This window comes from Pseudomonas sp. GD03875 (assembly GCF_029840585.1).
Classification (GTDB): domain Bacteria; phylum Pseudomonadota; class Gammaproteobacteria; order Pseudomonadales; family Pseudomonadaceae; genus Aquipseudomonas; species Aquipseudomonas paralcaligenes.
This window is the reverse complement of record NZ_JAOCCV010000017.1, coordinates 1-57671: the sequence shown is the minus strand read 5'-3', so window position 1 is coordinate 57671 and position 57671 is coordinate 1. Positions and strand designations below refer to the sequence as shown.

Genomic DNA, 57671 nt, shown 5'->3' with positions numbered 1-57671 from the left:
GGTGGTCGACCACGGCGGCTTCGCCCAGGCGGCCGAGGCGCTGCACCGCTCGCAGTCTTCCGTGAGCTACACGGTGGCGCGCATGCAGGAGCAGCTCGGCGCGCCGCTGCTGCGCATCGACGGGCGCAAGGCGGTGCTCACCGATGCCGGCGAGGTACTGCTGCGCCGCTCGCGGCAGCTGGTCAAGCAGGCCAGCCAGCTGGAGGAGCTGGCCCACCACATGGAACAGGGCTGGGAAGCGGAAGTGCGCCTGGTGGTGGACGCCGCCTACCCCACCGCCAACATCGTGCGCACCCTCTCCGCCTTCATGCCGCAGAGCCGGGGCTGCCGCGTGCGCCTGCGCGAGGAGGTGCTGTCCGGTGTCGAGGAGGTGCTGCGCGAGGGCTCCGCCGACCTGGCGATCAGCGCCCTCAACATCACCGGCTACCTGCCCATCGAGCTGGGCGAGGTGGAGTTCATCGCCGTCGCCCATCCCGAACACCCCCTGCATCGCCTGCAGCGGCCCGTGACCTTCCAGGACCTGGAGGGCCAGATGCAGGTGGTGACCCGCGACAGCGGCCGGGTGCAGCCGCGCGACGCCGGCTGGCTCGGCGCCGAGCAGCGCTGGACGGTGGGCAGCCTGCCCACCGCGCGCACCTTCGTCAGCAGCGGCCTGGGCTTCGCCTGGCTGCCCTGCCACCTGATCGCCCGCGAGCTGGAAGAAGGCGTGCTCAAGCCGCTGCCCATGGAGCAGGGCGACATCCGCCGGCCACGCTTCTTCCTCTACAGCAACAAGGACAAGGTGCTCGGCCCCGCCACCCAGATCCTCATCGACCTGATCCGCAACTTCGACGGCGCGCCGCTGGAGGCGCCCTTCGCCGCGCCGCTGGCCATGAACTGAGGAAAGCACCATGTCCTATTTCGAACACGACGGCTGCCAGCTGTACTACGAGGACCGCGGCCAGGGCGAGCCGGTGCTGCTGGTCCACGGCCTGGGCTCCAGCATCCAGGACTGGGAATACCAGATTCCGCACCTGCTGCAGCGGCGCCGCGTGCTGGCCATCGACCTGCGCGGCCACGGCCGCTCCGGCAAGCCGCGCGAGCGCTACAGCATGGCCGGCTTCGCCGCCGACGTGGCGGCGCTGATCGAACACCTGGGCCTGCCCCGGGTGCATCTGGTCGGCATCTCCATGGGCGGCATGGTCGGCTTCCAACTGGGCGTCGACCGCCCGGAACTGCTGCGCAGCCTGACCATCGTCAACAGCGCACCCGAGGTGAAGGCCAGGAGCGCCAACGACTGGTGGCAGCTGGCCAAGCGCTGGACGCTGTCGCGCCTGCTGAGCATGGAGACCATCGGCAAGGGCCTCGGCCGCGTGCTGTTCCCGCGCCCCGAGCAGGCCGAGCTGCGCGCCAAGGTGGAACAACGCTGGCCGCAGAACGACAAGCGCGCCTACCTCTCCAGCCTGGACGCCATCATCGGCTGGAGTGTGCGTGAACGCCTCGCCGCCATCACCTGTCCGACCCTGGTGATCTCGGCCGACCGCGACTACACCCCGGTCGCCGTCAAGGAGGCCTATGTCAGCGAGCTGCCCAACGCCCGCCTGGTGGTGATGGAGCGCTCGCGCCACGCCACCCCCATGGACCAGCCGGAACGCTTCAACGCCGTCCTGGACGACTTCCTCGCCCAGGTCGAGCACACTCAACCGCAACCCGAAAACAAGGACTCGCAACCATGCTGAAGCAACTTCTCCTTTCCGCCTGTGGCCTGCTGCTGAGCACCAGCCTGCTCGCCGCCGACAACCCGCACGTGCTGCTGACCACCAGCTACGGCGACATCGAGATCGAGCTGAACGCCGAGAAGGCGCCGATCAGCACCCAGAACTTCCTCGGCTACCTCGACGCCGGTTTCTACAAGGACACCCAGTTCCACCGGGTCATCCCGGGCTTCATGATCCAGGGCGGCGGCTTCGATGCCAGCATGCGCCAGAAGGACACCTTCAAGCCGATCAAGAACGAGGCCGACAACGGCCTGCGCAACGACCGCGGCACCGTCGCCATGGCCCGCACCTCGGACGTCAACTCGGCCACCAGCCAGTTCTTCATCAACCACGGCAACAACGACTTCCTCAACCACGGCGGCCGCGACTTCGGCTACGCCGTGTTCGGCAAGGTGGTGCGCGGCATGGACGTGGTGGACCGCATCGCCGGCGTGCGCACCGGCAGCCGCAACGGCCACGCGAACGTGCCGGTGGAGCCGGTGCTGATCCTCAACGCGAAGAAGCTCTGAGCCCCGCCCGGCGCACAGTGCGCACAGCACACCCTACCGACAGCAACGAAGTAGGGTGCGCCGCGCGCACCAGATGCCCCCCGCCCTACCGCAAATAGCTCCCCACCCTGGCCTCCAGCAGCTCGACCAGCTCCGGCTGCATGTAGTTGTAGTCGTCGGGAATGCCCAGGCAGATCACCTGCCTTCCCCTGAGCAGAGAACCGAAGCGCTGCTGCAGCCGCTTCTGGTGCGCCCGCTCCATGACGAAGATCAGCTCGGCCCACTCGACCTGCTCGGCGGACAGCGGCACCTCGGCGTCCGGCGCCAGGCAGGCCGAATCGCTCTCCACGCCCGGCCAGCCGGCAAACAGTTGCTCCGCCGTCGGGCTGCGCAGGCGGTTGCGGCTGCAGATGAACAGGGCGCGGGTCATGGGCGTGCCTCGGACACAGTCATGTCAGCCATCCTCCCGGCGATAGGGCAGCAGCTCCCGCGCCTGCTCGGCGTAGGCCAGCACCGCCGGCCGTTCCTCGGCGAGGAAATTCGCCACCGCGGCGCGCAGGCCCGAGTGCAGCAGGTAGTGCCAGGAGCGGGTGACCACCGGCTCGAAACCACGGATCAGCTTGTGCTCGCCCTGGGCGCCGGCATCGAAGCGCCGCAGCCCTTCGGCGATAGCGATCTCGATGCCTTGGTAGAAGCAGGTCTCGAAGTGCAGGCGGTCGAAGTCTCCCAGGCAGCCCCAGTAGCGGCCATAGAAGCTGTCGCCGCCCACCAGGCTGAAGGCCATCGCTACCGGGCGCCCGCCGCGAAGCGCCGTGACCACGCGGATGGCCTCGGGCATGCGCTCGGCCAGCAGGCTGAAGAAACTGCGCGTCAGGTATGGCGCGCGGCGCCGCACATGGTAGGTGCTGGCGTAGCAGGCGTAGACGAAGTCCCAATCCGCCTCGTCCAGTTCGTGGCCGCGCTGCCAGCGGAAGTCGATGCCCTGCCCGGCCACCTGCTCGCGCTCCTTGCGCAGCTGCTTGCGCTTGCGCGAGCTGAGGGCGTCGAGGAAATCCTGGAAGTCGCGGTAGCCGCGGTTGTGCCAGTGATACTGGCAGTCGAGGCGCTGCAGCCAGCCGTCGCGGCCCTCGAACAGCGCGTCGTCCTCGGTGCGCAGGAAGTTGATGTGCAACCCGGACAGCCCCTCCCCGTGCAGGCCCGCCACCAGTTCGTCCAGCAGCAAGCCGGCCTGCTCAGCATCGCCCAGCAGACGCGGCCCGGTCACCGGGCTGAAGGGCACTGCGCCGAGCAGCTTGGGGTAGTAGGCGATGCCGGCACGATGGCAGGCGTCGGCCCAGCCCATGTCGAACACGTACTCGCCGAAGGAGTGCTGCTTGATGTAGGCCGGCAGCGCCGCCCGTATCGCGCCGGCCTCGTCGCGCAGCAGGCGATGGGCCGCCCGCCAGCCGCTGTGCTCGCCGACGCAGCCGCTGTCCTCCAGCGCTGAGAGAAAGGCATGGCGCAGGAACGGCTGCGGCTCGGGCAACAGGGCGTCCCAGTCGGCGGCGGCGATATCGGCGAGACGGTGCAGGGTCTGGAGTGGCATGCCGCCAGTCTGGCGACTCGGCGCGGCAAACAAAAGCGTTTTGGAGGTTTCGGCCGCGCACGCGCTCGGTACGCAGAGCGGGTCAGAGTCGCCTGCAACAACGCCTTCAGGAATGGCAGGCAAGAAAACGCTGTGTGCCCGTCACGTGTTGTAGCGCCCGGGCTCTTCTGGGTCCCCGCCTGCGCGGGGATGACGAGGTAGGAGTGGAATTTCTAATTTCTTCCGAAACTGTCATTCCCGCGCAGGCGGGAATCCAGGGGCAGGCAGCTGCAGCGTTCAGATAGAGGGGCTTGACCGCGCAACGTGTAGGGTGGGTTAGCCGCTTGCCGGCGTAACCCACCGGCGGCGCGGTCGATTGCGCTGGTGGGTTGCGTAACCCAACCTACAGCTTCCTGTTGATATTGCAGGCGGGCCGTTTCCGCAGGGCAGCTGTTGCGTGTTGCACGCCTTGTGGGAGCGGATTTATCCGCGAATTTCGCGGCCTCGCTCCCACAAGAGCAGAATTGCGAGGTACATAGCCAAAAAAATGGGCGACCGAAGTCGCCCAAAATGCCTTGCGTGCACGTTTCGAAAGGATTACCCGGCCTTTGCCTTGGCCTTCTTGTGAGAATCCTTCCAGATGAAGAGACCGACGCCACCGAAGAAGGCGACCATCAGAGCGACTGTGCCGATGCCGGCGAGAACCACTGTATCCATGAACATGGCTGCCTCCTTCTTGTGCTGCGCCTTGTCTTGATGGGCTCAGATTAGAGGAGGTGTGGCGGAAGGAATTGATCCGGATCAATGTCCGGCAGGGTGGGCGCCGCGACAGGGCGCCGCAGGGAGGATCAACGCTTCTTCTTGGGCTTGGATTTGCTCTTGCCCCGGGTCAATGGCATGGCCTGCTCGAAGACCTGGCGCATCTCGTCCAGCTTCTTGTCGTGCAGGTCGTGGATGCGCTTGCTGCGCTCGGCTCCAAAATCGATCAGCTTGTCGTCACTCATGGTCTGGACCGGATCAGGCGAAAGGTGAGGTTGATGCGTGGCGCCACCGGCTTGCGGGTCTTCGCCACCTGATGCTGCCAATGATGCTGTGTTGCGCCGGCCATGACCAGTAGCGAACCGCTCTCCAGTTGCAGGGAGTGCTCGATGCGCCCGCCGCCCTTGCGGCGCAGGTCGAAGCGGCGCGGGCCGCCCAGGTTGAGCGAGGCGACCAGCGGCTCGCTGCCCAGCTCCGGCTCGTCGTCGCTGTGCCAGCCCATGGAGTCGTTGCCGTCGCGGTAGAAATTGAGCAGCACGCCGTTGAGCGGCTGGCCGGCCACCGCCTCGACCCGGGCGCGGATCTCGCCGAGCAGGCGGGTCCAGGGCAGTGGCTGATGGATCAGGCCGGAATAGCGGTAGACCGCCTCGGGGTCGCCGTACCAGGCCAGCAGGCGCGGCACCGGGATGCGCTGGCCGTGGAGCGACAGTTGCGGCTGTTCCCAGGGCGTCTCTGCGGCCAGTTGCTGGAACCAGGCGTCGGCGGTGGCAGGGTCGAGCCAGTGCGGCCGGTAGTCCAGCGAGGCGTCGGGCAGGTTCAGGGACTGCGAATCGAACAGGTCCACCGTCCCTAGACTTCCACGTCCACCCAGAGCCCCTGGCGCGGCAGCTCTTCCAGCAGCTTCTCGTCATCGTCCTTGACCTCCCCCTCGGCCAGCTCCGCCGGCGTGTAGCCACGGCGCTGGCGGCGGCGCTGCTCCTCGCGCATCAGCTCCTCGGCCTCCTGCGGGTGCCGCTTGTCCAGCTCCACCGCGCTCTCGTTGCTGCTCTCGTTGGTCGGCGTCACCGGGGGAATGTCCGGGCGCGGCTTCACCACGTCCTGCTGGGCGGTGACGGGAACCAGGCTGTGCGGGATGGGCGGTAGCATCGGGGTCTCCCAGGTTAACCCTGCTGTCGGCCGGACAGGCTCCAACTTGAACGACCGCTACACTTTCGACCGGGCGCTCAATCAGAGATTCAGCAGCGGGCGTCGCCCTCGGCGCGGCGTTCCGTTAACATACGCGGCTTTTTTCGCAGCTGGGGCTTTTCATGGCAAGTAGTGGCATTGTGCAGTATCAACCGGGGCAGCGCTGGATCAGCGACAGCGAGGCTGAACTCGGGCTCGGCACCATCCTCACTTCCGACGGCCGCCTGCTCACCGTGCTCTATCCGGCGACTGGCGAGACCCGCCAATACGCCCTGCGCAACGCCCCGCTGACCCGCGTGCGCTTCGCCCCGGGCGACGAGATCACCCACTTCGAGGGCTGGAAGCTGACCGTGCAGGAAGTCGAGGATGTCGACGGCCTGCTGGTCTACCACGGCTTCGACGCCCAGCACGAACCGTACAGCCTGCCGGAAACCCAGCTGTCCAACTTCATCCAGTTCCGCCTGGCCAGCGACCGCCTGTTCGCCGGGCAGATCGACCCGCTCAACTGGTTCGCCCTGCGCTACCACACCCTGGAGCACCAGAGCCGCCTGCTGCAGTCCAGCCTGTGGGGCCTCGGCGGCGCCCGCGCCCAGCCGATCGCCCACCAGCTGCACATCGCCAGGGAGGTCGCCGACCGCATGGCTCCGCGCGTGCTGCTGGCCGACGAAGTGGGCCTGGGCAAGACCATCGAGGCCGGCCTGGTGATCCACCGCCAGCTGCTCTCTGGCCGTACCGGCCGGGTGCTGATCCTGGTGCCGGAGAACCTGCAGCACCAGTGGCTGGTGGAGATGCGCCGGCGCTTCAACCTGCAGGTCGCCCTGTACGACGCCGAGCGCTTCGCCGAGAGCGATGCCAGCAACCCGTTCGACGACACCCAGCTCGCGCTGGTCTCCCTGGAGTGGCTGAAGAGCAGCGAGAAGGCGCAGGACGCCGCCTTCGCCGCCGGCTGGGACCTGCTGGTGGTCGACGAGGCCCACCACCTGGTCTGGCACCCGGAAAAGGCCAGCGACGAATACCGCCTGGTGGAACAGCTGGCCGAGATCATCCCCGGCGTGCTGCTGCTCACCGCCACCCCCGAGCAGCTCGGCCTGGAAAGCCACTTCGCCCGCCTGCGCCTGCTCGACCCGGACCGCTTCCACGACCTCGAGGCCTTCCGCGCCGAGAGCGCCAACTACCGTCCTGTGGCGGAGGCGGTACAGGAGCTGCTGGACCAGGGCCGCCTCTCCGAACAGGGCCACGCCACCATCGCCCGCTTCCTCGGCGCCGAAGGCGAGGCACTGCTGGCCGCCGTGACCGATGGCGACAGCGAGGCCGCCGCGCGCCTGATCCGCGAGCTGCTCGACCGCCACGGCACCGGCCGCGTGCTGCTGCGCAACACCCGCGCCGCCGTGCAGGGCTTCCCCGAGCGCCAGCTGCACCCCTACCCGCTGCCCGCCCCGGAGCAGTACCAGGGGCTGCAGCCGGGCGAGCACGCCGAGCTGTACCCGGAAGTCAGCTACCAGGCCCAGGGCGAAGACGAGGCCTGGTGGCGCTTCGACCCGCGGGTGGACTGGCTGATCGACACCCTGAAGATGCTCAAGAAGTTCAAGGTGCTGGTGATCTGCGCCCACGCCGAGACCGCCCTCGACCTGGAAGACGCCCTGCGCGTGCGCTCCGGCATCCCCGCCACCGTGTTCCATGAAGGCATGAGCATCCTCGAGCGCGACCGCGCCGCCGCCTACTTCGCCGACGAGGAATTCGGCGCCCAGGTACTGATCTGCTCCGAGATCGGCTCCGAGGGCCGCAACTTCCAGTTCAGCCATCACCTGGTGCTGTTCGACCTGCCGGCCCACCCGGACCTGCTGGAACAGCGTATCGGCCGTCTCGACCGGATCGGCCAGAAGCACACCATCCAGCTGCACGTGCCCTACCTGGAAGGCAGCCCGCAGGAACACCTGTTCCAGTGGTACCACCAGGCGCTGAACGCCTTCCTCAACACCTGCCCCACCGGCAACGCCCTGCAGCACCAGTTCGGCCCGCGCCTGCTGGCCCTGCTGGAGAGCAATGGTGACAAGGCCTGGCAGGACCTGCTGGACGAGGCCATCGCCGAGCGCGTCCGCCTCGAAGGCGAGCTGCACAGCGGCCGCGACCGCCTGCTGGAACTGAACTCCGGCGGCGCCGGCGAAGGCGAGCGGCTGGTCGAGGAAATCCACGAGCAGGACGATCAGTTCGCCCTGCCGATCTACATGGAAGAGCTGTTCGATGCCTTCGGCATCGACAGCGAGGACCACTCCGAGAACGCCCTGGTGCTGCGCCCCAGCGAGAAAATGCTGGACGCCAGCTTCCCCCTCGGCGACGACGAGGCGGTGACCGTCACCTACGACCGCAACCAGGCCCTGGCCCGCGAGGACATGCAGTTCCTCACCTGGGAACACCCCATGGTGCAGGGCGGCATGGACCTGGTGCTGTCCGGCTCGATGGGCAACACCGCCGTGGCGCTGATCAAGAACAAGGCGCTCAAGCCCGGCACCGTGCTGCTGGAGCTGATCTACGTCAGCGAGGTGGTGGCGCCCAGGGCGCTGCAACTAGGCCGCTACGTGCCGCCGGTGGCCCTGCGCTGCCTGCTCGACCCGAACGGCAACGACCTGGCCACCAAGGTCGCCTTCGACACCCTCAACGACCAGCTGGAAGCCGTGCCACGGGCCAGCGCCAACAAGTTCGTGCAGGCCCAGCGCGACGTGCTGGCCAAGCAGATCGGCGCCGCCGAAGCCAAGGTGCAGCCGCGCCACGCCGCCCGCGTCGAGGAGGCGCGCAAGCGCTTCACTGCCACCCTGGACGAGGAAATCGCCCGCATGACTGCCCTCCAGGCGGTCAACCCGAGCGTGCGGCCCGCCGAGATCGAGGCCCTGCGCAAGCAGCGCGAGAGCGGCCTGGGCTTCCTCGACAAGGCGGCGCTGCGCCTGGAGGCAATCCGCGTGCTGGTCGCGGGCTGACGGCCACCCGTTCGAGCCGCCGGGAAAAATCCTCCGCGGCGGCTTTAATGGAGTGTGGCAACTCGCAGGGAGGCCAGAGTCCATGCCCCATCGTCGAAACACTCCGCCGACCCGAAACGCCCTGCGCTGGCTGGGGCTCTGCGCCGGAGCGCTGCTGGCCGGCGGTGCGCACGCCTCGGCGCGCATCCTGGAACTGGACTGCGCCGGCCAGCCCTTCGTCGTCGAGGCGCGCCCGTTCGCCGAGAACGCCGCCGGCTCCTCCCAGGTCGACGTCCGCTACCGCTATCGCGGCCAGCCACTCGCCGCCATCCGCTACGAAATCTTCTACAAGAACCTCGACGCCTACCTGCAGCACGACGCCGCGCGCACCCGCGCCTTCGGCCTCAATCTCGACACCGTGGGCACCAGCCGCCTCCACGGCTATGACTGGGGCGACACCCTGTACCTGCCGCCCGACGCCTTCTCCGCCAGCGACTTCGAGCGCCTGGCCGCCTGCCTGGAGGCCGAGCGCGAGCGCATCCGCCGCACCTTCGCCGACGCCAGCATCACCAGCCGCACCTTCCTGGGCCTGATGAAGACCCGCACCTCGATGCCCGTGACCGGCATCGCCCGGCTGGTGCACGCCCCGGCGCCGATAGCCGGCCTGTACGGCGTCGGCAACTGGTACTTCGTGCTGGTCGAGGCCGGCGGGCAGGTCCTGGTGCACAGCAACTTCACCGCCAACAACCCGCCCGTCTCGACCGCGCTGGGCGAGGTCCGCCGCGACGGCAGGCGCCCCACCCTCCTGGCGCCGGCCCGCTACCGGTTCCACGGCAAGGAATACGAGACGCGGGACCTGCTGACCCTGACCGACCGCCACGGACGGCGCATGGGTGACGACTTCCGCCTGCAGGTCCGCTGAGCGCCACGCCGCATTTTCCGGCGGCGCGGCGTGCTAGGGTCTGCTCCCGTGGCGGACTCGACAGAAAGGAGGCGACGTGTCCCACGACGACGACATCGACCAGCAGGCTTGGCAACTGCTGCTGGATCACCTGCAAGGCGCCACGCCGCAGCAGCGGCACCTGTTCGCCGCCCGCAGCAACTACGACGGCAATCGCGACGCGCTGCAGTGGCTGGCCGACGACCCGCGCACCGAGCGCGCCACCGCCCTGCTCATGTACTGGGCGCTGGGCGCGGAATTCCATGCCCAGTACGCCACCGACGACGAAGTCCCAGGCTGGGCCAGCGTCAGCCACCGCCTGATCCGCCAGATCGAGGAGCGCTTCCTGGCCGGCTTCTACGCCACGGGCACGCTGTACTTCGACCCGCGCCACGGCCCGGTGCCGCCCGGCGACTACGCGGACGTGGAGCAGAGGCGCCCCATCCCGCCGGCCATGCTGGCCGCCGTCATGGGCAGCGAAGAGGTCGACCTCGACGACGAGGACTACGACGAAGGCCTGCCGATGGCCGTGGCCGAAGCCATCTGGGCGCTCTACCAGCAGGACCGGTGACGACCGGCCAGGAGGCGACATGAACCCAGCCACACCCGCTCCCCGCATCCTGCCCCTCGGCGACATCTGGCCGACCCTGCCGGGCGAGCTGCGCGACCGCTACCTGCGCACCGACAACGATGACGAACTCGACGAGGAAGACCTGGCCTACTTCCTCGAAGGCACCTGCCTCTGCTTCGAGGGCGACACCACGTTGACCGACCAGCAGTGGCAAGCGCTGCGAAACGCACAGGAAACGACCCCACTGCTGGTGGTCATCGGCGACCTGACGTTCGCCGGCGATCCGCCGGAATGCGTGGTCACCGGCGACCTCGCCTGCGACGGCTTCTTTCACCACAGCGACTCGAACCGCCTGGTCGGCGGCAAGATCTCGGCACGCCACTACGCTGCCTTCTTCGGCGGCGACGACGAGACCCTGCACCGCGGCTTCCAGGGCACGCTGGACACGCCCCTCGCGTTCTTCTGGTTCCACGACTGGCGCGACATCCGCCTGCCCGACGACTGCGTGGTGAGCTTCGTCTGCGACGGGCACCACTTCGAGGAGCCCGACCCGGCGGCCTGGTTCTACTGGTCCGAGGACCTGCTCGCCCTGCGCCCGGAGCTGTGCTATTCGCCGGGCTGCTGGAGCTCCGACGAGCCGCACTGGAACTTCGCTGCCATACGCAAGACGCTCGAGGCGGGAGAGTCGCTGTTCGTCGACGGCTTCGACCCCGCCTGCCTGCCGCTGGTGCGCCAGGCCGCCGATCACTTCCGCCAGCGCCAGTTCAAGGAGGCCTTCCTCGCCAGCAAGGCCGCCCTCGAACTGTCTCCCGGCTACATGCGCCCCTGGCGCGACGCCGGGCTGGCGCTGTACCGGGCCGACGCCCTGGAGCAGGCCATCCCCTACCTGGAACGCGCCGCGGCGCTGATGCCCGAGCGCTACCCCACCCTGCAGAACGAGGCCGTGGACGACCTGGCGCTGTGCGCCCTGCGCCTGGGCGATCTGGAGCGGACCATCGACCTCACCAGCAGCTCCCTCGAACGGATCACCCACGACCGTGACAAGCGCCTCAAGGCCGTGCTCTACCGCGTGCGCGGCGAGGCCCGGCTGCGCCGTAGCGAACTGGAGCCGGCCCGCGAGGACCTGGCCAAGGCCGCCGACCTGCACTGGAACAGCGCCTTCTACCTCTGGCTGGCCGGCCTGGCCTGCCACAAGTTGGGCGACGCCAAGGGCGCCAAGCAGTACCGCGGCCAGGCGGCCCGGCTCGACGCGCAATACGACCGGGACTTCGCCGGGCACGCAGGCTCGGACTTCCGCTACAACCCGCCCGGCCGCGTCGACTGGGAGGCGCTGACGCTCGCCGACCTGCAGACGGAGCCGCAGGACGCTGACTACTGGCGCCGCTACCTGCAGCACAAGGCCTACGACAACCGCAAGAGCTTCCGCGCCATCCCGGCCGAATTCCTCACCCGCGACTTCTGCCTGGAAGCCATCGAGCTGTGCCCCGGCCGGCAGGGCCACGGCGACATCTGGGTGGCCGAGTTCTTCCCCGAGGCGGTGTTCGACCGCGAGATCGCCGAGCGCCTGATCGACTGCAGCGCCGCCAACCTGCGCCACTTGCCCCCGCGCCTGGTCGACAAGGCACTGCTGCTGCGCGCCGACCAGGGCAGCTACGACCCCGCCCTGATCCCCGCGCAGCTGCTCGACGCCGAGCTGTGCCGCCATCTGGTCGAACGCCAGGTGCCACCCGATGCCCTGCCCGAGCCGTGGCTCGACCATGCGCTGTGCCTGCACGCCGTGCGTCACTGGAGCAACGCTATCGAACACGTGCCGGGTCGCTTCCGCGACGAAACCTTCTACCTCACCGCGCTGGCCCACGCCGACAGCGCCTGGTTCATCGAGAACCGCATCCCGGCGCGCTACCTCGAACCACGGATGCTGTGCCGCGCGCTGGACATCCACTTCGGCCTGATCCAGCAATTGCCCGGCCGGCTGGTCGACGAAACGGTGTTCGCCCACGCCCATGCGCTCTGCCCGGACGAGGCACTGTGGGCGCGGCTGACCGCCGAGCACGGCCCGCGCTTTCGCCACCACAGGACCAGCGCCCGGTGCGCCGAACACTGCTGGGCGGTGTTCTGGGACGAGGCGCTGATGCTCGCCGAGATCGACAACCCGGACTACCACCTCTCGCCCTACGAGATCCCGGCAGAGAAGTACACCCAGAAGATTGCCGACACCGCCTTCAAGCGCGACCCGATCCACCTGTCCAGCATCCCGCGTCCGTTCATCACTCCGGTGATGGCCGAACGCTTCGCCGGCCAGTACGCGGACATGCTCCACGACGTGCCGCTGGCCCTGCGCAGCGAGCGGGTCTGCGCACTCGCCGCGCGCCACTCCTGGGACGAGGGCAAGTACTTCCGCCACGTGCCGCTGCGCTGGCGTGGCGTCGAGGCGTGCATCCAGGCCCTGAAGCACAGCCCGGACAACGCCGACTTCATCCCGCGCGAGCACCTGCACGCCGTGTTCGACCGCCTGATCGAACGCCACGACGGCGAGTTCGCCCTCGGCTGGCTGTACTGCCAGCGTGGCCTGGGCGCGCTGGTGGGGGGCAATCTGGAGGCGGCGCTGGCCGATTTCGACCATGTGCTCGGCGCGCCACAGCCCGCCAGGCCGAGCGGCCTGCTGGGCTCGCTGTTCGGCCGCAGGCCGGCACAGACCGCCGACTTCGACGACGAAGACCGGGAGGAAGCGCGCTTCTACAAGGCCTGGGCCCTGCTGCGCCACGGCCGCCCGGCGGACGAGCTGCTGGCGCGACTCGACGAGGAACAGCGCGCCAATCTCGAACACTTCGAGATCGCCGAGCCGACCGAACCCTGCGACTTCGACCAGGAGGGCTTCGAGCGCCGCCTGGAAGCCGCCGCCCAGCTCGGCCGCAACGGCGACTACCGCAGCGCGCACGACCTGGCTCGCGAAGCCGAAGCACTGCTGCGCGAGGCCGGTCACGGCGATCACCACCTGTGGGCCGGCGTGCTCGACCAGCTGCGCTTCTTCACCGGGGAACTCGGCGAGCACGAGGAAAACCAGCGCCTGTGCCGGGAAATCCTCGAACACCTGGGCGGCGTGCGGGACTGGCCCTACCTGGAGCGCGACAACCTGATCCGCGCGGCCCGCCGCGCAGCCCACAACACCCTGGCCTGGCGGCTCGCCGACTCGCCAGGGGCGGACGACCTGGCCCAGGCCGTCGAGCACGCCCGCGCGACGCTGCGCTTCGCGCCCATCGAGGGCGAGCAGGCCATCCTGCCCTTCTACGAGACCGCCGCCCGGGTGCTGCTGCGCGCCGCCCAGGCGGACCCGGCCCGTGCCGACGAGGCCCGCCGCTACCTGGCGCGCATCCGCGAGCACGGTCTGGTCGACCGGGGCCTGGTGACCGACGCCGAGGTGCTGGCGGCCCTGGAGCGCGAGGCGTGAGCCCGGCCCGCTTCGAGGTGGAGGAAGTGTTCCACGGCGACGACGACGGCCTGCTGTGGCTGACCCTGGGCTACGCCTCCCCGCGCGACCCGCTCGACGTGCTGCACATCGCCTGCGGCCAGCCGACCGGCGTGGCCGAGCAGGACGCCCTCTATCTGGAAGGCAACGACCAGTCCCTGGCGGCGAGCGGCCAGGTGCTCGCCCTGGTCGCGCAGGCCGGTCGCGTCGAGCTGCACCTGACGCCGGCGGGAGCCGCCGCGCTCGGTCTGGCCGAACGGGTGATGTTCGCCTTCGACCGGCAACCGGCGCTGTTCCACCCGGTGGCGCTGCAGCTGGCGTGCATGGCGGACTGCGGACAGGCCTGCATCCGGGCGGCCGCTGACGGGTGGCCAGAGGCCGAAGCGCATCGGGTCTAAACCCGAGGGGCCGGTTTGCCTTATACTCGGCGGCTTTTCCGCTCAGCCGTCATAGGGTCCCGCCGCGCATGGACAAGACCTACCAGCCGCACGCCATCGAAACTTCCTGGTACCAGACCTGGGAGCAGAACAACTACTTCGCCCCGCAGGGCTCCGGCGAGCCCTACACCATCATGATCCCGCCGCCGAACGTCACCGGCAGCCTGCACATGGGCCATGGCTTCAACAACGCCATCATGGACGCGCTGATCCGCTTCCGCCGCATGCAGGGCCGCAACACCCTGTGGCAGCCGGGCACCGACCACGCCGGCATCGCCACCCAGATGGTGGTGGAGCGCCAGCTGGCCGCCGACGGCATCGCCCGCCACGACCTCGGCCGCGAGAAATTCCTGGACAAGGTCTGGGAGTGGAAGGAGCAGTCCGGCGGCACCATCACCCGGCAGATTCGTCGCCTCGGCTCCTCGGTGGACTGGTCGCGCGAGCGCTTCACCATGGACGAGGGCCTGTCCGAGGCGGTCAAGGAAGCCTTCGTGCGCCTGCACGAGGACGGCCTGATCTACCGCGGCAAGCGCCTGGTCAACTGGGACACCAAGTTCCACACCGCCATCTCCGACCTCGAAGTGGAAAACCACGACGAGAAGGGCCACCTGTGGAACCTGCGCTACCCGCTGGCCGACGGCCACAAGACCGCCGACGGCAAGGACCACCTGATCGTCGCCACCACCCGCCCGGAGACCATGCTGGGCGACTCGGCCGTCGCCGTGCACCCGGACGACGAGCGCTACAAGGCGCTGATCGGCCAGTACGTCGACCTGCCGCTGGTGGGCCGGCGCATCCCGATCATCGCCGACGAATACTGCGACCCCGAGTTCGGCACCGGCTGCGTGAAGATCACCCCGGCCCACGACTTCAACGACTACGAAGTCGGCAAGCGCCACAACCTGCCGCTGATCAACATCTTCGACCAGGACGCCGCGGTGCTGCCGGGCGCGCAGATTTTCAACATCGACGGCAGCGTCAACGCCCTGATCGACTCCGGCCTGCCCGCCGCCTACGCCGGCCTGGACCGTTTCGAGGCGCGCAAGCGCATCGTTGCCGACATCGAGGCCCTGGGCCTGCTGGAGAAGATCGACGACCACGCCCTGAAAGTGCCGAAGGGTGACCGCTCCGGCACCGTGATCGAGCCCTGGCTGACCGACCAGTGGTACGTCTCCACCAAGCCGCTGGCCGAGAAGGCCATCGCCGTGGTCGAGAGCGGCGAGATCCAGTTCGTGCCCAAGCAGTACGAGAACATGTACTTCAGCTGGATGCGCGACATCCAGGACTGGTGCATCAGCCGCCAGCTGTGGTGGGGCCACCGCATCCCGGCCTGGTACGACCAGGCTGGCAACGTCTACGTCGGCCGCGACGAGGCCGAGGTACGCGCCAAGCACGACCTGGGCGACATCCCCCTGCGCCAGGACGACGACGTGCTCGACACCTGGTTCAGCTCCGGCCTGTGGACCTTCTCCACCCTCGGCTGGCCGCAGCAGACCGACTTCCTCAAGACCTTCCACCCGACCGACGTGCTGGTCACCGGCTTCGACATCATCTTCTTCTGGGTCGCCCGGATGATCATGCTGTCCACCCACCTGACCGGGCAGATTCCGTTCAAGACCGTGTACGTCCACGGCCTGGTGCGCGACGGCCAGGGCCAGAAGATGTCCAAGTCCAAGGGCAACGTGCTCGACCCGCTGGACATCGTCGACGGCATCACCCTGGACGCGCTGCTGGAAAAGCGCACCAGCGGCATGATGCAGCCGAAGCTGGCCGAGAAGATCGCCAAGCAGACCCGCGCCGAGTTCCCCGACGGCATTGCCAGCTACGGCACCGACGCCCTGCGCTTCACCTTCTGCTCGCTGGCCACCACCGGCCGCGACGTGAAGTTCGACATGGGCCGGGTCGAGGGCTACCGCAACTTCTGCAACAAGCTGTGGAACGCCACCAACTTCGTGCTGGAGAACACCGACGGCAAGGACTGCGGCGTCAATGACGAGCCGGTGGAGCTGTCCGCCGTCGATCGCTGGATCATCTCCGCCCTGCAGCGCTGCGAGCAGGACGTCACCCGCCACCTCGACGCCTTCCGCTTCGACCTAGCGACCCAGGCGCTCTACGAGTTCGTCTGGGACGAGTACTGCGCCTGGTACCTGGAGCTGGTCAAGCCGGTGCTGTGGGACGAGACCGCCTCGGCCGAGCGCCAGCGCGGGACCCGCCGCACCCTGGTGCGCGTGCTGGAAGTGATCCTGCGCCTGGCCCACCCGTTCATGCCCTTCATCACCGAGGAAATCTGGCAGCGCATCAAGGCCCTGGCCGGCAAGGACGGCGCCACCCTGATGCTGCAGCCCTGGCCGGTGGCCAACGAGGCGCGGGTGGACGCCGGCGCCGAGGCCGACATCGCCTGGGTCAAGACCTTCATGCTCGGCGTGCGGCAGATCCGCGGCGAGATGAAAATCTCCATGAGCAAGCGCATCGACGTGGTGCTGGCCAACGCCGGCGATGAGGACCTGCGCCGCCTGGCCGAGTTCGAACCGCTGCTGAACAAGCTGGCCAAGTTCGAATCGATCCGCGTGCTGGCCGCCGGTGAGGAAGCGCCGATGTCCGCCACCACCCTGGTCGGCGACATGCAGGTGCTGGTGCCGATGGCCGGCCTGATCGACAAGGACGCCGAACTGGCGCGTCTGGACAAGGAAATCCAGCGCCTGGACGGCGAGGTCAAGCGGGTCGGCGGCAAGCTGGCCAACGAAGGCTTCGTCGCCAAGGCCCCGGCCGAAGTGCTCGACAAGGAACGCGCCAAGCTGGCCGAAGCAGAACAGGCACTGGCCAAGCTGGCCGAGCAGCGCGAGAAGATCGCCAACCTGTAAGGCGCCGCCCAAGACCAAAGAGGCCCGCGATGCGGGCCTCTTTCATTTGGGTGTGAACCTCACTCGATGCGCAACGACCGCAGCGCGACACCCAGCACGCGCTCGTCGTTGACGCCGGGCGCCCTGGCGTCGGGCGTCAGTATGCGCAGCACGTTCCTGCCCTCGACGAAGGGAGCATCCTGCAGGTCGACCACCTTCTCGCCGTTGGCCTGGCCGCTGAATAACGTGGCATCGTTGAGCACCAGCTCGATGTTCTGCTGGCCGAAGGAGGCCAGGTCCAGGCTCAGCTCACCTTTCAGGCTCGCCACGTCCTGCAGCACGAACGTCAGCTCCGCCGACTGCCCCAGGCTCCAGCGATGGGTAGGTTCCGGCGTGGACCAGCCCTTGAAGCCCAGGCGCGGATCGGCGAAGCCGAGGGTGCCCTTCACGGCCGTCTCGTCCTCGTGCAACGGCAGGTCGATGGCAAACCCACCGTGGCACTGCGGGAAGCGCACGACCTGGTTGAACACCGGGCATGCCAGCACGCGGTATGAGCCTTGGTTCACGGCAGGCATCGGCACGTCGACGGTGATCTCCTCGCCCTGGGCCAGGCGCCGCGTCAGCGGCAGGGAGATATGGCTCATGTCCCGCCCGGCATTGTCCACGACGCTCACCTGCCAGCCGACGGCATGCTGGTCGTCGGCATGCACCTCCCAGACACCGGCACCCTTCTTCCTGAGCCGCAGCTGCAGGCTGGAACGGTCTGCATTCAACTGCCCTTCGGCCTCGAAGGCGAACAGGCCCTCGTCGAGCGACTTCGGTACCTCACGGCGTATGAACAGCTGCGGAACCAGCGAGGTCGGGTCCAGCTCGTACCAGCGCTGGAATTCCTGGGTGTAGAACAGCAGCTGGCTGCCCCTGAAGTCCGGCGACGGCATCAGCTCACCGCTCGACGGCTCGCGGTAGGTGTGCAGCTGGATGACTTTGGGCTGCAGGGACAGCACGTAGTCGTTGTCCCACTTCTGCATGAAACCGCCCGGTAGCCGGGAAATGTGCTGGTTGTTCAAGCCGACCATGTCGATGGTCGGCAGACCGGAAAAGTAGGGAATGGCGCCGGCGTCCACGACGGCGACGCGGCTGTCGGGCGACAGGTTCATCGCGGCGATGTGATGCCCCATGATGATGTCGCCATCGGTCGCCATCCGCTCGGTGCGCGCCTCGGCATACAGCTGAGTGGAAAGCCAGATCGAATAGCCGGCGAACGCCAGGGGCAGCAGGCCGACCGACCGGGGCAAACCCACCAGCGCCAAGGCGCAGGAGCTGAGCATCAGCGGCACGACCGGCATCAGGAAGCGGTAGCCGATCATCCAGTCGCCGCCGACCAGCAGGTTGAACGCGACATAGCCGCCGACATAGATGAAGACGATCCATGCCCACCAGCCCTGGGCGCCACCACGGCGGATGAGCAGCACGGTCGCCAGGAGGTAGGGCAGGATCAGGTAGAAGTAGTCCGCGGCGAACCGCAGCACGTAGTCGATGCCGACCCGGATCTGGCCGGACAGGTTGCCCGTCTTCGCCGAAACCGTGGTGGGGAACAGCTCGCCGAACAGGCTGTATCGCCACAGCACCAGCATGCCGACGACCATCAAGAAGACCACACCGGCCACGACCAGCCCGCCCCACGAACCTTTCCTGCCCAGCAGAAAGCGGCTGGCGGCGTAGACCAGTATCGCCCCGAAGAACGCGCCACCCTCCGGCCGGGTGAGCGCCAGGCAGCCGAACAACAGGCCCGCCAGTGCGTAATGGCTCGCCTTGGAGGTCTCGAAGGCGAGGTAGCAGGCATAGCAGCTGGCCACGAGCAGCAGGGCGAAGAGGATGCCCTCCATCGCCGCAGGTGCCCACAGCGCCAGCAGCGGGAAGGAGCAGAACATCGCCAGCAGGGCCAGTCTCGACCATGGCTGGAAGGCGCCCTCGAAGCGCCGGTGGATCAGCAGGAGCAGGCCGGCGGTGCCCACGTAACTGGCCAGTCCCAGGTACTTCGCCGCCTGCAGCGGCTCCACGCCCGGCCAGGCGACCAGCGCGCTCAGCAGGGTCCAGCTGACGCTGGAGAAACCTTCGACCACCTCGCCATTGAACGTCAGCCCGTTACCGGCCACCCAGTTCTTCACGTAGACGGAATAGATGAAGGCATCGTCCGGCTGGTAGAACCAGTACAGAACCACATGGAGGATGCCGAGGGCGGATAGGGCCGCCAGCCCCAGATAGGTACCGTTGCGCACAGAAAGCATGTCTTTTCCTTGTTCTTCCACCAGGCGCCTGTTCCCGGTCGCCTGACCATCTCGCTGCCGACCTTCCATCGGACGGGCGAGCTTATACCAGATGGCCGCCGAAAACCGGCCCCCTGTCGGTGGAGCGGCCGGGCCGAGCTGATATCCTCCAGGCCCGACGGCCGCCATGCCGCTCATGGAGGATCACCATGGAAACCAGCAAGACCCGCACCAGCTTCTACCGCCGCCTCTACGTGGCCTGGCTGGTCGACAGCGGCGCGGCCGCCAGCGTACCGGCACTGATGGCCGCCACCGGCATGCCCCGGCGCACCGCCCAGGACACACTGGCGGCGCTGGCGGAACTGGACATCGACTGCGCCTTCGTCCAGCACGACGGCGAGCGCAACAACGCCGGCCACTACCTGATCCGGGACTGGGGGCCGATCGACCGGCGCTGGGTGGAGGCGCATCTGGCGCAGATCAAGGCATTGCTCGGCTACCCCTGAGACAATCGCCCGCGTTTGCCACGGGAGACAGGATGAATCCACAGTTGCTCTGGGTCCTCGCGCTGCTGCTCGGCGCCATCGCTCTGTTCGCCCTGAACAGGCCGCGCATGGACGCCGTGGGCCTGCTAGTGCTGGTCGCCCTGCCCCTGACCGGCGTGCTCGACATGGGCCAGGCCCTGTCCGGCTTCGGCGACCCCAACGTGGTGCTGATCGCCGCGCTGTTCGTGATCGGCGAGGGCCTGGTGCGCACCGGCATCGCCTACCGCCTGGGCGACTGGCTGGCCGCGCGGGCCGGCAACAGCGAGGCGCGCCTGATCGTGCTGCTGATGCTGGCGGTGGCCGGGCTCGGCTCGGTGATGAGTTCCACCGGGGTGGTCGCCATCTTCATACCGGTGGTACTCAGCGTCGCCGCGCGCCTGCGCCTGTCGCCGACCCGGCTGATGATGCCACTGGCCTTCTCCGGGCTGATCAGCGGCATGCTGACCCTGGTCGCCACGCCACCCAACCTGGTGGTGCACGCCGAGCTGTTGCGCGCCGGCCTGGACGGCTTCGGCTTCTTCGGACCGACGCCGATCGGCCTGCCGGTACTGGCCCTGGGCATCGGCTACATGCTGCTGGCGCGCCGATGGCTGGTGCGCGCGGACGCCGGAGCGGTGACCACCGAGGCGCGGCCGACCCTGGCCGAGCTGTCGCGCAACTACCGCCTGAGCGAGCGCGAGCGGCGCCTGCGGGTGCGCGCCGACTCGCCGCTGGCCGGCCAGGTGCTCGACGAACTGGAGCTGCGCAAGCAGCACGGCATCAACGTGATCGCCGTGGAACGTGAGCGGCAGTTCCGCACCCTGCTGCTGATGGCCACCGGCAGCACCCAGCTGCAGGCCGGCGACATCCTGCTGGTCGACCTGGTCAGTCCGGCCATCGGCCTGCTCGGCACCTACCGCGAGCTGGGCCTGGAGCCGGCGCCGCTCACCGCCTCCTACTACGCCCGCCACTCCCACCAGCTCGGCCTGGCCGAAGTGATCCTGCCGCCGGAGTCGCGGCTGGCCGGCAGGACGGTGCAGGAAATCGCCCTTCGCAGCCGCCACCACCTCAACCTGGTCGGCCTGCGCCGCCAGGGCAAGGCGCTCGAGGGCGTACTGGTGGACGAGCCGCTGCGTGCCGCCGACAGCCTGCTGGTGGCCGGCGAATGGAAATACATCCACCGCCTGCAGCAGCAGACCCGCGACTTCCTGGTGCTCGGCCTGCCGGTTGAAGTGGACGAGGTGGCGCCGGCCATCCGCAAGGCGCCCTACGCCCTGCTCAGCCTGGCGGTGATGATCGGCCTGATGGTCAGCGGCGCGGTGCCCAACGTGCTCGCCGCGCTGATCGGCTGCCTGCTGATGGGCGCCTTCCGCTGCATCGACCTGGACAGCGCCTACCGCGCCATCCACTGGCCGACGCTGATCCTGATCGCCGGCATGCTGCCCTTCGCCCAGGCGCTGCAGCAGACCGGCGGTGTCGACCTGGCCGTGCGCGGCCTGGTCGGCCTGCTCGGCGATGCCGGCCCCCGCGCCCTGCTCGCCTGCCTGTTCGCGCTCACCGCGGTGATCGGCCTGTTCGTCTCCAACACCGCCACCGCCGTGCTGATGGCGCCGGTGGCCATCGCCGTGGCGCAGAGCCTCGGCCTGTCGCCGCTGCCCTTCGCCATGACCGTGGCCCTGGCCGCCTCGGCTGCCTTCATGACCCCGGTTTCCTCGCCGGTGAACACCCTGGTGATGACGCCCGGCCGCTACCGCTTCAGCGACTTCGTGCGGGTCGGCGTGCCCTTCACCCTGCTGGTGATGCTGGTCGCGGTGGGGCTGGTGCCCTGGTGCTTCCCCTTCGCCCCCTGAAAACCTGTACAAGACGAACGGCCTGTACAACTTTCGCCCGGCATGCTTTCTTGTACAAGAAATCGACCTTGTACAAGTATGTGGAGGTGCACATGGGCGAACGTCTCAAGCTGGGCATCAGCGCCTGCCTGCTCGGCGAGCGGGTGCGCTACAACGGCGGGCACAAGCGCTCGACGCTGTGTACCGACATCCTCGCCGAGCACTTCGAGCTGGTGCCGGTCTGCCCGGAAATGGCCGCCGGCCTGGGCAGCCCGCGCCCGCCGATCCGCCTGGTCGGCGACCCGCACGCGCCTCGTGCCCTGATACCGCAGGAAGACGACCGCGACCTGACCGCCGCGCTGCAGGCCCAGGCCGTGCGCGCCGCCGCCCTGCCCGGCCTCAGCGGCTTCGTGCTGATGCACAGGTCGCCGTCCTGCGGGCTGCACCGGGTCAAGCTGTACCGCGACAACGGCCATCTCGCCGAGGTCGCCACCCGTGGCGTGTTCGCCGCCGCCCTGCACACCCTGCGCCCGGACCTGCCACTGGAGGACGAAGGCCGCCTGCACGACCCGGTGCTGCGCGAGAACTTCCTCAACCGGGTGTTCGTCCACGGCCGATGGCAGCGCCTGCTGAATGCCGGCCTGACCCGTCAGGGGCTGCTCGACTTCCATGCCCGGCACAAGTACCTGCTGATGGCCACCCACCCGCAGCAGCAGAAGGCGCTCGGCCGGTTGCTCGGCGACCTCGGCCGGCAGGACCTGGACGAACTCGCGCCGCGCTACTTCGACCAGCTCATGGCCGCGCTGGGCCGACACGCCACCCGAGGCACCCACAGCAACGTGCTGCAGCACCTGAGCGGCCATCTCAAACAGCAGCTCGGCGACGACGAGCGCGCCGAACTGCAGCAACTGATCGAGCAGTACCGCAGCGGGGTGATCCCGCTGGTGGTGCCACTGACCCTGCTGCGCCACCACTTCAAGCGCCATCCGGACGCCTACGTGGCCAACCAGGACTACCTGCGTCCCTATCCGGACGTTCTCGCCCTGAGGAACGCGCTATGACCTCGACGCCCCTCGACTACCCGAGCGCCCTGGCCCAGGGCTACCTGCCGATCCGCGAGGTGGCGCGCAACACCGGGGTCAACCCGGTGACCCTGCGCGCCTGGGAACGGCGCTACGGCCTGGTGGTGCCCCTGCGCACGGCCAAGGGCCACCGCCTCTACGCGCCCGAGCAGGTGCAGCGCATCCAGCAGGTGCTGACCTGGCTCAACCGGGGCGTGGCCGTCAGCCAGGTCCGCGAGCTGCTGGACCGCAGCGAGCCGCCCGAGGCGGCGCCCAGCGGGGTGTGGGACGAACTGCGCCAGGCCATGCTGCAAAGCATCGCGCGCCAGGCCGAACGCAGCCTGGACGAAGCCTTCAACCGCGCCCAGTCGCTCTACCCGCCGCCGATCATCTGCCGCCAGTTGCTGCTGCCGCTGCTCGCCGAACTGGACGGGCGCTGGCGCGAGCTGCCCTTCGGCGCGCGCCTGGAACAGGCGTTCTTCCATGCCTGGCTACGCAGCAAGCTCGGCGCCAGGCTGTACCACGACAACCGCCAGCGACAGGGTTCGCCCCTGCTGCTGGCCAGCCAGTCCGAACGGCCCCTGGAGCCCGGCCTGTGGCTGTGCGCCTGGCTGGCCGGCAGCGCCGGCTGCCCGGTGCAGGTGCTGGACCAGGCGGTGCCGGCCAACGAGCTGGTGCAGGCGGTGGACCACATCGCCCCACGCGCCCTGCTGCTGTATTCCAGCCAGGCCCTGGCGACGGCGCTGCGCCACCAGTTGCCGCGCCTGCTCGACGCCTGTGCCGTGCCGTTGCTGCTGGCGGGGCCGGCGGCAGACATCCACGCCGAGGAATTGCGCCCCGTGCATGGCCTGCACCTGGCCGCCGACCCGCTGCTAGTCGAACAGCGGCTGCGCGAACTGGGGCTGCTGGAGGAAACCCCATGCGCCAACTGATGTGGCTGCGCAGCGACCTGCGCGTGGCGGACAACAGCGCGCTGGCCGCCGCCATGGCCACCGGCCCCACCCTCGCCGTGTACCTGATCAGCCCCGGGCAGTGGCACGAACACGACGACGCGCCGTGCAAGGTCGACTTCTGGCTGCGCAACCTGGCCGAGCTGCGCCCGCGCCTGGCGTCGCTCAACGTGCCGTTGCTGATCCGTACCGCGCCGCATTGGCGTGACGCGCCCGGGGTGCTCGCCGAACTGTGCCGCAAGCACGACATCGCCGGGGTTTGGGTCAACGAGGAATACGGCATCAACGAACAGGCCCGCGACCAGGCGGTGGAGCACGAGCTGAGCCGTCACGGCGTGGCCTTCCACCGCTGGCTGGACCAGCTGTTCTTCCGCCCCGGCAGCGTACTGACCAAGTCCGGCGGCTACTTCCAGGTGTTCAGCCAGTTCCGCAAGGTCTGCTACCAGCGCCTGCACACCGCCCTGCCCGCCCTGGTGCCGTTGCCGTCCCGGCAGCAGCCGCTGGATATCGCCAGCGATGCCATCCCCGGTGAGGTCGAGGGCTTCGCAACGCCAGACGCCGAGCTGCGTGAACACTGGCCGTCCGGCGAGGAGGCCGCGCTCGAGCGCCTGGCCCTGTTCGCCGACGAGATGCTGGGCGACTACGAACGGAGCCGCGACCTGCCGGCGGTGGACGGCACCAGCCGCCTCTCGCCCTACCTGGCCACCGGCGTGCTGTCGCAGCGCCAGTGCCTGCACGCCGCGCTGCGCGGCAACCGGGGCGAGTTCGAGACCGGCAACCCCGGCGCCGTCGCCTGGATCAACGAGCTGCTCTGGCGCGAGTTCTACAAGCACATCCTGGTCGGCTACCCGCGCGTCTCGCGGCACCGCGCCTTCCGCCCGGAGACCGAGGCCGTGCCCTGGCGTCACGCGCCGGACGAGCTGGAAGCCTGGCAGCAGGGCCGCACCGGCATCCCCCTGATCGACGCGGCGATGCGCCAACTGCTGGCGACCGGCTGGATGCACAACCGCCTGCGCATGGTGGTGGCGATGTTCCTGACCAAGAACCTGCTGATCGACTGGCGCGAGGGCGAGCGCTGGTTCATGCGCCACCTGATCGACGGCGACTTGGCGGCCAACAACGGCGGCTGGCAGTGGAGCGCTTCCACCGGCACCGACGCGGCGCCCTACTTCCGGATATTCAATCCGCTCAGCCAGTCGCGCAAATTCGACCCGGACGGCCGCTTCATCCGCCGCTGGGTGCCGGAGCTGGCGGCGTTGGACGACCGTGACATCCACGATCCGTCCGCGCGGAGTGACCTGTTCGCGGCGGCCGCATCCGACTATCCGCCGCAAATAGTCGACCTCGGCGCCTCCCGCGAGCGTGCCCTGACGGCATTCCGCGACCTGCCCCGGCGAAGAAACGACCCGGCCTGAAGCCCTGCGCGCCGACCAGCCGGCGCCCACTCAGGCACAAGCTGCCGTACACTGCGCGGCCATGAGCACCATCCCCCACCTGCAGCTCCCCACCGCAGACATCAGTTGCAGCAACTGCGCCGCCTGCTGCTGTCAGCTGGAAGTGATGCTGATCACCGATACCGGCGTACCCCAGCGCTTCATCGACACCGACGACTGGGGCGGCGAGGTGATGCGTCGCCTGGATGACGGCTGGTGCGCGGCGCTGGACCGCGACAGCATGCACTGCACCATCTATGAGGTGCGCCCGCTGATCTGCCGCGAGTTCGAGATGGGCTCGGCCGAATGCCGCGACGAACGCGGCGGTATGCCCGGCATCTACCGCTGACGAACAGGCATGAAAAAGGCTATGTCCCCGTTACGTGTTGGCGGCGCAATCCTGCTTCTGTGGGAGCGGCTGGGCGGCATTCCGATTGGCCGCGAAATTCGCGGATAAATCCGCTCCCACAAGGTGTGCAACAACTAACGGGGACACAGACATGAAAAAGCCGGGCACCCGGCCCGGCTCTTTCAGGACACCCGCATTCAGAAGCTGGTGCGGTAATGCAGGGTATAGGCTTCCACGCCATCGTTCGGCTGCTTGATGCCGGCGTTGGAATAGTGGATGGCACGAATGCCCACTTCCTGACCGGAGAAGCGCACGCCCGCACCAATGCGGTCCTCGAACTGGAAGGAGGAGCCCAGGTCGTTGCTTTCCAGCTTGGTGTTGGCGAAGGCCGCGACGCCGATACCGGCCTCGATGTAGGGCTTCACGCTGTCGCCGGCGAACTCGTAGACGAACACCGGGCTGAACGAAAGGCTGTGGTTGGTGGAGGTCTCGTCACCGTCCCAGTAGGTGTAGCCGGCGTCCCAGTAGCCGGTCAGGCGACCTACGCTGCTCTCCCACCAGCTGTTGTCCCAATCCCATTGGGCGCCCAGCCGGTAGACCATGGTCGAGTCGCCGCTCTGACCCACCGCTGCGGTGAAATCGACGGCTTGAGCGGAAAGGCTGGCCAGGCCGAGGGCTATCACGGTCGCCTGAGCAATTATCTTCTTCATGTAACCTTCCTGTTACCGAGGGGGTGATGAACGCTTTATCGCGCTGGAGTATAGAAAACTTTTGTATCAGAGAAAGATACAGCCGAAATGAAACAGTCACTTCGCCTCAAACAGGGAGCGACCGGACGTCTGCAAGTTCAGACAATAATTTCGGCAGCACCCGCTGCATGGCCGCGACGTCTCCGCTGCACCAGTAGCGGGTCGCCAGCGCCAGACCTTCGGCGCGCAGGCCATGCTGCTCCAGCAGCACTTGCAGACGCCGTGCCACCGCGGCGCCGGTGTCCACCAGGCTGACCGACTCCGGCACCATCGCGCGCAGCAGCGGCTCGATGAAGGGGTAGTGGGTGCAGCCGAGGATCAGGGTGTCGCAGCCCTCGGCCAGCAGCGGCCCGACCCATCCCTGCAGCAGCTCGCTGGTGCGCGGCGCGTCCAGCTCGCCGGCCTCGATCTGCTCGACCAGCCCCGGGCAGGGCTGGGTGATCACCCGCACGTCACTGGCGAAACGGTCCAGCAATGCGGCGAACCTGGCGCTCTTCAGCGTACCGGTGGTCGCCAGCACGCCGACCACGCCGCTGCGGGTCGCGGCCGCCGCCGGCTTCACCGCCGGCTCCATGCCGACGATGGGCAGCTCGGGATAGCGCTCGCGCAGGTCGGCCACGGCCGCCGCGGTGGCCGTGTTGCAGGCCAGCACCAGCGCCTTGGCGCCCTGCCCCAGGAGAAACTCGGCGATCTTCTGGCTACGCTCACGGATGAACTCGGGGCTCTTCTCGCCATAGGGCACGTGGCCGCTGTCGGCGACATACAGCAGCGACTCGGCCGGCAGCAACGCGCGGACCTCGCGCAGCACCGAGAGGCCGCCGACGCCGGAGTCGAACAGCCCGATCGGCGCCTCGCTCACGGCCGCCCTCCGCACACGCTGCACGCCGGATCGCGCCTGACCCGCAGCTCGCGGAAGCGCGTGCCCAGGGCGTCGACCAGCAACAGGCGGCCCACCAGCGACTCGCCGAAACCGGCCAGCAGCTTGAGCGCCTCCAGCGCCTGCAGGCTGCCGACCAGGCCCACCAGCGGGCCGACCACGCCGGCCTCGCTGCAGGTCAGCTCGGCCTCGCTGCCGTGCCCGTACAGACAGTGGTAGCAGGGGCTCGCCGCATCGCGCGGGTCGAACACCGCGAGCTGCCCTTCCAGGCGAATCGCCGCGCCGGACACCAACGGCCGCCCCGCGGCCACGCAGGCGGCATTGACCGCCTCGCGAGTGGTGAAGTTGTCGCAACAATCCAGTACCAGGTCCACCGCCGCCACGGCGGCGGCCAGGGAGTCCTCGTCCAGCGCCACGCGATGGGGCACCAGCGTGACCTGCGGATTGAGCGCGGCGAGCCGGGCTATAGCCGAATCCACCTTGGCGACGCCGACCTGGCTACCGTCGTGGATGACCTGGCGCTGCAGGTTGGTCAGGTCCACCGTGTCGAAGTCGGCCAGGTGCAGCTCGCCGACGCCGGCGGCGGCCAGGTACAGGGCCACCGGCGAGCCGAGGCCACCGAGGCCGACGATCAGCACGCGACTCCGTTTCAGGCGCAGCTGCCCGGCCACGTCGATCTGCGGCAGGAGTATCTGCCGGCTGTAGCGCAGCAGTTCGTCGTCGCTCAGGTTCATGCCGGCCACCGTCCCAGGGAAATGCGTTCGTGGCCGCCCAGGTCGCGGCGGCTCTCCACGGTGAGGAAGCCGGTGTCGCTCAGCAGCGCGCGCACCGCCTCGGCCTGATCATAGCCATGTTCCAGCAGCAGCCAGCCGCCGCCTTCCAGATGCGCGGGCGCCTCGCGGACGATCTGGCGGATGTCGTCCAGGCCATCGGCGCCGGCCACCAGCGCACTCATCGGCTCGAAGCGCACATCGCCCTCGCCCAAATGCCGGTCTTCCGCGGCGATATAGGGCGGGTTGCTGACGATCAGGCCGAAGCGCTCGCCGGCCAGCGCCTCGAACCAGCTGCTCTGGCGGAACTCGGCATTGTCCAGCTTGAGGCGCTGGCGATTGCGCTCGGCCAACGCCACCGCCTCGGCGATGCGGTCCACGCCGATCACCCTCCAGCCACCGCGCTCGCTGGCCAGAGCCAGGGCGATGGCGCCGGTGCCGGTGCCCAGGTCGAGGACGCGCAACGGCGTGGCCGGCGCCAGCTGCAGGGCGGTCTCCACCAGCAGCTCGGTATCGGGGCGGGGAATCAGGGTGTGCGGCGCGACTTCCAGGTCCAGGCTCCAGAAGCCCTGGTGGCCGAGGATGTAGGCCACCGGCTCGCCGGCGCGGCGGCGTTCGAGCATGGTAGAGAAGGCGGCGAGCCGCTCGGCATCAGGCTCGTGCTCGGGCCAGGTGCGCAGGTAGCTGCGCGGCTTGCCGAGGGCGGCGGCTAGCAGCAGCTCGGCATCCAGCCGCGCCGTCGGCGAGTCGGGCAATGCCACGCTATCGAGCAAGGATTGGATGGAGGCCATGCACGAGGTCCTATGCCTGTAGCTCCCTCTCCCCTTGGGAGAGGGCTGGGGTGAGGGTGACACAGGCAACTCGGAGCAACCTGAAATCCCTCACCCCCGGCCCCTCTCCCACAGGAGAAGGGTGCAAATCAATCGCCCAGGGCGGCCAGTTGGTCGGCCTGGTATTCCTGCAGCAGCGGTTCGATCACCTGCTCCACCGCCCCGCCGATCACTTCGTTCAACGAGTACAGGGTCAGGTTGATGCGGTGATCGGTGACCCGCCCCTGGGGGAAGTTGTAGGTGCGGATGCGCTCGGAGCGGTCGCCGGAACCCACCAGCAGCTTGCGCGTGTCGGAGATTTCCTTGTGCGCGGCGGCGTCCTGCTGGTCCTGCAGCTTGGCCGCCAGCCAGGCCATGGCCTTGGCGCGGTTCTTGTGCTGCGAGCGCTCTTCCTGGCACTCGACCACCATGCCGGTGGGAGTGTGGGTGATGCGGATCGCCGAGTCGGTCTTGTTCACGTGCTGGCCGCCGGCGCCAGAAGCACGGTAGGTGTCCACGCGCAGATCGGCCGGGTTGATCTCGATGGCCTGCTGCTCGTCCGGCTCGGGCAGCACGGCAACGGTGCAGGCCGAGGTGTGGATGCGCCCCTGGGACTCGGTCTCGGGCACGCGCTGCACGCGGTGGGCGCCGGACTCGAACTTGAGCTTGGCGTAGACGTTGTCGCCCTCGACGCGGCTGATGACTTCCTTGTAGCCGCCGTGCTCGCCGATGTTCTCGGAGAGGATCTCGACCCGCCAGCCCTGGCGTTCGGCGTAGCGCGAGTACATGCGGAACAGGTCGCCGGAGAAGATCGCCGCCTCGTCGCCGCCGGTGCCGGCGCGGATTTCCAGGAACACGTTGCGGCCGTCGTTGGGGTCCTTGGGCAGCAGCATGCGCTGCAGGCGGTCCTCCAGTTCGACCAGCGCCTCCCTGGCCTGGGCCACTTCCTCCTCGGCCATCTCGCGCAGGTCCGGGTCGCTGTCCTTGAGCAGCGCCTGGGCGCCCTCGAGGTCGTCCTGGGTCTTGCGGAATTCGCGGTAGGCGCCGATCACCGGCTCGACCTCGGCGTACTCCTTGGAGTAGGCGCGGAAGCGGGTCTGGTCGCCGATCACTTCGCCGTCGCCGAGCAGCGCGGTGAGTTCCTCGAAGCGATCGTGGAGGATGTCGAGTTTCTTCAGCAGGGAGGCTTTCATGTCTTGCTCGGGCCCTCGTCGAGGGCAAACAGTTCCTGGGCCACGGCCAGCGCTTCGAAGCGGCCGTCGGCGGAGATTTTCTTCAGCTGCACGCTGGGCGCATGCAGCAGCTTGTTGGTCAGGCCGCGGGCCAGCTGGGCCAGCACGTCCTCGGCGCTGCTGCCGTTGGCGAGCATGCGCTGGGCCTTGGCCAGTTCCTCGTCGCGCAGGCGCTCGGCCTGCTGGCGGTAGGCGCGCAGCACGTCCACCGCGGCCAGTTCGCGCAGGCGCTGCATGAAGTCGTCGGCACCGACGCTGACCAGTTCCTCGGCGGCCTGGGCGGCGCCCTGGCGGCTCTTGAGGTTTTCCTCGATGACCTCGTGCAGGTCGTCCACCGTATAGAGGTAGACATCGTCCAGCTCGCCCACTTCCGGCTCGATGTCGCGCGGCACGGCGATGTCGACCATGAACATGGGCTTGTGCTTGCGCTGCTTGAGCGCACGCTCCACCGCGCCCTTGCCGAGGATCGGCAACTGGCTGGCGGTGGAGCTGATGACGATGTCGCTGTACGCCAGCTCCTGGGGAATGTCGGCCAGCAACACGGCGTGGGCGCCGAACTGCTCGGCCAGCTGGCTGGCACGCTCCAGAGTGCGGTTGGCGACGACGATGCGCTTCACGCCCTGGTCATGCAGGTGACGGGCGACCAGGCTGATGGTCTCGCCGGCGCCGATCAGCAGGGCCTGGCTGCGCTGCAGGTCGGCGAAGATCTGCCGGGCCAGGCTGACCGCGGCGAACGCCACGGACACCGGGTTCTCGCCGATGGCGGTGTCGGTGCGCACCGTCTTGGCGGTGCTGAAGGTGGCCTGGAACAGGCGGCCCAGCAGCGGCCCGACGGTGCCGGCCTCGCGCGCCACGGCGTAGGCCGATTTCATCTGGCCGAGGATCTGCGGCTCGCCGAGCACCATGGAGTCGAGCCCCGAGGCCACCCGCATCATGTGACGCACGGCCTCGTTGTCCTGATGGATGTAGGCGCAGGCGCGCAGCTCGTCGAGGCTGAGGCGGTGATAGTCGGCGAGCCAGCGCAGCACCTCGTCGGCGGACAGCTGGTCCTGCTCCAGATACAGCTCGCTGCGGTTGCAGGTGGAGAGGATCGCCGCCTCGCGGCTGGGCGTGACGCGACACAACTGCTGCAGGGCCTCGACCAGTTGCTCGGGAGTGAAGGCCACGCGCTCGCGGACGTCCACCGAGGCGGTCTTGTGGTTGATGCCGAGGGCGAGGAAGGCCATGCAGGGTCGCTAGGGGAATTCGGGATAGCGGGCGATTGTCCTACGTCACCCAAGGGAGAACAACTATTGCGACAAATTGACCCGATAGCGGCCATGCCCCCGCTCGAAACGACCGGACCGGCCACTCCGCCAGGCCCGGCCAGACGCCCCGGCGAAACCCATGCGGCGCGGTGGGCTTGCCGCCGCCGCTTGTGTCATGATGCAGCCACGCCACGAATCGCACCTTTCCTTATATGAACAAATCCCTCGCGTTGCTGACCGCCTCCCTCCTGCTCGCCGGCTGCCAGAGCCTGGCCCCCTCGCCCGACGGCACCCCGCCGGTGGAGGACGCGGCAGCCAGCAAGGCTCCGGCGGCGCCCAAGCAATACGCCTCGTTCAGCGAGGAAACCCTGTATTCGCTGCTCGCCGCCGAACTGGCCGGCCAGCGCGATCGCTTCGACATCGCCCTCGGCAACTACGTGCAGCAGGCCAACGCCACCCAGGACCCCGGCGTGGCCGAGCGTTCCTTCCGCATCGCCGAGTACCTGGGCGCCGAGCAGGCCGCCCTGGACAGCGCGCTGATCTGGTCGAACAGCGCGCCGGACAGCGTCGACGCCCAGCGCGCTGCCGCCATCCAGCTGGCCCGCGCCGGCCGCTACGACGAATCCATGGCCTACATGGAGAAAGTGCTGCAGGGCCAGGGCGACACCCACTTCGACTTCCTCGCCCTGTCCGCCGCCGAGACCGACCCGGACACCCGCGCCGGCCTGCTGCAGAGCTTCGACCGCCTGCTGCAGAAGTACCCGGAGAACGGCCAGCTGCTGTTCGGCAAGGCACTGCTGCTGCACCAGGACGGCCGCGCCGAGGAAGCCCTCGAGCTGCTCGAAGACCACGCCGCCAGCGAGGAGGAAATCCCCCCGCTGCTGCTGCGCACCCGCCTGCTGCAGAGCCTGGATCGCGGCAAGGAAGCGCTGCCGCTGCTGAAGAGCGGCATCAAGCGCCACCCCGACGACAAGCGCGTACGCCTGGCCTACGCCCGCCAACTGGTCGAACTGGGCCGCCTGGACGACGCCCGGAGCGAGTTCGCCGGCCTGGTCCAGCAGTTCCCCGACGACGACGACCTGCGCTACTCGCTGGCGCTGGTCTCCCTGGAGGCCGAGGCCTGGGACGAGGCCGCCGTCTACCTGGAAGAACTGGTGGCGCGCGATGCCCACGTCGATGCCGCCCATTTCAACCTGGGCCGCCTCTACGAGCAGCGCGGCGATCAGGAGAGCGCGCTGGTCGAATACGGCCTGGTCGGCCCCGGTGACGACTACCTGCCGGCCCAGCTGCGCCAGACGGAGATCCTGTTCGACAGCGATCGCGCCGCCGAAGCCGGCAGCCGCCTGGCCCGCAGCCGCGAGAGCCAGCCCGACTACGCCATCCAGCTGTACCTGATCGAGTCTGAGGCCCTGGCCAACCGCCAGCGCCTGGACGAGGCGTGGAAGGTGATCGGCCACGCCCTGGCGCAGTTCCCGGGCGACACCAACCTGCTCTACACCCGCGCCATGCTGGCCGAGAAACGCGGCGACCTGGACGGCCTGGAGCGCGACCTGCGCGGCATCATCGAGCGTGAACCGGACAACGCCACCGCGCTGAACGCCCTCGGCTACACCCTGGCCGACCGCACCACCCGCTACGAGGAGGCCAGGGAGCTGATCGAGCGGGCCCACGTGCTCAACCCCGGCGACGCCGCCACTCTCGACAGCCTCGGCTGGGTCAACTACCGCCTGGGCAACCTGGACGTGGCCGAGCGCTACCTGCGCGCCGCCCTGCTCAAGTTCCCCGACCACGAGGTCGCCGCCCACCTCGGCGAAGTGCTCTGGGTCCGCGGCAAGCAGCGCGAGGCTCGCGACGTGTGGGCCAAGGCCCTCGAAGCCCAGCCCGACAGCCCCATCCTGCGCTCCACCATCCAGCGCCTGACCGGCTCGGAGAAGCTCTGACCCATGTTTCGCCACGTTCTCGTCTTCAGCCTGATCGCCCTCCTCGCCGGCTGCGCCGGCCTCACCAGCCGCGAGGCCGTGGAGGGCCGGGGCGACCGGCAGCAGTGGCAGGCGCACAAGGCCAGGGTCGCCGCCCTGGACGGCTGGCAGATCAACGGCAAGGTCGGCATCCGCGCGCCCAAGGACTCGGGCAGCGGCACCCTGTTCTGGCTGCAGCGCCAGGACTACTTCGACATCCGCCTGTCCGGCCCGCTGGGCCGGGGCGCCGCGCGCCTGACCGGGCGCGAGGGCAACGTCATGCTGGAAGTGGCCAACCAGGGCCGCTACGAAGCCGAATCGCCCGAGGCCCTGCTGGAAGAACAGCTCGGCTGGCGCCTGCCGGTGTCGCACCTGCTGTGGTGGGTGCGCGGCCTGCCCGCGCCGGGCAGCAAGAGCCGCGTCACCCTCGACGAGAACAGCCACCTGGCACGCCTGGAACAGGACGGCTGGCAGCTGGAATACCTGAGCTACGCCGAGCAGAAAGGCTATCGCCTGCCCGAGCGCATCAAGCTGCATGGCACCGATCTCGACATCACCCTGGTGATCAAGGACTGGCAGCCGCGCCAGCTCGGCCAGTAGCAGCGGCCTCGACCCGCGAACCCACCCCGTAGCCCGGATGCGGTCCGGGCAACGACACCACCGGAAGCGCCCCGGCCCGTATCCGGGCCACGACTGCCCATGACGACCCAAGCCATTCCCGACCACGCCGAACTGATCCTGCCCGCCCCGGCCAAGCTCAACCTGATGCTGCACATCCTCGGCCGCCGCGCCGACGGCTACCACCAGCTGCAGACCCTGTTCCAGCTCCTCGACCACGGCGACGAACTGGGCTTCTCCCGCCGCGAGGATGGCGAGATCGTCTTGCACACCGAGATCGCCGGCGTGCCCCACGACAGCAACCTGATCGTGCGCGCCGCGCGCCGCCTGCAAGAGGAGTCCGGCACTGTCCTCGGCGCCGATATCTGGCTGGACAAGCGCCTGCCCATGGGCGGCGGCATCGGCGGCGGCAGCTCGGACGCGGCCACCACCCTGCTCGGCCTGGACCGCCTGTGGCAACTGGGCTGGGACGAGGATCGCCTGGCCGCCCTGGGCCTGGCCCTGGGCGCCGACGTGCCGGTGTTCGTGCGCGGCCGCGCGGCCTTCGCCGAGGGTGTGGGCGAACGGCTGCAGCCGGTGGAACTGGATGAGCCCTGGTTCCTGGTCGCCATCCCGCAGGTCAGCATCAGCACCGCGGAAGTTTTTGCCGACCCCGAGTTGACACGTGATACCCCCGCCATTACAGTTCGCAGCCTTCCCGAGGGGGGCGGTCGTAACGACTGCCAGCCGGTTGTCGAGAAGCGCTACCCCGAAGTGCGTAACGCTCTGATAACGCTCAACAAATTTGTTGCAGCAAAGATGACCGGAACCGGAGCTTGCGTGTTTGGGAGCTTCCCAAACCAGGCCGATGCTGATAAAGTCTCGCGCCAACTTCCGGCCACCCTGCCGAGCTTCATCGCTCGCGGCTGCAATCGGTCTCCGTTGCATCGCAAGCTAGAAACGGCAACTCGGAAGTGAATGCGGGAACGTCGGTTATCCGATACAGGGGCGTCGCCAAGCGGTAAGGCAGCAGGTTTTGATCCTGCCATGCGTTGGTTCGAATCCAGCCGCCCCTGCCATTAACCTCCCAGCATTCGACAGACTCCACAGGGGCGTCGCCAAGCGGTAAGGCAGCAGGTTTTGATCCTGCCATGCGTTGGTTCGAATCCAGCCGCCCCTGCCATACACTCGAAAGCTGTTCAGAGAGCCAGGCTTTTTGAACAGCTTTTTTCATCGGAACCACACCAGGCAGGTACTGCGCGTGTCCAAGATGATGGTCTTCACGGGGAACTCCAACCCCGACCTGGCTCGTCGCATCGTGCGTCAGCTGCATATCCCCCTGGGCGATGCTTCCGTAGGCAAGTTCTCCGACGGCGAAATCAGCGCCGAGATCAACGAGAACGTGCGCGGCAAGGATGTCTTCATCATCCAGCCGACCTGCGCGCCGACCAACGACAACCTGATGGAACTGGTGGTGATGGCCGACGCCTTCCGCCGTTCCTCGGCGACCCGCATCACCGCCGTCATCCCCTACTTCGGCTACGCCCGCCAGGATCGCCGCCCGCGTTCCGCCCGTGTGGCGATCAGCGCCAAGGTGGTGGCCGACATGCTGACCGTGGTCGGCATCGACCGCGTGCTCACCGTCGACCTGCACGCCGACCAGATCCAGGGCTTCTTCGACGTTCCGGTGGACAACATCTACGGCTCCCCGGTGCTGACCGACGACATCCAGGACCAGCGCTTCGAGAACCTGATGATCGTCTCCCCGGACATCGGCGGCGTGGTCCGCGCCCGCGCCGTGGCCAAGAGCCTGGGCGTCGACCTGGCGATCATCGACAAGCGCCGCGAGAAGGCTAACGTCTCCGAAGTCATGCACATCATCGGCGATGTCGAGGGCCGCACCTGCGTGCTGGTCGACGACATGGTCGATACCGCCGGCACCCTGTGCCACGCCGCCAAGGCCCTGAAGGACCACGGCGCCTCGAAGGTCTACGCCTACGCCACCCACCCGGTGCTGTCCGGTCGCGCCATCGAGAACCTCGAGAATTCCGTGCTGGACGCACTGGTGGTGACCAACACCATCCCGCTGTCCGCCGCGGCCCAGGCCTGCTCGCGCATCCGCCAGCTGGACATGGCCCCCGTCATCGCCGAAGCGGTCCGCCGCATCAGCAACGAAGAATCGATCAGCGCCATGTTCCGCTAAGGAACGGCGCCGACGTAAAGCGCCCCGCCCCGAGCGGGGCTTTTTGCCCTACCGCCCAACGCTGGTCGCAAGCGTGAAGGCGGTTTGGTTATTTTGGAGAAGTGAAATGACTGTTGAATTTGCCCTGAATGCCGAAGTGCGTTCCGACCTGGGGAAAGGTGCGAGCCGCCGCCTGCGTCGTAACGAAAACCTGGTTCCCGCCGTGATCTACGGTGGCGAGAAGCCGGCCCAGTCCATCAGCCTGCTGGCCAAAGACCTGGCCAAGCTGCTGGAAAACGAAGCCGCCTTCAGCCACGTGCTGGCCCTGAACGTCGCCGGCGCCGCCGAAAACGTCGTGATCAAGGCCCTGCAACGCCACCCGTCCAAGGGCTACGTGATGCACGCCGACTTCGTCCGCGTCGTCGCCGGCCAGAAACTGAGCGCCCACGTTCCCCTGCACTTCGTCAACGAAGCCAGCTCCGTCGGCGTGAAGCAGCAAGGCGGCGAAGTGTCCCACACCATCAGCGAAGTCGAAGTTTCCTGCCAGCCGCAAGACCTGCCGGAATTCATCGAAGTCGACCTGGCCAAGGTGGAAGTCGGCCAGATCGTTCACCTGTCCGATCTGAAACTGCCGAAAGGCGTCGAGCTGGTGGCCCTGGCCCACGGCAACGACCTGGCAGTCGCCAACATCCACGCTTCCCGCGTAGCGAAAGACGAGGAAGGCGCAGCCGAGTAATCCACTCAGCTCGCCTTTTAAGGAAGGGCCTCTCCGTGACTGCTGTGCAACTGATCGTCGGCCTGGGTAACCCGGGCCCCGAGTACGACCAGACCCGGCATAACGCAGGGGCCCTTTTCGTTGAGCGCCTGGCCGACAGCCAACGCGTCGGCCTCGCCCTCGACAAGAAGTATTTCGGCCTGGTGGGCAAGTTCAGCCATCAGGGCCGCGACGTCCGTCTGCTCATCCCCACCACCTACATGAACCGCAGCGGCCAGGCCGTGGCGGCGCTGGCGAATTTCTTCCGCATCCCGGTGGACGCCATGCTGGTGGCGCACGACGAACTCGACATGCCTCCCGGCGTCGCCAAGCTCAAGACCGGCGGCGGCCACGGCGGCCACAACGGCCTGCGCGACATCATCGCCCAGTGCGGCAACCAGAACGGCTTCCATCGCCTGCGCCTCGGCATCGGCCACCCCGGCCACGCCAGCCTGGTCTCCGGCTTCGTCCTCGGCCGCGCTCCGCGCAGCGAGCAGGAACTGCTGGACAAGAGCGTCGACAACGCCCTCGGCGTGCTGCCCGAGATGCTCGCCGGCGACTGGACCAAGGCCATGCAGAAACTGCACAGCCAGAAAGCCTGACCCTTTCCAACGAATTCATCTCCGCGAGGGATACACCATGGGATTCAACTGCGGCATCGTCGGCCTGCCCAACGTCGGCAAGTCCACCCTGTTCAACGCCCTCACCAAATCCGGCATCGCCGCGGAGAACTTCCCCTTCTGCACCATCGAGCCGAACAGCGGCATCGTGCCGATGCCGGACAACCGTCTCGACGCCCTGGCCGCCATCGTCAAGCCCGAGCGCGTGCTGCCCACCACCATGGAATTCGTCGACATCGCCGGCCTGGTGGCGGGCGCCTCCAAGGGCGAGGGTCTGGGCAACAAGTTCCTCGCCAACATCCGCGAGACCGACGCCATCGCGCATGTGGTGCGCTGCTTCGAGGATGAGAACGTCATCCACGTCGCCAACAGCGTCGACCCCAAGCGCGACATCGAGATCATCGACCTCGAACTGATCTTCGCCGACCTCGACAGCTGCGAGAAGCAGCTGCAGAAGGTCGCCCGCAATGCCAAGGGCGGCGACAAGGACGCCCTGGCGCAGAAGGCCATCCTCGAGAAGCTCATCCCCCACTTCAGCGCGGGCAAGCCGGCGCGCAGCCTGATGAAGGACATGAGTGTCGAGGAGAAGCAGGTCATCCGCGGCTTCCACCTGCTCACCAGCAAGCCGGTGATGTACATCGCCAACGTCGCCGAGGACGGCTTCGACAACAACCCGCACCTCGACGTGGTTCGCGCCATCGCCGAGGAAGAAGGCGCCATCGTGGTGCCGGTATGCAACAAGATCGAGGCGGAGATCGCCGAGCTCGACGACGGCGAGGAGAAGGACATGTTCCTCGAATCCCTCGGCCTCGAGGAACCGGGCCTGAACCGCGTGATCCGCGCCGGCTACCAGTTGCTCAACCTGCAGACCTACTTCACCGCCGGAGTGAAGGAAGTCCGCGCCTGGACCGTGCGCGTCGGTGCAACCGCCCCGCAGGCCGCCGGCGTGATCCACACCGACTTCGAAAAAGGCTTCATCCGCGCCGAAGTGGTCGCCTATGACGACTTCATCCAGTACAAGGGCGAAGGCGGCGCCAAGGAAGCCGGCAAATGGCGCCTGGAAGGCAAGGAATACATCGTCAAGGACGGCGACGTGATGCATTTCCGCTTCAACGTCTAAACATAAATTCGAACTCTATCGAACCCTGATGGACATAAAACCCCTTGAGGAATGAAGACTCAAGGGGTTTTTCTTTTCCAGCAAGATCCATCAAACCCCTATACGATCCACAAATAGACCGGGTACGCTACCGGGTATAGCTCAAACAAACCCACCACAGAAACCGGGTACAGAGAGGAAGAAGCAGCCATGCCGCTTACCGACACTGAGTGCCGTACCGCCAAGCCCAAGGAAAAGCCCTACAAACTCACAGACGGAAATGGCCTCTACCTGGAGGTGAAGCCCAACGGGGTTAAGGCGTGGCGCTATCGGTTCGAGCTGAGCGACGGCAGCGTCAGGAAAGAAAGCGTGTTCGCCATTGGGGACTATGTGATCGCCCCCAAAGGAGAAACGCCCGAGCAGTCCGATGAGCGCCGAAGAGGGCGCCGTTTCACCCTTTCAGAAGCCCGTGATGAACGTGTAAAAGCACGTTCACTGGTCGTACAAGGCATCAACCCTGCGCACCATCGCCAACAAGAGCGGGTGAAACGCGACCATGAGAGAGCCATCACGTTTGAAGCAGTCGCCAAAGAGTGGCTGTCTCTAAAGGACTGGGAGGAGATCACAAAATCCAAACGACTCAAGATGCTGGAACGAGTCGTCTTTCCGAAAATCGGCAATCTGCCGATCAAATCCATTACCCCCGCCCACATCCTTGAAGTGCTCAGAGGGGCGGTACAAGACAATGGCCCATCTGTTGCGGCTGAGGCCAAGCGGAGCATGTCTGGCGTTTTCGAACTGGCCATCTCCACGCTACGCGCCAGCAGTGACCCCGTTCATCCCGTACGCAAAGCACTGCCAGCCAATAAGACCCAGCACAAGCGCCCACTTTCAACGAATGAAATTGGCCAAATCCTGCGAGATGTTGAATTCCATGGCGGGCGCCATGAAACTCTCTGTGCCTTCCACCTTATGTGGCTGACGCTGTGCCGCCCGAATGAAGCCGTAGAAGCACAGTGGGCAGAGTTCGACTTGGACAAGGCCCTTTGGCGCATTCCCGCCGAACGGATGAAAAAGCGCAAAGAACATACGGTTCCACTACCCAGGCAAGCGGTAGAAATGCTAAGAGGCCTTCAGCCCATTACCGGCAAATATGCCCATGTGTTCCCACATCGAGACGTACGCACCCGACCAATGGTTTCGGCGTCATTCCGCCAGATGCTCAACGTCCTAGGCTGGGGCGGCAAGTACAGCCCGCATGCCACGCGAACGACCGGCAGCACCAGACTTAATGAAATGGGCTTCTCCGCAGACTGGATTGAAAGACAGCTCGCACATACTGAGCAGAACGCAGTCAGACGCACCTACAACCATGCGGAGTATCTGAGTGATCGGGCCGGGATGATGCAGCAGTGGGCTGACATGCTGGACTCTTGGAGGGCAAGCGAAACCGCATTAACGCACGCAAATGCCCCATGATGTCTTGGTGGAGTGAGCACATTCAAGAATCTGCCACAGGTAACTTGTCAGTAGCAGCTGTCACGGAAAATCGAGACAGAAAGGTCGCTCCGATACGCTGATTAGTGCCAACTTCCGCAAAGCAGCCAGTAGCAACAGGCAAAAACCGGCCGATTCTGTTGAAAAACTCCCTCGGCGATTTTCTTCGCCGAAAGTGCACGGCTGAGGCTGAAATCTGAATCGTTGCGCTGGTCGAGTTGCTCTGGATTTCGCGTAGAAGCGCTCGATTTGTACATTTTTCCGGCTACGAGCAAGCAGCTCTGTCGCACATCGAGTTTTTCAACAGAATCGGCCAGAAGCAGACACTCAGGAGTAGTCGAGCCTTGCGGCATGAGCACTATTGACACGCCGCCAGCCCCGCTGGGGAGTGAAAGGCCTGACGGGGAATGCCGCAGTGTCTCAGGCCACCACCCTTCAAAGGGGAAACCAGGAGCGTTCGAATACGAACACTCCGAGTGAGCTGCTCCTTAGCGAGCAAGGAACAAAGTCGGTGATCAATGGTTACCTGGGCGATCGGGGCCTGTCGCTGCGTCAGGGCACCATCGTCGATGCCACGCTGATCCATGCGCCGAGTTCGACCAAGAACAAGGACGGTAAGCGTGACCCGGAAATGCACCAGACCAAGAAGGGCAATCAGTATTACTTCGGCATGAAGGCCCACATCGGCGCGGATGCCGAGTCTGGCCTGGTGCACAGCGTGGTAGGGACGGCAGCCAACGTTGCTGACGTTACCCAGGTCGACAAACTGCTGCATGGAAAGGAAAACATGGTCGGCGCCGACGCGGGCTACACCGGCGTAGAGAAACGCCCGGAACATGAAGGCCGGGAGGTGATCTGGCAGATTGCGGCCCGCCGCAGTACGTACAAGAAGCTGAGTAAGCGCAGTGCACTGTACAAAGCCAAGCGCAAGATCGAGAAATCCAAGGCCCAGGTGCGCGCCAAAGTCGAGCACCCGTTCCGGGTGATCAAGCGCCAATTCGGCTACGTGAAGACACGCTTCCGTGGCCTGGCGAAGAACACCGCGCAGTTGGTGACACTGTTCGCGCTGTCGAACCTGTGGATGGCGCGCCGACATTTGCTGACGAATGCAGGAGAGGTGCGTCTGTAATGCGGGAAATGGCCGGCGCGAGGTGCTCGCGCCGGCTATAAATCCGGAAAGAGGGGGATGATTTGATCGTTTTTTAGCCGAATCACCGTTTTGAAATCGGCAAGGGCAGGAGTCAGCCAGAAATACCCGACTACTTCAGACCATCCCTAGCGGATCAATCCACTCAACAGGGTTCGGCGCGTACTGATAGTTATTGCCCCCTCCTAGTAACCCGATCGGGTCCTGAGTTACAAATCGACCACAGTCCGGATCATAGTACCTAAACCGGTTGTAGTGCAGCCCTGTTTCCTGATCGTAGTACTGCCCCTGGAATCTCAGGTTCTGCTCTACAGGGTTTTCCTGTTCCTCCCAGCGTTGGATCTGGACATGCCCTTGGGTAGCGGCGATCAGCCTTCTGGGCCTCTCGATCTTCGCCGTGTTGCCCCATGCCTTGTAAGTGGCAGCCCAGACGATGCAGCCGTCGCGGTCCGTCAACTCCCTCGGCGTACCGAGATGGTCAGTGTGGTAGTAGAGGATTTCTACCGAATTCTTGTTGGGACTTTTCGGCTGCTCTAACTGACGGATCGTTGCGGCAACGCTATATAGCAACTTCGCAATGGCCGCCTGCCATTACTCTAGGTGTCGCGATTGAGAGCTAGATATTCCAGAGACAACTTTTATTCTTCTGATTACGAAACTTAGCTGCGAGCCATTGTCAGTGGCACGAAGCCCTATGTGCCTCGCAGGTATAAACCTACCTATCCAAAGACTAACTCATCAAAACATTATCGCAATAAAAATTCAACTCATAACTACGCACCGCACACCAGCTGCATTATTTAAAAATCACCTCACAACTTCAAGTTGCGATAACTTTAAAGCAATCTGCGCAACAGTTACACCATCTCCATCACAGAACTCAACTTCATAAACATCCTCCCAGCCCGAAAAAACAAAAACTATCACCCCAATGCTGCCACTAAAAATCCCCTCCGAAGGCATATCTTCCAGCAGACGCACGACCGTATTAATTTCTAGAGGCATAGAAGTCACTTCACAAAAATTGTTGTCAACTCTGGAGTATTTGAACCAGGCTTATAAATCCACCCACTTCTAACGACTCCACTTCCATTCGGCCCCGTAACAGGAATATCGACAGTAAAACGGGCGCCATATTGATCTACTTTCCCCGGAATCGGTGTATTTTTCATTACTCCTTCTTGGAGCTGCTTCAGCAACAGGTCCGAATTTTCCTTCGTAAACCCAAGCGCCGACTCAAAGACACGAGCCTTGTTGCCACCTACTGGATGATCTGGATTCAATGCATAGTCCGTTAGCTTACGCGGATCAATGACTGCTCGATTGGCACCTACAAGTGAATGCGCTCCTTCGACAACCTCCAAGCCGTCTCCTGGACATCTGCAAAGTCCCAATGGGTCAACCCACACCATCGGGTTGGGAGCATACTGATAACTATTGAATCCGCCCTTCAGACCAATCGGATCCTGACTTACAAACCGCCCATAATCTGGATCGTAATGCCTGAATCGGTTGTAATGCAGCCCTGTTTCCTGATCGTAATACTGCCCCTGGAATCTTAGGTTCTGCTTGATGAGTCCATCCTGCTCTTCCCACCCCTGAACTTGGACATTGCCTTGAGTATTGGAGACGAGGCGCCCAGGCCGCTCAGTCTTCGCCGTGTTGCCCCACGCTTTGTAAGTTGCTGACCAGACAATATGTCCCGAGGCGTCCGTCAGCTCTCTCGGCGTACCTAGATGGTCAGTGTGGTAGTAGAGGACTTCTACCGGGCTCTTGTCAGAACTTGCCGGCTGCTCCAATTGCCGGATCGTGGACGCGACCTTACGCGGAAGCTTCTCAACCGTCGCTTCCCACTGCTCGGGGTACCGCTCCTTGAGAGCCTGATACTCTGGTGGCAATCCTTGCGTTTCTGACAGCACCGCCTTGCTGCGTACCATCGCCAGCGGCACAAAGCTGTGTGGCGTGTAGATATAGAGTTGCTGCCTGTCGCCCTGTCGCTCCAGCAGCAGGCGGTTGCCGTCCCAGCCGTAGTGAGTCGTCTCGTCATCCAACCAAGGGCGACTACGTTTCTCGTTGTGTGGATCGAGCCGGTATTTGGTGATGCGTCGCCCGAAAGGATCGTAGTCGTAGCCCCAGTGTTCGGTATGGGTGAAGCGCCCTTGCCGGCGAGTGACAGTTACCCGGCTCAGCTGATGCTCGGCATCCCACTGGAACTGTCGTTCGGTATGTGAACCGGACTTCTTCTCGATGCAGTTGCCCCAGGCGTCGTAGGCGTAACGGTGTTCTTCCCACACTCGCAGACGGTTGGGTTTGTTCTCGCCCCAGGTACTGGGGTCGGCCTGGACCTCTGCCGGTGTAAGCAGCGGATTGAAGATTGCTCGTTATTTAGAAGCACAATCTATCCAAATCTAAAACTCATACTCATGAGCTTTGTCCTTGATGCCTCAACAACACTAAAATTCAATAAATGCATCGTTGACCAAGTAGTAATTTATGGCCTTCAGTAACTCATCTATAGAAGGATCAACCAACTGCTCCGAGGCATTAATTACCACATCTTCAACATCTTCAGCGCTAATACGCGAGAACCAGCCGCTTACCAAAAGTTTTTCTCTCTCCTGCTTTTCTGCCTCCGGAGTAAGATTGATGTCAGCAACATAGAAAATAACGTCAGAATCCGAATAAAGCATGTCACTTTTCGAGTACAACCACCCAGAGAATTTCTCTGGATTTTCCAGCACATCTTTAAATTTAACCAAATTCATTTCTCAACCTCCAAGAAATTACGGACATCCGCTTTGTAGCTGTTTAAAGCCACCTTGTTGATTCGGGTGAAGCGTCTCCTGAACAGGCCCAGGCGCCCTATGCTGTGGCCGTGGAATCAACTCCAATTTCGTAGGATGTACAGCTGTTGTCTTTCGCCCTGCCACTCCAGCAGCAGGCGGTTACCGTCCCAGCTATAGTGGGTGGTTTCCTCGTCCAGCCAGGTACGGCTGCGCTTTTCGTTGTGAGGATCGAGCCGGCACTTTGCGATGCGCATTACAAACGATCAGCAGCCCCAGCCTTACAGGCAAACGTAACCAGCAAGAGTTGATAACTAAGCTTTGTCAAACAAAAACATCCCCACTGGCGCAATGTTCTGAAGTTAACTCTCGGCAGTATCTCCAAATGGATAGTTAACCCTCATATTCTTTCCTGTATCGGCAGTGATCTCTGGCAAAGACTCTACTTTAGAAAAAAATACTTTATACCCCGCCTCAATTAGCTCTTCTGAGCTACAGGATCTGAAACCGATAATGGAAACCCTGTAATTTCCTGGACTTATGCCTAGCTCAACCCAGCCAGACGTTTGCCCCCTCCAGTCCATCAATGCATCTAGGTCAGCTACAAATGCTTTCTCCATAACCTTCAATGCATAATTCGAGTTCGCAACCACATCATCCATCCCCAAATTCTTCGGCGGATCACCAACCTCGATATTCAGGATATAAGTTGCAGCATCAATGGCTAAAATAGGAACAAAAGCCCCTTCGCGAAGAACATCATCACCAATATCCAGCTCAGTATATCTTTTTAGTAAATTAACGCCTTGCCTTGCCCCTTCATCTACCTTTTGCACTGTTATGGGATCAAAAAATACAAGGCCATTATAATCTACATCTATTTTTATCCGCACCTTTGTTTATGCCAACTCCGCTTTAAGCCATTCCATCAATTTCTCATATGCTTGTGCAGGCGTGACATCACGAGCCAACACTTGGCCTGCGCATGGTATTTTAATACTTTCTAGACCTTCTCGGGCATCCCACAAGCTAGCCAAAAGGCTCATTTCTTCGATACGGTGAACTGCTCAAGCCTTTCCACCAATAGCCACTTAGGCCGGGGGAGGCTCTCATCACCATATCCACGACCTACAACATGGAGGCAGACTCTGCGACTGACTAATGCCTGCCAGAATCATCGTGCCGCATCTCACCAGCCACATAGGCCAAGAAGCTCTCCAGATTATTGAAAAACTTGTAGTCCGACCCAAAATAGCGCCAAACCTCCGGCTCACCATCCCCCTCTTCAGGCCAAACAAGATAGGTCTCCTCCGGCTCGTAAGGGTTGTAGCCAAAAATAGCAACCCGCGACTTGGGCACAGAAGCAGGAGGAAATTCCTCCCAATTTTCAATCCGTAGGTCAACCCATTCCATAAGTACTGAATCACTCTTGAAGTTTTTTATATCCTCCAATCCAAGCCAATCTTGATCCAAATGGGCGTTAACCCAACGAGCCACATATGCAAATCTCGCACGCAGCATGGGGCTCAATAGTCTTGCGCATTTATCATCTAGCGTCTGAATCAGACGCTCATGATCCTCATTCGGATGCAAAATCTGCTCGCCATGATCCGGATCTGCATCATTTCGCTCTTGGATCTTCTTTAGTAGCGTCGCTATATGTCCTGACATCAAAATTACCCAAACTCTGTTAGCGCCTCACAGCGCCTACGCAATCCAGTCATTTACAATCAGAGCAATGGTCATTTATAAGTTTTCAACTTATTGAGCAATATAGATGCCGGTCGGCGTAGCATGATAGCCTGCTCACAAACAGGCCATAACTCGTGACTTCAAATCATTAATTGAGGCGATCCAAGCCTTGCGATCATCATCGCTACCCCAACCTTCTAAGGTTTCCGATGGCTCTTGAAGGATTCTATCAATAGCCCTGAGAGATTTTCCCAGCAAGGCGCTATCAAAATCGGCTGTACAGTCATCCTCCAGCCAGTCATCGATCATATCGCGGATTCCGCCTATCCCAGGCTGTGGATTGCCTGCAGCATGGGCAACCACTTCGGCGGCGGCCAGAGCGGCTTCCGCCTGATCACTCTCCAGATAGTCATCGCCAATAGCGAGAACACCATCCAGCGTTTGCTCTACAAGAGAAAAATCTTCGTAGTCCGACAATTGGGATAGCCAGTTACAGGCCATGTCATTCCCCAAAATATCCGTACTCCAAGTTCCCATTATTAGCTACCTTCCCCCCCCCTAACGCGAGGCGGCCGCTCATGATAAACGCCATGCGCCCTGAACCACGCCCACATTTCCTTGCCACTCTCCCACTGATAGGGCTCAAGCCGCCAAGACTGCCGAATCATCTCTATCAACATGTAGTTATTAAGAATTACATCTCCACTAGGATAACTTTTCTTTATCTTTTTATATTCAGCATCTGAAATACCTTCCCTTCCTGGCACACGCACCACAATCCAGCGCATACGCCCGCAATCAGGCGTCCAGTCCATGTCGTATCTTATCACCTGATTTCCATTCATTATCTCATAACCACGAAGCTCTTGTAGATCAGGTTTAAAATCAGGGTCACGATGAACAACCGCCCCCCCCCACTCCCGACTTAGAATAGATACACGACTAACATTCTGAATTTCGACCAGCCTTGGAGAACTTATTATTTCATCATTAAACTCTAGCGATACCCCTTGGTAGTTGAAAATCTCAACCAAACAGCACATTCCTGTAACTTCAAATAGCACCCTGGCAAAGGCATAAATTCCATCACCAACTGGGAAGCCCAAAACATCACCCACCACCACATCTTTAGCTTTAATTTTCATATATAATCTACCCACAAGGGTTTAGGTCACTAGGCGCTGCATTTCTAATAAAATCTTGAGCATCCTGATATCCCTCCATGAAGGCTGCATGCCTATCTTTGTTTCGACGATCGCCTGGATTATCCTTATTAAATCCAATTTTCTTATTTCCAATATTGTCTGGACCGCAAGGGCACCCCCACTTTCCGGTCAGCGTATTGTGATGTTCAATAAGTGCTTGCTCGTAGCCACGCGCATCACCGTAGGTCGGTACTTCGGTAATTCGCCTCAGATTATCGTCTTCTGGCAACCTACCACTTTTCTTATGCTGCCCTTCGCGAGCTTCAGAATTATTAGTTTGCCCTACATACCCAACAACGCCATTTTCTTTATCGCAAATTGCATAGACCACATAACCTTTACCATTGTTCGTATCTGTATGCTTGATAAAAGCAAGCCCCCAAGGGTCAATCCACTCCACTGGATTAGGGGCATACTGATAATTATTGACGCCTCCCAATAGCCCAATTGGGTCTTGGCTCACAAATCGTCCGCAGTCTGGATCGTAGTACCTGAACCGGTTGTAGTGCAGCCCGGTTTCCTGATCGTAGTACTGCCCCTGGTACCTCAGGTTCTGCTCTACAGGGTTTTCCTGTTCCTCCCAGCATTGGATCTGGACATTGCCTTGGGTGTCGGCGATCAGTCGTCCGGGCTGCTCGATCTTGGCGGTATTACCCCATGCCTTGTACGTCGCCGACCAGACGATGTGGCCATTCTTGTCGGTCAGCTCCCTCGGCGTGCCCAAGTGATCGGCATGGTAGTAAAGGATGTTTACCGGGCTCTTATCGGGACTGGCCGGTTGCTCCAGCTGCCGGATCGCAGCCGCTACCTTGCGCGGCAGCTTGTCGAGTGTCGCGCCCCACTGTTCGGGATACTGTTCCTTGAGCGCCTGATATTCCGGTGGCAATCCTTGCGTTTCTTTCTGCACGCAGTCACTGCGCACCATCGCCAGCGGCACGAAGCTGCGCGGCTCGTAGATATAGAGCTGCTGCCTGTCGCCCTGCTGTTCCAGTAGCAGACGGTTACCATCCCAGCCGTAGTGCGTAGTCTCATCATCCAGCCAGGGACGGCTGCGTTTCTCGTTGTGTGGATCGAGCCGATACTTCGCGATACGTCGTCCGAATGGGTCGTAGTCATAGCCCCAGTGCTCGGTATGGGTGAAGCGCCCTTGTCGGCGGGTAACGCTAACGCGACTCAGTTGGTGTTCGGCATCCCACTGGAACTGTCGCTCGGTGTGCGGACCGGACTTCTTCTCGATGCAGTTGCCCCAGGCATCGTAGGCATGTTGGGTTTGTTATCGCCCCAGGTGCTGGGGTCAGACTGGGCCTCTGCCGGTGTGAGCAGCGGGTTGAAGTCGGGGTTGTCCAGGTTGGCCTTGTACATAGGCCGACCACTCCTCCTCGCTCCAGGTGGTCTGCTTGAGTCGTGTCTCTTGCCGCTGGGCTTCCTCGGGCCGGGTCGAAGGCGAACTTCGCTGACATGCGGCGCTGAGCATAAGAAGCACTTGACACTATTGCACTGTAGCTAACATACGTCTATGCAAGGTCTGATCAAAAGTGTCAGCGCAAATTATTAACCCGAATTTTATAATGGCAAAAAACTATTCGACAAGAGACATCAAGAGCCTGAGCTTATTTAGAATTCTAATTTTTTAGAAAGCGATAGGCCTGCCACCAAGCCAATATCCAAAAGCCATGATCATATGAGAGAAAGCGCAAACTTAGATCAAACCGATAATAACGCGCCCCTGCAGTCATGAAAATGAAAACACATCACTCTTTTGGAAGTCTTAATTTACCAAGAAAATCATCAAAGCTCTCTGAAATCAAAAAAATATTACTATGATATGTTTGAACGTCCTCATCTGACGCCTCATTTTCATGATCCCAGAAAAATATTGCCCCGAAATTATCTCCACCCACACCAAGGATAATCTTATTACCAAAAACATCGGAGCCTATAGGAATAAATTTAGATGGGACTCTATTTTCGTACAGACTTAAATTATATTTAAGAGATGAGACAGTTAAGGGCGTCTCCAAACCAAACAATTCCTTAACAACAGAAGAATCACGCTCTTTATTGATATCAAATACAGCAGGATCTGGAACACCCCCATCATATTTATAAATGAATTCACGATAATCATCCGGCAATTTAATGCCAAGAGATCTTTCAAAGTCGTCAATTGATTCCGGCGTAGCTCCAGGGAATTTATTAAACGCCAAGATCATTTGCCTGGCTGTTCTTTTGTCGTAAGAAAAACCTTTCTTTCGCCATGCGTCTAATTGTGCTTCGCTGCATCCAAGAGGCTTTATTTTGATCGTCATGTTGTACTCCATAGTTATCCGCATTTAGAGGCTGCGACACCACCTGAATGCTTGACTGCATCGTGAATATCTGTGGGAATAAGTTGCATATATCCAGAGTCCTGATGGTGATGCCATGTATACCCACTAGGAGTCGACGGAAGGCCCGCCGCTTTATTTGCACGTGCAGAATCCACATCGCGACTAGAGCCCAGCTCAATTCGAACATTATACTTTGAGTACCGCAAAAAATCTGGAAAACCAAACATGTTAAATGGAACGCCATGAGGATATTTATTTACAAGCCCAGGATATTTCTCAAGAATGCTTGGATTAAGCTCGCTTAAGGGCATTGTCTTTCCAGCCCAAGCGCAATTAATTGGCATACGTCCATTTACTTTCCGAGGATGAGCGCCAGAATGAGTGGCATATCCTCCCCCTGGCCTAGGCTTTAGTCCTCTTGGGTCTGTCCATATAGTTGGATTGGGTGCATACTGATAAACATTTTCTCCACCCTCAATTCCAATCGGATCCTGACTAATAAACCGCCCACAGTCCGGATCGTAGTACCTGAACCGGTTGTAGTGCAGCCCTGTTTCTTGATCGTAATATTGCCCCTGGAACCTCAGGTTCTGCTCTACAGGTTTTTCTTGCGCCTCCCAACGTTGGATCTGAACGTTGCCTTGGGTATCCGCGATCAGCCGTCCAGGCCGATCGATCTTCGCCGTATCGCCCCATGCCTTGTACATCGCCGACCAGACGATGTGGCCATCCTTATCGGTCAGCTCCCTCGGCGAGCCCAGGTGATCAGTATGGTAGTAAAGGATGTCTACCGGGCTCTTATCGGGACTGGCCGGCTGCTCCAGCAGCCGGATCGTGGCCGCAATCTTGCGCGGCATCTTGTTGAGCGTCACCTCCCATTCCTCAGGATACTGCTCCTTCAGAACTTGATATTCCGGCGACAGGCTTTGTGGTTGTTCCGTTTTTGTGGCGTCGCTGCGTACCATCGCCAACAGCACAAAACTACGCGGCTGATAGATATAAAGCTGCTGCCTGTCGCCCTGCCGCTCCAGCAGCAGGCGGTTACCGTCCCATCCATAGTGAGTGGTTTCGTCGTCCAACCAGGGACGACTGCGCTTTTCGTTGTGTGGATCGAGCCGGTACTTGGCGATGCGTCGTCCGAACGGATCGTAGTCGTAACCCCAGTGTTCGGTATGGGTGAAACGCCCCTGCCGACGGGTGACGGCAACCCGGCTCAGCTGATGCTCTGCATCCCACTGGAAATGCCGCTCGGTATGCGGGCCGGACTTCTTCTCGATGCAGTTGCCCCAGACCTCTTAGGCATAGCGGGTTGAGCTGTTGTGGCGGTCTTCGCGGCCAGATCGTACTGGTAGCGCCAGACGATGCACCGAACCAAGGAGCGATTCTGCTCACCTCAACATTCTTAATAGGAATGCTGGAACGTTAACCTGGACGTGAGCCAAGGTACTTTAAGGCAGCAGGATACTCATCCAAAAACTCATCTGACTTGATAAAATTTAAAAATATCTGCTTTATTTCTTCTGGGGATTTCATTGCGCAGCTTAACAAGAGATCAAAATCTCCATATTCCAACTCGATTCCGACCAAGGTAATGGCCCATTGCTTTTCTGGTGCTCTGGAAATTAAAGCGCCCAATTCCTGCAGTAATACTGGATAGAAAATGGCCCGACTTGTATTCTCCAGTATGTTTCTTGTACGCTCCATCAGCCCAAAGTCATCGGCATCAGAGAATGTCCTGATAAGTTCTGTTGCGACCTCCGGACTTAAGTTATTTTCTGCTATATCTAGGAGCGAAAGGTACTCGTCACATTTTTCTTCGCTGGCAAAATCTTTACAAGCATGCAAGCGCTCTCGCCACTCCTTAAAAGAAAATTCTGCTGTCATTTTTGCCTCACTTATTCAATAGCCCACGACACTTTGCATAAGCAAGCATCTCTCGAATTGCTTCGTTATATTTTCTAGGATCCCCAATGGAGCGAGCTATGCGGCGTACATCAAGGATCTCAAGTGCCATCGCACCTCGATAGTTTCCTGATTCAATCATTGTGGCTAGCCCATCACGATACTGTTGCGCTGCTGTAGAGTTTTTATAGCTCGATGTTGCGGCATGGTCTGAAGGGTCCATAGCAATTGCTGGTCCATGACGATAGCCTACATAACCCTCTTGTGACTTTGTTACTGCATCAGCAGGCATATGGTGACCCTCGATGCCTGGTCTAGATACGCCCCCCTTTGAACCTCCTCGATATGGCCCGCTTCCTTCAGAATTGCCCTTTTTCAAACAGTCACATGGACATCGAATCAATCCAAGCGGATCGACCCATCGTATGGGATTAGGCGCATATTGATAATTATTGACCCCGCCCAATAACCCAATCGGATCCTGACTCAAAAATCGCCCACAATCTGGATCGTAGTACCTGAATCGGTTGTAGTGCAGCCCTGTCTCCTGATCGTAGTATTGCCCCTGGAATCTCAAGTTCTGCTCGACTGGATTTTCCTGCCCACTCCAACGCTGGGCAAGCGTGCTGCCATCGGGCGTGGCAACTAGACGGGCGGGCCGCTCGACTTTGGCGATGTTGCCCCACGCCTTGTAAGTCGCCGACCAAACGATATGGCCATCCTTGTCGGTCAACTCCCTTGGAGTACCTAGGGGATCAATGTGGTAGTAGAGAATTTCTACTGGGCTCTTACTGGAGTTCTCCGGCTGTTCCAGTTGTCGAATCGTAGCCGCTATCTTGCGTGGCAGTTTGTCGAGCGTCACGCCCCACTGCTCGGGATACTGTTCCTTGAGCGCCTGATATTCCGGTGGCAATCCTTGCGTTTCTTTCTGCACGCAGTCACTGCGCACCATCGCCAGCGGCACGAAGCTCCCCGGCTCGTAGACATAGAGCTGCTGCCTACCACCCTGCCGCTCCAGCAGCAGGCGGTTACCGTCCCAACCGTAGTGGGTGGTCTCGTTATCCAACCAGGGACGGCTGCGCTTTTCGTTGTGTGGATCCACCCGGTACTTGGCAATGCGTCGTCCAAACGGATCGTAGTCGTAGCCCCAGTGTTCGGTATGGGTGAAGCGCCCTTGTCGGCGAGTGACGGTGACCCGGCTCAACTGGTGCTCGGCATCCCACTGGAAATGCCGCTCGGTATGCGGGCCGGACTTCTTCTCGATGCAGTTGCCCCAGGCGTCGTAGGCGTAGCGGTGTTCTTCCCACACTCGCAGGCGGTTGGGTTTGTTTTCGCCCCAGGTACTGGGATCGGCTTGGGCTTCGGCGGGAGTGAGCAGCGGGTTGAAATCGGGGTTGTCCAGGTTGGCCTGTACGTAGGCTGACCATTCCTCCTCGCTCCAGGTGGTCTGCTTGAGCCGTTCCTCTTGCTGCTGGGCCTCTTCGGGCTGCATCAGGTTGTGGGCCGGGTCGAAGGCGAACACTTCGCTGGCCTGGGGTGCCTGGGCGCTGAGCAGGCGCCCCAGCGCGTCGTAGCCGTAGCGGGTCGAGCCGTTGCGGCGATCGTCGATGCCCAGCAGTTGCCCAGCCAGGTCGTATTGGTAGCGACGGGCGATGCGCTGGCCCTGGCTCGGCTCGCTTGTATCGAGCCCTGGGCCAACCTGGGGATTGGTGGCCTGCCGCTGCAGGCTGGCCTGGCTGCGCAGCAGGCGCCCCAGTGGGTCGAGTTCGAAGTGCGTATACAAGGCGCCCTGGGTACGGCCCGTTTCGCGGTGCAGGGCGTCACGCTCGAAGTCGCAGATCACCTCGAAGTCGAGGTTGATCTGGTGTACGTGACCGCTGCCGTAGCTCAGGGTGTTGAGCTGGCGGCCATCGGGCAGTGTGGTGGTTTCCCGGTTGCCCAGCAGGTCGTAGGCGTGGCTCAGTTCGCTACGTAGCCCGCCCCGGCTGTAGAGCACTTCGCGGGCCAGTTGGCCGGCCTGGTTGTAGAACAGCTCCACCCGGGCCTGGCGATTGCGGGCGCGGACCAGTTGACCGGCGGCATCGTAGTGGTAGCGGCTGTGAGCCAACTGGGGTTTATCGTCCGTCCCCGGCTTGTAGCTGAACTTGTCCAGCAGACGGCCCATGGCGTCCCGCTGGTAGCGGGTGCGTAGCAGTGCCCCTGTGCCTCTACCGAGATGAGCACTGCTCACCGGCACGCCATCGACACTTTCCAGCAGTTGCCCGGTGGCATCGTAGCGATAGTCGATGCGGCGCCCATCGAAGCCCTGCTCGGCCACCAGCCGATCCAGAGCATCCCAGGCGAAGCGGTAGATGGCGTTGTTCTCGTTGTGCAGCCGGATCAGCCGGCCATGCACGTCGTATTCGTAGCGCAGACTGTGGCCGAGGGCGTCGATGCGCTGCAGCGGCCGGCCTTCGGTATCCAGCTGATAGCGCGTCACCCGCCCCAGCGGGTCATGGTGGGCGATGAGGCGGCCCAGCGGGTCGTAGGCGAAGCGTTCGATGGCGCCGTCGGCGTGGCGGATGCTGTTCAGCCGGTCGCGGCGGTTGATGCGCGCGTAGCCGTACTGGGTGTTGTGACCCAGGGCATCAGTGACGCTGGCCAGACGTCCGAGGATGTCATAGCTGTACAGAGTGCGGTTGCCAGAGCAGTCGGTATAGGCCAGCAGGCGCCCCTGGGCATCATGCTCCAGATACTTGCGACCACCGCGCGCATCGATGATGGTCGAGGGCAGGCCACGCCCGTCCAACTGGTACTCGGTAACCGCGCCGTTGGGCTCGGTAACAGCGATCAGGTTGCCACGCTCGTCGTAGCGGTATTGGGTGATGCGCCCCAAGGGGTCGCTGATAGACATTGGCTTGCGCCAGTGTTCGTGCCAGCGTATCTGGTAGCGTCCCCCATCGGGGTGAGTAACACTGAGCAGGTTGCCACGTGTATCGTGCTGGTATCGGGTAATCCTGCCAACAGGATCAATATGAGCGATCAGGTTGCCATAGACGTCCCGCTCGTAACGGGTTTCGCCACCCGCAGCATCGATCAGGCCGATCAGTTTCTTGTCCTTGTCGTACAGGTACTGCTCTTCTCGTCCACTGGCGTCGGTGACACGCGTGCAACCTGCAACTTCGTCGTAGTCGAAGACCCAGGACTCACCCTGCGCTGTTGAGTTACGCAGCACACGCCCCTTCGGACTGAGCTGATCCCACTCGTAGCGTGACACCAGCCCCCCGGGCTCTGCGTGCTCAACCATCATGTGGTTGAGCCAGGCGAAGGTGCGGCCGAGCTGGCCGTCGCCATCGCGAACCTCAATCAGATCGCCTTCGGTACTGTAGCGATACTCGACCAGCCACTGTTGCTGCTCGCGCGGGTAATGACCTCTTCCATCGGGCTCGCCAAGCAGCTCCACCACATGGGTCAGGCGTGGCTCAGCGCGGGTTCGGTCGAAGATGAAGCCGACGCGCCGACCGCTGCTAGTGTCGAGGTGGCGTGGCAGACCATCGTCGCTGTAGTGCAGGCGCAGGTGGTTGTGGTTGGGGTCGATCATTCCCAGCAGGTAGAGGGTCTGGGCCTGCGGCGGCAGGTTGCCACGTGCATCCGACGTGCGTTCGGGCAGCGGCTCTTCACCTCGCGCGGCCCGGTTGGCCAGGAGCTGTCGCCAAGCCTCGGTTTCGCGCAGCTCTCGCCGCGCCTCCTGTTCCTCTACCTCGCGCAGGCAGGCCTGGTCGAGAGGGCCCAAGCCGAAGATCAGGCGCAGGCCATCCGGCCCGATCAACTCGTACTGGTTGCGCTGGTTGCGCTGCAGGGTGATGTGCTCGTATTTGGAGAAGAACCGTTCGCCCACCGTCAGCAGGGGGAAGTGGATACGGCGCCCCTGCATATCGATAAAGTCGGTACGACTCTCCTGAGGCTCCAGGCGAAAGGCGATAGGCAGGCTCCACCCCTGCCCCAGCCAGCTTACATTTGCGTTGCTGGAGACATAGGTGCGCTGCCAGACCAAGGGCAGCGGAGCATCGAGTACGAAGTCGAGATCGTCCGGACCTTCCAGTAGCTTGATACCGCGGATGACATTGACTGGTTTGCCTTTGAGGTTGCAGCTAAAACAATCGGGTTTGCCGTCGGCCTCCTTGGTAATTCCATCGTTTTTAGGTTCGCCGTTGCCATCACCGCCCTCTTCACCCTCATCCTTACTCTTGTCTGGCTTTCCGGCTGCAGGCGGTTGCTCCTCCTCTTTCTTCTTATCCGGGCTCTCGTTCTTGTCGGGTGCATTACCCTGCCGGCGCCTGCTGGCCCTGTCTTTCAGTCGCTCATACAGATCACCAATGCGGTCACCGGTCTTACCCAGGACCTGTCCCACTTTGCTCGCAGCACCACCCGCTCCCCGCGTGGCGACCACTATCACCGCCGTTTCGGCCGCATGTACCTTGGCCTCGCCGACCGCCGTTCCCAGTTGCTCAGCCATGGGCGTGGGATCCGCCAGCATTTCGGCCAGCGCACCACGCACCGCACAATCCGCCTCGTCCAGCAACTCGCGCAGCCAGTCCTTGAGGATGGCCTTGAGGTCCTCGAAGGTGAGGTCGCTCAATCCCGCGATGGCCTCGATGGCATCCGTCGTCATCTCGACGGCGCCTTCATAGGCGTCGTTGATACCGGCCTTCGCATCGCGCGCCATCGTTGAGATGTCGTTGGATGTCACGTAGTCCCAGGCACCTTTCGCACCATCTGCGATGGCGATGCCGGCGTTTTTTATCGACTCTACGTACCCACCCAGCTTTTCCTTGGCCAGTTCTGCCCCGGCTCGCTCACGCGCCGCGATATAAGTCGGGATGAATTTCAGTGGTGCCGCCATGAACTCGTTGGCCATGCGCTCGGCCAGAGCCTCCAGCAGCCCTCCGAACTCCGCCGAGCACTCCACGTTGGGCCCCGGCAGCACGCCGCAGTTGATCGCCCCCGGACAAGGGCTGATGGCGGGGCCGCTGATCACTCCCATGTGCCCGTGGCTGGTGGAGAAACCTCCCTCCACCGGGTTGTCGGGCAGGAATTCGACCGGCTTGAAGAACTTGCCGCTATCGATAGCGATGGAGCGTTCGAGGAACAGGTTGGCGCTGTTGCCGTAGGTGCGCTCGGCGACCAGTTCGGCGATGGCGAAGCTGACCGCGGGCACGCTCGGCACCATGCGGCTGCCGAAAGGGGTCGCGGCCAGTTCGGGGGAAACGACGGCGGCGAAGTGCTTGGCGGTGCGCTCGGCCTTGATCGGATCACCCATGGCGCACCTCCTTGTCGACCAGGGTGGTAGAGGCACAGTAGAGGTTGATGCGTTTTATCCGCTCATCCTGGGCCACGATGGCGTGGAAGCGCAGGGTCATCCTGCTGGCGTCGAGGTCGAGCAGCACCGTGTCCAGCGACATGACCTGGGAAACCCGCGAGCCGTCCTCGTAGCTGCACACGGCCGCTGCGTCGTACGGCGGGATGGTCAGTTCCAGGGGCGCGCCGGGACGGATACCCGCGAGGCGGATGCGGTCACCGGCCTTGAGGTAGCCGGCCGGGCGCTGGTCGGCGTGGGCTGTGTTCCAGTAGCGCAGGTCCATGTCGAGGGGAATGTTCGGCGCCACTTCCTGCTGCCACTGCTCGTCGTAGGTGCCGGCATGCTGCAGGCGCTCCGGAACGTAGGCCGGCAGCGGTCCGAAGCCGCCCGGGCGCACCGGGCGGCCGAATTCCCGCAGCGGTGCGTCCCAGGCTTCGATCTGGGCGGCCCGGTAGCGTTGCGCCCTGTCCGTCTGGCGAACGTCGATGAAGCCGCAGCCGACGGGGTTGTCGGGGAAGTATTCGCCTTCCTCGTAATGCGGCTTGTCGCCGATGCAGCCGCCGAAGGCGTTTTCGTAGAGCAGCGCGACGCCGTCGGTGGGCTCCGGCTCGCTAAGCGTCCAGCCGCTCAAGGCGCCGTACTGCCAGTGGCGAGGACCGAAGAAACGCAGGCGCTTTTCCAGCTCGCCGATCTGCAGCGAGGCGTACCACATCGGCAGGGGCCGCTCTTCCGGCGGGCGGACGGTGCCCAGGATCAGCACGTCCGTGCTCGGCTTGAACGGAATCAGGTCGCTCGGGTAGAGCAGGCTGGAACGCTCGGGCTGGTCGCGCCAGGTGTCGTGCAGGTAGAGCGGAGGTTGGCGCTCCAGCGCTTCGAGCCTGCTGTCGGCGTCCCAGGCCAGGGTCACCTTGGTGGAGAGACAGTGATAGCGATTGCCGTGATAGAAGCGATGCTCGAATCCCTGCGCCGGGAACGAGGACTGGCTGACAATGATCGTCATGGCGTCCTTGCCTTAGTTGAGGTCGATCTTCTTGGCGTCTACGTCGACCAGTTCCGTTCCGTTGACCGCGATGTTCAGCCCTTCGATCGTGATGGTGCCGTTGTCCTCCAGGACGATCTTGGATTTGCCGACCTGCAGCAGGATGCTCTTCTCGTCCATGACGACGGTGCTGTTGCCACCGGCGGTCAGGGTGTAGACGTCCCCTACCGATGCGCTGTGGTTCTTGAGGATGGTGTCGGTACGGCTCATGCCCACGTTGGTCACCATCATCATGCCGACGTTGAGGTTGTAGGCCGCGCCGATGTTCACCATCTTGCCCAGCCCCACGTTCTGCATGTACGCCAGGCTGATCGTCTCGGTCTTGTTCATCCCCACGTTGATCGACCAGTTCTTGCCGATCCGGTCCGTCTCGTTCTTGTCCACCTTCTTCGTGCGGTTCTTGTGGATCGTCACCTTCTCGTTGCCATCCACCGTCTCCGTACGGTTCTGGTGGATGTCGATGGTTTCGTTGC

51 protein-coding genes, 2 tRNA genes and 2 pseudogenes (1 of these 55 running past the window's edge) are annotated in these 57671 nt (G+C 63.6%); 26 read left to right on the top strand and 29 right to left on the bottom strand.

Annotation, left to right across the window (positions count from 1 at the left end; genetic code table 11):
- The 3 genes in view from N5D30_RS15915 to N5D30_RS15905 are tightly spaced (at most 10 nt apart) and all read left to right on the top strand, a layout consistent with a single transcriptional unit that may run on beyond the window.
- On the top strand, nucleotides 1-880 hold the 3' portion of the coding sequence (locus N5D30_RS15915; RefSeq protein WP_220812989.1) for a LysR family transcriptional regulator. It extends 47 nt beyond the left edge of the window; 880 of the gene's 927 nt are visible here — the last part of the coding sequence; the start codon falls outside the window, past its left edge; its stop codon occupies nucleotides 878-880.
- A gap of 10 nt (nucleotides 881-890) precedes the next feature.
- Complete coding sequence (locus N5D30_RS15910) at nucleotides 891-1718, top strand: alpha/beta hydrolase (RefSeq protein ID WP_279909723.1); 828 nt, start codon at nucleotides 891-893, stop codon at nucleotides 1716-1718.
- Nucleotides 1712-2266 (top strand): peptidylprolyl isomerase, encoded by a 555-nt coding sequence (locus tag N5D30_RS15905; RefSeq protein ID WP_279909722.1) that lies wholly within the window; start codon nucleotides 1712-1714, stop codon nucleotides 2264-2266. The genes N5D30_RS15910 and N5D30_RS15905 overlap by 7 nt, the downstream gene beginning before the upstream one ends.
- A gap of 85 nt (nucleotides 2267-2351) precedes the next feature.
- Here N5D30_RS15905 and N5D30_RS15900 read toward each other — a convergent pair whose 3' ends face one another.
- The 6 genes from N5D30_RS15900 to N5D30_RS15875 form a co-directional block, all read right to left on the bottom strand.
- Nucleotides 2352-2675, bottom strand: coding sequence for a low molecular weight protein tyrosine phosphatase family protein (locus N5D30_RS15900; protein WP_279909721.1), 324 nt, complete (start codon nucleotides 2673-2675; stop codon nucleotides 2352-2354).
- 24 nt (nucleotides 2676-2699) lie between these two features.
- Nucleotides 2700-3830, bottom strand: coding sequence for a GNAT family N-acetyltransferase (locus tag N5D30_RS15895; RefSeq protein WP_279909719.1), 1131 nt, complete (start codon nucleotides 3828-3830; stop codon nucleotides 2700-2702).
- A 576-nt stretch (nucleotides 3831-4406) separates the two neighbouring features.
- Entirely contained in the window at nucleotides 4407-4532 is a 126-nt protein-coding gene (gene ccoM, locus N5D30_RS15890; protein ID WP_279909718.1) for a cytochrome c oxidase subunit CcoM, read from the bottom strand.
- 125 nt (nucleotides 4533-4657) lie between these two features.
- Nucleotides 4658-4813 carry a hypothetical protein gene (locus N5D30_RS15885; RefSeq protein WP_220812994.1) on the bottom strand — a complete coding sequence of 52 codons (156 nt, stop codon included), beginning with the start codon at nucleotides 4811-4813 and terminating at the stop codon, nucleotides 4658-4660.
- Complete coding sequence (locus N5D30_RS15880; RefSeq protein ID WP_279909717.1) at nucleotides 4810-5412, bottom strand: alpha-ketoglutarate-dependent dioxygenase AlkB; 603 nt, start codon at nucleotides 5410-5412, stop codon at nucleotides 4810-4812. The genes N5D30_RS15885 and N5D30_RS15880 overlap by 4 nt, the downstream gene beginning before the upstream one ends.
- 5 nt (nucleotides 5413-5417) lie before the next feature.
- Nucleotides 5418-5714 carry an aspartate-semialdehyde dehydrogenase gene (locus N5D30_RS15875; RefSeq protein WP_220812996.1) on the bottom strand — a complete coding sequence of 99 codons (297 nt, stop codon included), beginning with the start codon at nucleotides 5712-5714 and terminating at the stop codon, nucleotides 5418-5420.
- 161 nt (nucleotides 5715-5875) lie between these two features.
- Here N5D30_RS15875 and rapA point away from each other — a divergent pair, with 161 nt between their 5' ends.
- The 6 genes from rapA (at nucleotide 5876) to N5D30_RS15845 (ending at nucleotide 16979) form a co-directional block, all read left to right on the top strand.
- The gene (gene rapA, locus N5D30_RS15870) at nucleotides 5876-8725 is read left to right on the top strand and encodes an RNA polymerase-associated protein RapA (RefSeq protein ID WP_279903697.1); all 2850 of its coding nucleotides are present in this window, start codon (nucleotides 5876-5878) and stop codon (nucleotides 8723-8725) included.
- An 82-nt stretch (nucleotides 8726-8807) separates the two neighbouring features.
- Nucleotides 8808-9626: a hypothetical protein gene (locus N5D30_RS15865; protein ID WP_279909716.1), complete on the top strand. Its 819-nt coding sequence runs from the start codon at nucleotides 8808-8810 to the stop codon at nucleotides 9624-9626.
- Nucleotides 9627-9702: 76 nt separating this feature from the next.
- Complete coding sequence (locus tag N5D30_RS15860; protein ID WP_279909715.1) at nucleotides 9703-10215, top strand: DUF4274 domain-containing protein; 513 nt, start codon at nucleotides 9703-9705, stop codon at nucleotides 10213-10215.
- Nucleotides 10216-10234: 19 nt separating this feature from the next.
- Nucleotides 10235-13663 carry a hypothetical protein gene (locus N5D30_RS15855; RefSeq protein ID WP_279909714.1) on the top strand — a complete coding sequence of 1143 codons (3429 nt, stop codon included), beginning with the start codon at nucleotides 10235-10237 and terminating at the stop codon, nucleotides 13661-13663.
- Nucleotides 13660-14079 carry a hypothetical protein gene (locus N5D30_RS15850; protein WP_279909713.1) on the top strand — a complete coding sequence of 140 codons (420 nt, stop codon included), beginning with the start codon at nucleotides 13660-13662 and terminating at the stop codon, nucleotides 14077-14079. Before N5D30_RS15855 ends, N5D30_RS15850 begins: the two co-directional genes overlap by 4 nt.
- Nucleotides 14080-14147: 68 nt before the next feature.
- Nucleotides 14148-16979: a valine--tRNA ligase gene (locus tag N5D30_RS15845; protein WP_279909712.1), complete on the top strand. Its 2832-nt coding sequence runs from the start codon at nucleotides 14148-14150 to the stop codon at nucleotides 16977-16979.
- A gap of 59 nt (nucleotides 16980-17038) precedes the next feature.
- Here the strand turns inward: N5D30_RS15845 and N5D30_RS15840 are convergent, their stop codons facing one another.
- A complete protein-coding gene (locus tag N5D30_RS15840) occupies nucleotides 17039-19246 on the bottom strand; it encodes a hypothetical protein (protein WP_279909711.1) in 2208 nt (735 codons plus the stop codon).
- A gap of 188 nt (nucleotides 19247-19434) precedes the next feature.
- Here N5D30_RS15840 and N5D30_RS15835 point away from each other — a divergent pair, with 188 nt between their 5' ends.
- The 6 genes from N5D30_RS15835 (at nucleotide 19435) to N5D30_RS15810 (ending at nucleotide 25371) form a co-directional block, all read left to right on the top strand.
- A complete protein-coding gene (locus tag N5D30_RS15835) occupies nucleotides 19435-19731 on the top strand; it encodes a winged helix-turn-helix domain-containing protein (RefSeq protein ID WP_279903706.1) in 297 nt (98 codons plus the stop codon).
- Nucleotides 19732-19763: 32 nt separating this feature from the next.
- On the top strand, nucleotides 19764-21599 hold the full coding sequence (locus tag N5D30_RS15830) for an SLC13 family permease (RefSeq protein WP_279909709.1): 1836 nt from the start codon (nucleotides 19764-19766) through the stop codon (nucleotides 21597-21599).
- 92 nt (nucleotides 21600-21691) lie between these two features.
- Nucleotides 21692-22639, top strand: a complete 948-nt coding sequence (locus N5D30_RS15825; protein ID WP_279909708.1) for a DUF523 and DUF1722 domain-containing protein — start codon at nucleotides 21692-21694, stop codon at nucleotides 22637-22639.
- Nucleotides 22636-23571, top strand: coding sequence for a MerR family transcriptional regulator (locus N5D30_RS15820; protein ID WP_279909707.1), 936 nt, complete (start codon nucleotides 22636-22638; stop codon nucleotides 23569-23571). The genes N5D30_RS15825 and N5D30_RS15820 overlap by 4 nt, the downstream gene beginning before the upstream one ends.
- Complete coding sequence (gene phrB / locus N5D30_RS15815) at nucleotides 23559-25004, top strand: deoxyribodipyrimidine photo-lyase (protein ID WP_279909706.1); 1446 nt, start codon at nucleotides 23559-23561, stop codon at nucleotides 25002-25004. The genes N5D30_RS15820 and phrB overlap by 13 nt, the downstream gene beginning before the upstream one ends.
- Before the next feature lie 61 nt (nucleotides 25005-25065).
- Nucleotides 25066-25371 (top strand): YkgJ family cysteine cluster protein, encoded by a 306-nt coding sequence (locus N5D30_RS15810; protein WP_279909705.1) that lies wholly within the window; start codon nucleotides 25066-25068, stop codon nucleotides 25369-25371.
- Between the two features lie 197 nt (nucleotides 25372-25568).
- Here N5D30_RS15810 and N5D30_RS15805 read toward each other — a convergent pair whose 3' ends face one another.
- The 6 genes from N5D30_RS15805 to hemA all read right to left on the bottom strand — a co-directional run bounded on the left by N5D30_RS15805 (nucleotide 25569) and on the right by hemA (nucleotide 31034).
- The gene (locus N5D30_RS15805; RefSeq protein WP_220813009.1) at nucleotides 25569-26081 is read right to left on the bottom strand and encodes an acyloxyacyl hydrolase; all 513 of its coding nucleotides are present in this window, start codon (nucleotides 26079-26081) and stop codon (nucleotides 25569-25571) included.
- Nucleotides 26082-26187: 106 nt separating this feature from the next.
- Nucleotides 26188-26979, bottom strand: coding sequence for a glutamate racemase (gene murI / locus N5D30_RS15800; RefSeq protein WP_279909704.1), 792 nt, complete (start codon nucleotides 26977-26979; stop codon nucleotides 26188-26190).
- The gene (locus N5D30_RS15795) at nucleotides 26976-27731 is read right to left on the bottom strand and encodes a molybdopterin-synthase adenylyltransferase MoeB (protein WP_279909703.1); all 756 of its coding nucleotides are present in this window, start codon (nucleotides 27729-27731) and stop codon (nucleotides 26976-26978) included. The genes murI and N5D30_RS15795 overlap by 4 nt, the downstream gene beginning before the upstream one ends.
- Nucleotides 27728-28558 carry a peptide chain release factor N(5)-glutamine methyltransferase gene (gene prmC, locus N5D30_RS15790; protein ID WP_279909702.1) on the bottom strand — a complete coding sequence of 277 codons (831 nt, stop codon included), beginning with the start codon at nucleotides 28556-28558 and terminating at the stop codon, nucleotides 27728-27730. Before prmC ends, N5D30_RS15795 begins: the two co-directional genes overlap by 4 nt.
- Nucleotides 28559-28686: 128 nt before the next feature.
- The gene (prfA, locus tag N5D30_RS15785; RefSeq protein WP_279909701.1) at nucleotides 28687-29769 is read right to left on the bottom strand and encodes a peptide chain release factor 1; all 1083 of its coding nucleotides are present in this window, start codon (nucleotides 29767-29769) and stop codon (nucleotides 28687-28689) included.
- Nucleotides 29766-31034 (bottom strand): glutamyl-tRNA reductase, encoded by a 1269-nt coding sequence (hemA, locus tag N5D30_RS15780; RefSeq protein WP_220813014.1) that lies wholly within the window; start codon nucleotides 31032-31034, stop codon nucleotides 29766-29768. The genes prfA and hemA overlap by 4 nt, the downstream gene beginning before the upstream one ends.
- A gap of 233 nt (nucleotides 31035-31267) precedes the next feature.
- Between hemA and N5D30_RS15775 the strand changes: the two genes are divergently transcribed.
- The 11 genes and pseudogenes from N5D30_RS15775 to N5D30_RS15725 all read left to right on the top strand — a co-directional run.
- Entirely contained in the window at nucleotides 31268-32995 is a 1728-nt protein-coding gene (locus tag N5D30_RS15775; protein WP_279909700.1) for a tetratricopeptide repeat protein, read from the top strand.
- A gap of 3 nt (nucleotides 32996-32998) precedes the next feature.
- A complete protein-coding gene (lolB, locus tag N5D30_RS15770) occupies nucleotides 32999-33613 on the top strand; it encodes a lipoprotein insertase outer membrane protein LolB (RefSeq protein ID WP_279909699.1) in 615 nt (204 codons plus the stop codon).
- A 99-nt stretch (nucleotides 33614-33712) separates the two neighbouring features.
- Complete coding sequence (ispE, locus tag N5D30_RS15765) at nucleotides 33713-34588, top strand: 4-(cytidine 5'-diphospho)-2-C-methyl-D-erythritol kinase (RefSeq protein WP_279909698.1); 876 nt, start codon at nucleotides 33713-33715, stop codon at nucleotides 34586-34588.
- 26 nt (nucleotides 34589-34614) lie between these two features.
- Nucleotides 34615-34689, top strand: a tRNA-Gln gene (locus tag N5D30_RS15760).
- Between the two features lie 29 nt (nucleotides 34690-34718).
- A tRNA-Gln gene (locus N5D30_RS15755) sits at nucleotides 34719-34793 on the top strand.
- Between the two features lie 78 nt (nucleotides 34794-34871).
- A complete protein-coding gene (locus N5D30_RS15750; protein ID WP_220813018.1) occupies nucleotides 34872-35813 on the top strand; it encodes a ribose-phosphate pyrophosphokinase in 942 nt (313 codons plus the stop codon).
- Between the two features lie 106 nt (nucleotides 35814-35919).
- Complete coding sequence (locus N5D30_RS15745; protein ID WP_220813019.1) at nucleotides 35920-36528, top strand: 50S ribosomal protein L25/general stress protein Ctc; 609 nt, start codon at nucleotides 35920-35922, stop codon at nucleotides 36526-36528.
- A 35-nt stretch (nucleotides 36529-36563) separates the two neighbouring features.
- Nucleotides 36564-37148, top strand: a complete 585-nt coding sequence (gene pth / locus N5D30_RS15740; RefSeq protein ID WP_220813020.1) for an aminoacyl-tRNA hydrolase — start codon at nucleotides 36564-36566, stop codon at nucleotides 37146-37148.
- 37 nt (nucleotides 37149-37185) lie between these two features.
- On the top strand, nucleotides 37186-38286 hold the full coding sequence (gene ychF / locus N5D30_RS15735) for a redox-regulated ATPase YchF (RefSeq protein ID WP_220813021.1): 1101 nt from the start codon (nucleotides 37186-37188) through the stop codon (nucleotides 38284-38286).
- Between the two features lie 189 nt (nucleotides 38287-38475).
- On the top strand, nucleotides 38476-39744 hold the full coding sequence (locus N5D30_RS15730) for a tyrosine-type recombinase/integrase (RefSeq protein WP_279909697.1): 1269 nt from the start codon (nucleotides 38476-38478) through the stop codon (nucleotides 39742-39744).
- 526 nt (nucleotides 39745-40270) lie between these two features.
- Nucleotides 40271-40891, top strand: a pseudogene (locus N5D30_RS15725) (IS5-like element ISPst5 family transposase); the annotation flags it as partial.
- A 135-nt stretch (nucleotides 40892-41026) separates the two neighbouring features.
- Here N5D30_RS15725 and N5D30_RS15720 read toward each other — a convergent pair.
- The 16 genes and pseudogenes from N5D30_RS15720 to N5D30_RS15645 all read right to left on the bottom strand — a co-directional run.
- A complete protein-coding gene (locus N5D30_RS15720) occupies nucleotides 41027-41479 on the bottom strand; it encodes an RHS repeat-associated core domain-containing protein (RefSeq protein ID WP_347881208.1) in 453 nt (150 codons plus the stop codon).
- 237 nt (nucleotides 41480-41716) lie between these two features.
- The gene (locus tag N5D30_RS15715) at nucleotides 41717-41914 is read right to left on the bottom strand and encodes a DUF4926 domain-containing protein (protein WP_279909696.1); all 198 of its coding nucleotides are present in this window, start codon (nucleotides 41912-41914) and stop codon (nucleotides 41717-41719) included.
- Nucleotides 41915-41919: 5 nt separating this feature from the next.
- Nucleotides 41920-43203, bottom strand: coding sequence for a DUF6883 domain-containing protein (locus tag N5D30_RS15710; protein WP_279909695.1), 1284 nt, complete (start codon nucleotides 43201-43203; stop codon nucleotides 41920-41922).
- A gap of 159 nt (nucleotides 43204-43362) precedes the next feature.
- Nucleotides 43363-43674: a hypothetical protein gene (locus N5D30_RS15705; protein ID WP_279909693.1), complete on the bottom strand. Its 312-nt coding sequence runs from the start codon at nucleotides 43672-43674 to the stop codon at nucleotides 43363-43365.
- Between the two features lie 116 nt (nucleotides 43675-43790).
- Complete coding sequence (locus N5D30_RS15700; protein WP_279909692.1) at nucleotides 43791-43949, bottom strand: hypothetical protein; 159 nt, start codon at nucleotides 43947-43949, stop codon at nucleotides 43791-43793.
- Between the two features lie 105 nt (nucleotides 43950-44054).
- Nucleotides 44055-44585: a hypothetical protein gene (locus N5D30_RS15695; RefSeq protein ID WP_279909690.1), complete on the bottom strand. Its 531-nt coding sequence runs from the start codon at nucleotides 44583-44585 to the stop codon at nucleotides 44055-44057.
- A 265-nt stretch (nucleotides 44586-44850) separates the two neighbouring features.
- Entirely contained in the window at nucleotides 44851-45363 is a 513-nt protein-coding gene (locus N5D30_RS15690; protein ID WP_279909689.1) for a hypothetical protein, read from the bottom strand.
- A 135-nt stretch (nucleotides 45364-45498) separates the two neighbouring features.
- A complete protein-coding gene (locus N5D30_RS15685) occupies nucleotides 45499-45921 on the bottom strand; it encodes a DUF4259 domain-containing protein (RefSeq protein WP_279909688.1) in 423 nt (140 codons plus the stop codon).
- Nucleotides 45922-45923: 2 nt separating this feature from the next.
- The gene (locus tag N5D30_RS15680; RefSeq protein ID WP_279909687.1) at nucleotides 45924-46529 is read right to left on the bottom strand and encodes an Imm26 family immunity protein; all 606 of its coding nucleotides are present in this window, start codon (nucleotides 46527-46529) and stop codon (nucleotides 45924-45926) included.
- 7 nt (nucleotides 46530-46536) lie between these two features.
- The gene (locus N5D30_RS15675; protein WP_279909686.1) at nucleotides 46537-47496 is read right to left on the bottom strand and encodes an RHS repeat-associated core domain-containing protein; all 960 of its coding nucleotides are present in this window, start codon (nucleotides 47494-47496) and stop codon (nucleotides 46537-46539) included.
- 844 nt (nucleotides 47497-48340) lie between these two features.
- Entirely contained in the window at nucleotides 48341-48898 is a 558-nt protein-coding gene (locus N5D30_RS15670; protein ID WP_279905965.1) for an SMI1/KNR4 family protein, read from the bottom strand.
- A gap of 14 nt (nucleotides 48899-48912) precedes the next feature.
- Nucleotides 48913-49998, bottom strand: a complete 1086-nt coding sequence (locus N5D30_RS15665; RefSeq protein ID WP_279909685.1) for an RHS repeat-associated core domain-containing protein — start codon at nucleotides 49996-49998, stop codon at nucleotides 48913-48915.
- A 343-nt stretch (nucleotides 49999-50341) separates the two neighbouring features.
- Entirely contained in the window at nucleotides 50342-50803 is a 462-nt protein-coding gene (locus N5D30_RS15660) for a hypothetical protein (protein WP_279909684.1), read from the bottom strand.
- Between the two features lie 7 nt (nucleotides 50804-50810).
- On the bottom strand, nucleotides 50811-56120 hold the full coding sequence (locus N5D30_RS15655; RefSeq protein ID WP_279909683.1) for an RHS repeat-associated core domain-containing protein: 5310 nt from the start codon (nucleotides 56118-56120) through the stop codon (nucleotides 50811-50813).
- Entirely contained in the window at nucleotides 56113-57159 is a 1047-nt protein-coding gene (locus N5D30_RS15650) for a DUF2169 domain-containing protein (RefSeq protein WP_279909682.1), read from the bottom strand. The genes N5D30_RS15655 and N5D30_RS15650 overlap by 8 nt, the downstream gene beginning before the upstream one ends.
- Nucleotides 57160-57171: 12 nt before the next feature.
- Nucleotides 57172-57671: pseudogene (locus tag N5D30_RS15645) on the bottom strand (type VI secretion system tip protein VgrG); the annotation flags it as partial.

Bases quoted from the DNA above. Each gene is read 5' to 3' on its own strand.
- N5D30_RS15910 (WP_279909723.1), top strand. From the start codon at position 891: ATGTCCTATTTCGAACACGACGGCTGCCAGCTGTACTACGAGGACCGC.
- N5D30_RS15905 (WP_279909722.1), top strand. From the start codon at position 1,712: ATGCTGAAGCAACTTCTCCTTTCCGCCTGTGGCCTGCTGCTGAGCACC.
- N5D30_RS15900 (WP_279909721.1), bottom strand. From the start codon at position 2,675: ATGACCCGCGCCCTGTTCATCTGCAGCCGCAACCGCCTGCGCAGCCCG.
- N5D30_RS15895 (WP_279909719.1), bottom strand. From the start codon at position 3,830: ATGCCACTCCAGACCCTGCACCGTCTCGCCGATATCGCCGCCGCCGAC.
- ccoM (WP_279909718.1), bottom strand. From the start codon at position 4,532: ATGTTCATGGATACAGTGGTTCTCGCCGGCATCGGCACAGTCGCTCTG.
- N5D30_RS15885 (WP_220812994.1), bottom strand. From the start codon at position 4,813: ATGAGTGACGACAAGCTGATCGATTTTGGAGCCGAGCGCAGCAAGCGC.
- N5D30_RS15875 (WP_220812996.1), bottom strand. From the start codon at position 5,714: ATGCTACCGCCCATCCCGCACAGCCTGGTTCCCGTCACCGCCCAGCAG.
- rapA (WP_279903697.1), top strand. From the start codon at position 5,876: ATGGCAAGTAGTGGCATTGTGCAGTATCAACCGGGGCAGCGCTGGATC.
- N5D30_RS15865 (WP_279909716.1), top strand. From the start codon at position 8,808: ATGCCCCATCGTCGAAACACTCCGCCGACCCGAAACGCCCTGCGCTGG.
- N5D30_RS15855 (WP_279909714.1), top strand. From the start codon at position 10,235: ATGAACCCAGCCACACCCGCTCCCCGCATCCTGCCCCTCGGCGACATC.
- N5D30_RS15845 (WP_279909712.1), top strand. From the start codon at position 14,148: ATGGACAAGACCTACCAGCCGCACGCCATCGAAACTTCCTGGTACCAG.
- N5D30_RS15840 (WP_279909711.1), bottom strand. From the start codon at position 19,246: ATGCTTTCTGTGCGCAACGGTACCTATCTGGGGCTGGCGGCCCTATCC.
- N5D30_RS15835 (WP_279903706.1), top strand. From the start codon at position 19,435: ATGGAAACCAGCAAGACCCGCACCAGCTTCTACCGCCGCCTCTACGTG.
- N5D30_RS15830 (WP_279909709.1), top strand. From the start codon at position 19,764: ATGAATCCACAGTTGCTCTGGGTCCTCGCGCTGCTGCTCGGCGCCATC.
- N5D30_RS15825 (WP_279909708.1), top strand. From the start codon at position 21,692: ATGGGCGAACGTCTCAAGCTGGGCATCAGCGCCTGCCTGCTCGGCGAG.
- N5D30_RS15820 (WP_279909707.1), top strand. From the start codon at position 22,636: ATGACCTCGACGCCCCTCGACTACCCGAGCGCCCTGGCCCAGGGCTAC.
- phrB (WP_279909706.1), top strand. From the start codon at position 23,559: ATGCGCCAACTGATGTGGCTGCGCAGCGACCTGCGCGTGGCGGACAAC.
- N5D30_RS15810 (WP_279909705.1), top strand. From the start codon at position 25,066: ATGAGCACCATCCCCCACCTGCAGCTCCCCACCGCAGACATCAGTTGC.
- N5D30_RS15805 (WP_220813009.1), bottom strand. From the start codon at position 26,081: ATGAAGAAGATAATTGCTCAGGCGACCGTGATAGCCCTCGGCCTGGCC.
- N5D30_RS15795 (WP_279909703.1), bottom strand. From the start codon at position 27,731: ATGAACCTGAGCGACGACGAACTGCTGCGCTACAGCCGGCAGATACTC.
- prmC (WP_279909702.1), bottom strand. From the start codon at position 28,558: ATGGCCTCCATCCAATCCTTGCTCGATAGCGTGGCATTGCCCGACTCG.
- prfA (WP_279909701.1), bottom strand. From the start codon at position 29,769: ATGAAAGCCTCCCTGCTGAAGAAACTCGACATCCTCCACGATCGCTTC.
- hemA (WP_220813014.1), bottom strand. From the start codon at position 31,034: ATGGCCTTCCTCGCCCTCGGCATCAACCACAAGACCGCCTCGGTGGAC.
- N5D30_RS15775 (WP_279909700.1), top strand. From the start codon at position 31,268: ATGAACAAATCCCTCGCGTTGCTGACCGCCTCCCTCCTGCTCGCCGGC.
- lolB (WP_279909699.1), top strand. From the start codon at position 32,999: ATGTTTCGCCACGTTCTCGTCTTCAGCCTGATCGCCCTCCTCGCCGGC.
- ispE (WP_279909698.1), top strand. From the start codon at position 33,713: ATGACGACCCAAGCCATTCCCGACCACGCCGAACTGATCCTGCCCGCC.
- N5D30_RS15745 (WP_220813019.1), top strand. From the start codon at position 35,920: ATGACTGTTGAATTTGCCCTGAATGCCGAAGTGCGTTCCGACCTGGGG.
- ychF (WP_220813021.1), top strand. From the start codon at position 37,186: ATGGGATTCAACTGCGGCATCGTCGGCCTGCCCAACGTCGGCAAGTCC.
- N5D30_RS15730 (WP_279909697.1), top strand. From the start codon at position 38,476: ATGCCGCTTACCGACACTGAGTGCCGTACCGCCAAGCCCAAGGAAAAG.
- N5D30_RS15715 (WP_279909696.1), bottom strand. From the start codon at position 41,914: ATGCCTCTAGAAATTAATACGGTCGTGCGTCTGCTGGAAGATATGCCT.
- N5D30_RS15705 (WP_279909693.1), bottom strand. From the start codon at position 43,674: ATGAATTTGGTTAAATTTAAAGATGTGCTGGAAAATCCAGAGAAATTC.
- N5D30_RS15700 (WP_279909692.1), bottom strand. From the start codon at position 43,949: ATGCGCATCGCAAAGTGCCGGCTCGATCCTCACAACGAAAAGCGCAGC.
- N5D30_RS15690 (WP_279909689.1), bottom strand. From the start codon at position 45,363: ATGTCAGGACATATAGCGACGCTACTAAAGAAGATCCAAGAGCGAAAT.
- N5D30_RS15685 (WP_279909688.1), bottom strand. From the start codon at position 45,921: ATGGGAACTTGGAGTACGGATATTTTGGGGAATGACATGGCCTGTAAC.
- N5D30_RS15680 (WP_279909687.1), bottom strand. From the start codon at position 46,529: ATGAAAATTAAAGCTAAAGATGTGGTGGTGGGTGATGTTTTGGGCTTC.
- N5D30_RS15670 (WP_279905965.1), bottom strand. From the start codon at position 48,898: ATGACGATCAAAATAAAGCCTCTTGGATGCAGCGAAGCACAATTAGAC.
- N5D30_RS15660 (WP_279909684.1), bottom strand. From the start codon at position 50,803: ATGACAGCAGAATTTTCTTTTAAGGAGTGGCGAGAGCGCTTGCATGCT.
- N5D30_RS15655 (WP_279909683.1), bottom strand. From the start codon at position 56,120: ATGGGTGATCCGATCAAGGCCGAGCGCACCGCCAAGCACTTCGCCGCC.
- N5D30_RS15650 (WP_279909682.1), bottom strand. From the start codon at position 57,159: ATGACGATCATTGTCAGCCAGTCCTCGTTCCCGGCGCAGGGATTCGAG.